This is a genomic window from Candidatus Falkowbacteria bacterium (assembly GCA_016699775.1).
Classification (GTDB): domain Bacteria; phylum Patescibacteriota; class Patescibacteriia; order Patescibacteriales; family Patescibacteriaceae; genus Patescibacterium; species Patescibacterium danicum.
The window spans coordinates 461,370-518,251 of record CP065010.1; the positions used below are offsets into that span (position 1 = coordinate 461,370).

64 protein-coding genes and 1 pseudogene (2 of these 65 cut by a window edge) are annotated in these 56,882 nt (G+C 34.2%); 36 read left to right on the top strand and 29 right to left on the bottom strand.

Going from position 1 to position 56,882, the window contains the following annotated elements; translation table 11 throughout:
• The 13 genes from rpsD to greA form a co-directional block, all read left to right on the top strand.
• On the top strand, positions 1 to 243 hold the end of the coding sequence (gene rpsD, locus IPN41_02295) for a 30S ribosomal protein S4 (protein ID QQS60781.1). Its footprint begins 276 nt before the window's first position; 243 of the gene's 519 nt are visible here — the last part of the coding sequence; the start codon falls outside the window, past its left edge; the stop codon is at positions 241 to 243.
• A gap of 45 nt (positions 244 to 288) precedes the next feature.
• Positions 289 to 1,122, top strand: coding sequence for a DNA-directed RNA polymerase subunit alpha (gene rpoA, locus IPN41_02300; protein ID QQS60782.1), 834 nt, complete (start codon positions 289 to 291; stop codon positions 1,120 to 1,122).
• A gap of 6 nt (positions 1,123 to 1,128) precedes the next feature.
• Positions 1,129 to 1,479, top strand: coding sequence for a 50S ribosomal protein L17 (gene rplQ, locus IPN41_02305; GenBank protein QQS60783.1), 351 nt, complete (start codon positions 1,129 to 1,131; stop codon positions 1,477 to 1,479).
• 4 nt (positions 1,480 to 1,483) lie between these two features.
• Positions 1,484 to 1,846: a 50S ribosomal protein L13 gene (gene rplM, locus IPN41_02310; protein ID QQS60784.1), complete on the top strand. Its 363-nt coding sequence runs from the start codon at positions 1,484 to 1,486 to the stop codon at positions 1,844 to 1,846.
• A 78-nt stretch (positions 1,847 to 1,924) separates the two neighbouring features.
• On the top strand, positions 1,925 to 2,299 hold the full coding sequence (gene rpsI, locus IPN41_02315; protein QQS60801.1) for a 30S ribosomal protein S9: 375 nt from the start codon (positions 1,925 to 1,927) through the stop codon (positions 2,297 to 2,299).
• Positions 2,300 to 2,583: 284 nt separating this feature from the next.
• Positions 2,584 to 4,008, top strand: coding sequence for an ATP-binding protein (locus IPN41_02320; GenBank protein ID QQS60785.1), 1,425 nt, complete (start codon positions 2,584 to 2,586; stop codon positions 4,006 to 4,008).
• Positions 4,009 to 4,097: 89 nt separating this feature from the next.
• Positions 4,098 to 5,111: an NAD(P)-binding domain-containing protein gene (locus IPN41_02325; protein ID QQS60786.1), complete on the top strand. Its 1,014-nt coding sequence runs from the start codon at positions 4,098 to 4,100 to the stop codon at positions 5,109 to 5,111.
• Between the two features lie 2 nt (positions 5,112 to 5,113).
• Positions 5,114 to 6,556: a flippase gene (locus IPN41_02330; GenBank protein QQS60787.1), complete on the top strand. Its 1,443-nt coding sequence runs from the start codon at positions 5,114 to 5,116 to the stop codon at positions 6,554 to 6,556.
• Between the two features lies 1 nt (position 6,557).
• Positions 6,558 to 7,631 (top strand): glycosyltransferase family 4 protein, encoded by a 1,074-nt coding sequence (locus IPN41_02335; protein ID QQS60788.1) that lies wholly within the window; start codon positions 6,558 to 6,560, stop codon positions 7,629 to 7,631.
• Positions 7,632 to 7,633: 2 nt separating this feature from the next.
• Positions 7,634 to 8,335, top strand: coding sequence for a glycosyltransferase family 2 protein (locus tag IPN41_02340; protein QQS60789.1), 702 nt, complete (start codon positions 7,634 to 7,636; stop codon positions 8,333 to 8,335).
• Entirely contained in the window at positions 8,322 to 8,783 is a 462-nt protein-coding gene (locus IPN41_02345) for a DUF192 domain-containing protein (GenBank protein QQS59948.1), read from the top strand. Before IPN41_02340 ends, IPN41_02345 begins: the two co-directional genes overlap by 14 nt.
• A gap of 6 nt (positions 8,784 to 8,789) precedes the next feature.
• Positions 8,790 to 10,313, top strand: coding sequence for an O-antigen ligase family protein (locus IPN41_02350; protein ID QQS59949.1), 1,524 nt, complete (start codon positions 8,790 to 8,792; stop codon positions 10,311 to 10,313).
• A 64-nt stretch (positions 10,314 to 10,377) separates the two neighbouring features.
• Positions 10,378 to 10,833 (top strand): transcription elongation factor GreA, encoded by a 456-nt coding sequence (gene greA / locus IPN41_02355; protein QQS59950.1) that lies wholly within the window; start codon positions 10,378 to 10,380, stop codon positions 10,831 to 10,833.
• Positions 10,834 to 10,881: 48 nt separating this feature from the next.
• Here the strand turns inward: greA and IPN41_02360 are convergent, their stop codons facing one another.
• Positions 10,882 to 11,202, bottom strand: a complete 321-nt coding sequence (locus tag IPN41_02360) for an EamA family transporter (GenBank protein QQS59951.1) — start codon at positions 11,200 to 11,202, stop codon at positions 10,882 to 10,884.
• A gap of 115 nt (positions 11,203 to 11,317) precedes the next feature.
• On the opposite strand from IPN41_02360, the gene serS reads away from it, so the two are divergent.
• Together serS and IPN41_02370 are read left to right on the top strand one after the other, a co-directional pair.
• Positions 11,318 to 12,592, top strand: coding sequence for a serine--tRNA ligase (serS, locus tag IPN41_02365; GenBank protein ID QQS59952.1), 1,275 nt, complete (start codon positions 11,318 to 11,320; stop codon positions 12,590 to 12,592).
• Between the two features lie 70 nt (positions 12,593 to 12,662).
• Complete coding sequence (locus IPN41_02370) at positions 12,663 to 13,535, top strand: cell division protein FtsQ/DivIB (protein ID QQS59953.1); 873 nt, start codon at positions 12,663 to 12,665, stop codon at positions 13,533 to 13,535.
• 277 nt (positions 13,536 to 13,812) lie between these two features.
• On the opposite strand, the gene IPN41_02375 is transcribed toward IPN41_02370, so the two are convergent.
• Positions 13,813 to 14,400, bottom strand: a complete 588-nt coding sequence (locus tag IPN41_02375) for a Gmad2 immunoglobulin-like domain-containing protein (GenBank protein ID QQS59954.1) — start codon at positions 14,398 to 14,400, stop codon at positions 13,813 to 13,815.
• An 89-nt stretch (positions 14,401 to 14,489) separates the two neighbouring features.
• Between IPN41_02375 and IPN41_02380 the strand changes: the two genes are divergently transcribed.
• Positions 14,490 to 15,377 carry a CAP domain-containing protein gene (locus IPN41_02380; GenBank protein QQS59955.1) on the top strand — a complete coding sequence of 296 codons (888 nt, stop codon included), beginning with the start codon at positions 14,490 to 14,492 and terminating at the stop codon, positions 15,375 to 15,377.
• Here IPN41_02380 and IPN41_02385 read toward each other — a convergent pair.
• Positions 15,372 to 16,006: pseudogene (locus tag IPN41_02385) on the bottom strand (VTT domain-containing protein). The gene IPN41_02380 and the pseudogene IPN41_02385 overlap by 6 nt on opposite strands.
• A 410-nt stretch (positions 16,007 to 16,416) precedes the next feature.
• Between IPN41_02385 and IPN41_02390 the strand changes: the two are divergent.
• From IPN41_02390 to IPN41_02400, 3 genes are all read left to right on the top strand, one after another.
• Positions 16,417 to 17,076: a hypothetical protein gene (locus IPN41_02390; GenBank protein QQS59956.1), complete on the top strand. Its 660-nt coding sequence runs from the start codon at positions 16,417 to 16,419 to the stop codon at positions 17,074 to 17,076.
• A 63-nt stretch (positions 17,077 to 17,139) separates the two neighbouring features.
• Positions 17,140 to 18,060, top strand: coding sequence for a hypothetical protein (locus IPN41_02395; protein QQS59957.1), 921 nt, complete (start codon positions 17,140 to 17,142; stop codon positions 18,058 to 18,060).
• A gap of 88 nt (positions 18,061 to 18,148) precedes the next feature.
• Positions 18,149 to 18,577: a hypothetical protein gene (locus IPN41_02400; GenBank protein ID QQS59958.1), complete on the top strand. Its 429-nt coding sequence runs from the start codon at positions 18,149 to 18,151 to the stop codon at positions 18,575 to 18,577.
• Between the two features lie 476 nt (positions 18,578 to 19,053).
• Here the strand turns inward: IPN41_02400 and IPN41_02405 are convergent, their stop codons facing one another.
• From IPN41_02405 to IPN41_02415, 3 genes are all read right to left on the bottom strand, one after another.
• Entirely contained in the window at positions 19,054 to 20,160 is a 1,107-nt protein-coding gene (locus IPN41_02405; GenBank protein ID QQS59959.1) for a CDP-alcohol phosphatidyltransferase family protein, read from the bottom strand.
• Positions 20,161 to 20,619: 459 nt separating this feature from the next.
• A complete protein-coding gene (locus IPN41_02410) occupies positions 20,620 to 20,919 on the bottom strand; it encodes a hypothetical protein (protein ID QQS59960.1) in 300 nt (99 codons plus the stop codon).
• A 251-nt stretch (positions 20,920 to 21,170) separates the two neighbouring features.
• Positions 21,171 to 21,710 carry a DUF305 domain-containing protein gene (locus tag IPN41_02415; GenBank protein QQS59961.1) on the bottom strand — a complete coding sequence of 180 codons (540 nt, stop codon included), beginning with the start codon at positions 21,708 to 21,710 and terminating at the stop codon, positions 21,171 to 21,173.
• Between the two features lie 201 nt (positions 21,711 to 21,911).
• Between IPN41_02415 and IPN41_02420 the strand changes: the two genes are divergently transcribed.
• Positions 21,912 to 22,115, top strand: coding sequence for a hypothetical protein (locus IPN41_02420; protein QQS59962.1), 204 nt, complete (start codon positions 21,912 to 21,914; stop codon positions 22,113 to 22,115).
• 46 nt (positions 22,116 to 22,161) lie between these two features.
• Here IPN41_02420 and IPN41_02425 read toward each other — a convergent pair whose 3' ends face one another.
• The 10 genes from IPN41_02425 to IPN41_02470 form a co-directional block, all read right to left on the bottom strand.
• A complete protein-coding gene (locus tag IPN41_02425; GenBank protein QQS59963.1) occupies positions 22,162 to 22,950 on the bottom strand; it encodes a C39 family peptidase in 789 nt (262 codons plus the stop codon).
• 14 nt (positions 22,951 to 22,964) lie between these two features.
• Positions 22,965 to 24,698 carry a cation:proton antiporter gene (locus IPN41_02430; protein QQS59964.1) on the bottom strand — a complete coding sequence of 578 codons (1,734 nt, stop codon included), beginning with the start codon at positions 24,696 to 24,698 and terminating at the stop codon, positions 22,965 to 22,967.
• Positions 24,699 to 24,777: 79 nt separating this feature from the next.
• Complete coding sequence (locus tag IPN41_02435; protein QQS59965.1) at positions 24,778 to 26,010, bottom strand: peptidoglycan DD-metalloendopeptidase family protein; 1,233 nt, start codon at positions 26,008 to 26,010, stop codon at positions 24,778 to 24,780.
• Positions 26,011 to 26,049: 39 nt separating this feature from the next.
• On the bottom strand, positions 26,050 to 27,522 hold the full coding sequence (locus IPN41_02440; protein ID QQS59966.1) for a glutamate--tRNA ligase: 1,473 nt from the start codon (positions 27,520 to 27,522) through the stop codon (positions 26,050 to 26,052).
• A 19-nt stretch (positions 27,523 to 27,541) separates the two neighbouring features.
• Positions 27,542 to 27,925, bottom strand: coding sequence for a hypothetical protein (locus tag IPN41_02445; GenBank protein ID QQS59967.1), 384 nt, complete (start codon positions 27,923 to 27,925; stop codon positions 27,542 to 27,544).
• A gap of 5 nt (positions 27,926 to 27,930) precedes the next feature.
• Positions 27,931 to 29,061: a putative lipid II flippase FtsW gene (gene ftsW, locus IPN41_02450; GenBank protein QQS59968.1), complete on the bottom strand. Its 1,131-nt coding sequence runs from the start codon at positions 29,059 to 29,061 to the stop codon at positions 27,931 to 27,933.
• A gap of 92 nt (positions 29,062 to 29,153) precedes the next feature.
• Positions 29,154 to 30,200, bottom strand: coding sequence for a phospho-N-acetylmuramoyl-pentapeptide-transferase (gene mraY, locus IPN41_02455; GenBank protein QQS59969.1), 1,047 nt, complete (start codon positions 30,198 to 30,200; stop codon positions 29,154 to 29,156).
• Between the two features lie 2 nt (positions 30,201 to 30,202).
• The gene (locus tag IPN41_02460) at positions 30,203 to 30,619 is read right to left on the bottom strand and encodes a hypothetical protein (protein ID QQS59970.1); all 417 of its coding nucleotides are present in this window, start codon (positions 30,617 to 30,619) and stop codon (positions 30,203 to 30,205) included.
• 42 nt (positions 30,620 to 30,661) lie between these two features.
• Positions 30,662 to 31,867 (bottom strand): cysteine desulfurase, encoded by a 1,206-nt coding sequence (locus tag IPN41_02465; protein ID QQS59971.1) that lies wholly within the window; start codon positions 31,865 to 31,867, stop codon positions 30,662 to 30,664.
• A gap of 73 nt (positions 31,868 to 31,940) precedes the next feature.
• The gene (locus IPN41_02470; protein QQS59972.1) at positions 31,941 to 32,531 is read right to left on the bottom strand and encodes a L,D-transpeptidase family protein; all 591 of its coding nucleotides are present in this window, start codon (positions 32,529 to 32,531) and stop codon (positions 31,941 to 31,943) included.
• A gap of 690 nt (positions 32,532 to 33,221) precedes the next feature.
• Here IPN41_02470 and dnaB point away from each other — a divergent pair.
• From dnaB to IPN41_02490, 4 genes are all read left to right on the top strand, one after another.
• On the top strand, positions 33,222 to 34,622 hold the full coding sequence (dnaB, locus tag IPN41_02475; GenBank protein ID QQS59973.1) for a replicative DNA helicase: 1,401 nt from the start codon (positions 33,222 to 33,224) through the stop codon (positions 34,620 to 34,622).
• A gap of 71 nt (positions 34,623 to 34,693) precedes the next feature.
• Positions 34,694 to 34,972, top strand: coding sequence for a YbaB/EbfC family nucleoid-associated protein (locus IPN41_02480; GenBank protein QQS59974.1), 279 nt, complete (start codon positions 34,694 to 34,696; stop codon positions 34,970 to 34,972).
• An 18-nt stretch (positions 34,973 to 34,990) separates the two neighbouring features.
• On the top strand, positions 34,991 to 35,587 hold the full coding sequence (gene recR, locus IPN41_02485; protein ID QQS59975.1) for a recombination protein RecR: 597 nt from the start codon (positions 34,991 to 34,993) through the stop codon (positions 35,585 to 35,587).
• Between the two features lie 25 nt (positions 35,588 to 35,612).
• Positions 35,613 to 36,449: a methyltransferase gene (locus tag IPN41_02490; GenBank protein QQS59976.1), complete on the top strand. Its 837-nt coding sequence runs from the start codon at positions 35,613 to 35,615 to the stop codon at positions 36,447 to 36,449.
• Between the two features lie 485 nt (positions 36,450 to 36,934).
• Here IPN41_02490 and rplU read toward each other — a convergent pair whose 3' ends face one another.
• From rplU to IPN41_02515, 5 genes are all read right to left on the bottom strand, one after another.
• The gene (gene rplU / locus IPN41_02495; protein QQS59977.1) at positions 36,935 to 37,243 is read right to left on the bottom strand and encodes a 50S ribosomal protein L21; all 309 of its coding nucleotides are present in this window, start codon (positions 37,241 to 37,243) and stop codon (positions 36,935 to 36,937) included.
• Between the two features lie 56 nt (positions 37,244 to 37,299).
• Positions 37,300 to 38,370 carry an undecaprenyl/decaprenyl-phosphate alpha-N-acetylglucosaminyl 1-phosphate transferase gene (locus IPN41_02500; GenBank protein QQS59978.1) on the bottom strand — a complete coding sequence of 357 codons (1,071 nt, stop codon included), beginning with the start codon at positions 38,368 to 38,370 and terminating at the stop codon, positions 37,300 to 37,302.
• Position 38,371: 1 nt separating this feature from the next.
• A complete protein-coding gene (locus IPN41_02505; protein QQS59979.1) occupies positions 38,372 to 41,140 on the bottom strand; it encodes an AAA family ATPase in 2,769 nt (922 codons plus the stop codon).
• A 1-nt stretch (position 41,141) separates the two neighbouring features.
• A complete protein-coding gene (locus tag IPN41_02510; protein QQS59980.1) occupies positions 41,142 to 41,522 on the bottom strand; it encodes a hypothetical protein in 381 nt (126 codons plus the stop codon).
• 107 nt (positions 41,523 to 41,629) lie between these two features.
• Positions 41,630 to 42,133, bottom strand: coding sequence for a hypothetical protein (locus IPN41_02515; protein ID QQS59981.1), 504 nt, complete (start codon positions 42,131 to 42,133; stop codon positions 41,630 to 41,632).
• Between the two features lie 181 nt (positions 42,134 to 42,314).
• Between IPN41_02515 and secE the strand changes: the two genes are divergently transcribed.
• The 11 genes from secE (at position 42,315) to IPN41_02570 (ending at position 50,572) form a co-directional block, all read left to right on the top strand.
• A complete protein-coding gene (secE, locus tag IPN41_02520) occupies positions 42,315 to 42,500 on the top strand; it encodes a preprotein translocase subunit SecE (GenBank protein ID QQS59982.1) in 186 nt (61 codons plus the stop codon).
• Positions 42,501 to 42,503: 3 nt separating this feature from the next.
• Complete coding sequence (nusG, locus tag IPN41_02525; GenBank protein ID QQS59983.1) at positions 42,504 to 43,049, top strand: transcription termination/antitermination protein NusG; 546 nt, start codon at positions 42,504 to 42,506, stop codon at positions 43,047 to 43,049.
• 131 nt (positions 43,050 to 43,180) lie between these two features.
• Complete coding sequence (rplK, locus tag IPN41_02530; GenBank protein QQS59984.1) at positions 43,181 to 43,606, top strand: 50S ribosomal protein L11; 426 nt, start codon at positions 43,181 to 43,183, stop codon at positions 43,604 to 43,606.
• 83 nt (positions 43,607 to 43,689) lie between these two features.
• Entirely contained in the window at positions 43,690 to 44,409 is a 720-nt protein-coding gene (gene rplA, locus IPN41_02535; GenBank protein ID QQS59985.1) for a 50S ribosomal protein L1, read from the top strand.
• 98 nt (positions 44,410 to 44,507) lie between these two features.
• The gene (locus IPN41_02540; GenBank protein QQS59986.1) at positions 44,508 to 44,972 is read left to right on the top strand and encodes a dCMP deaminase family protein; all 465 of its coding nucleotides are present in this window, start codon (positions 44,508 to 44,510) and stop codon (positions 44,970 to 44,972) included.
• 65 nt (positions 44,973 to 45,037) lie between these two features.
• Complete coding sequence (locus IPN41_02545) at positions 45,038 to 46,375, top strand: FAD-dependent thymidylate synthase (GenBank protein ID QQS59987.1); 1,338 nt, start codon at positions 45,038 to 45,040, stop codon at positions 46,373 to 46,375.
• Between the two features lie 2 nt (positions 46,376 to 46,377).
• Positions 46,378 to 46,929, top strand: a complete 552-nt coding sequence (locus tag IPN41_02550) for an AAA family ATPase (protein ID QQS59988.1) — start codon at positions 46,378 to 46,380, stop codon at positions 46,927 to 46,929.
• 3 nt (positions 46,930 to 46,932) lie between these two features.
• Complete coding sequence (locus tag IPN41_02555; GenBank protein ID QQS59989.1) at positions 46,933 to 47,604, top strand: thymidylate kinase; 672 nt, start codon at positions 46,933 to 46,935, stop codon at positions 47,602 to 47,604.
• A gap of 103 nt (positions 47,605 to 47,707) precedes the next feature.
• Positions 47,708 to 49,210: an Asp-tRNA(Asn)/Glu-tRNA(Gln) amidotransferase subunit GatB gene (gene gatB, locus IPN41_02560; protein QQS59990.1), complete on the top strand. Its 1,503-nt coding sequence runs from the start codon at positions 47,708 to 47,710 to the stop codon at positions 49,208 to 49,210.
• Between the two features lie 107 nt (positions 49,211 to 49,317).
• Positions 49,318 to 49,497, top strand: a complete 180-nt coding sequence (locus tag IPN41_02565) for a hypothetical protein (GenBank protein QQS59991.1) — start codon at positions 49,318 to 49,320, stop codon at positions 49,495 to 49,497.
• Positions 49,498 to 49,594: 97 nt separating this feature from the next.
• On the top strand, positions 49,595 to 50,572 hold the full coding sequence (locus tag IPN41_02570; protein ID QQS59992.1) for a hydroxyacid dehydrogenase: 978 nt from the start codon (positions 49,595 to 49,597) through the stop codon (positions 50,570 to 50,572).
• Here the strand turns inward: IPN41_02570 and miaA are convergent.
• From miaA to IPN41_02610, 8 genes are all read right to left on the bottom strand, one after another.
• A complete protein-coding gene (gene miaA / locus IPN41_02575; GenBank protein ID QQS59993.1) occupies positions 50,459 to 51,442 on the bottom strand; it encodes a tRNA (adenosine(37)-N6)-dimethylallyltransferase MiaA in 984 nt (327 codons plus the stop codon). The genes IPN41_02570 and miaA overlap by 114 nt on opposite strands.
• A gap of 69 nt (positions 51,443 to 51,511) precedes the next feature.
• On the bottom strand, positions 51,512 to 52,591 hold the full coding sequence (gene dnaJ, locus IPN41_02580) for a molecular chaperone DnaJ (protein QQS59994.1): 1,080 nt from the start codon (positions 52,589 to 52,591) through the stop codon (positions 51,512 to 51,514).
• 26 nt (positions 52,592 to 52,617) lie between these two features.
• Positions 52,618 to 52,902, bottom strand: a complete 285-nt coding sequence (locus IPN41_02585; GenBank protein ID QQS59995.1) for a DUF3467 domain-containing protein — start codon at positions 52,900 to 52,902, stop codon at positions 52,618 to 52,620.
• Between the two features lie 21 nt (positions 52,903 to 52,923).
• A complete protein-coding gene (gene dnaK, locus IPN41_02590; protein QQS59996.1) occupies positions 52,924 to 54,846 on the bottom strand; it encodes a molecular chaperone DnaK in 1,923 nt (640 codons plus the stop codon).
• Positions 54,847 to 54,977: 131 nt separating this feature from the next.
• Positions 54,978 to 55,400 (bottom strand): Hsp20/alpha crystallin family protein, encoded by a 423-nt coding sequence (locus IPN41_02595; protein QQS59997.1) that lies wholly within the window; start codon positions 55,398 to 55,400, stop codon positions 54,978 to 54,980.
• A gap of 38 nt (positions 55,401 to 55,438) precedes the next feature.
• Positions 55,439 to 55,840 (bottom strand): nucleotide exchange factor GrpE, encoded by a 402-nt coding sequence (locus IPN41_02600; protein ID QQS60802.1) that lies wholly within the window; start codon positions 55,838 to 55,840, stop codon positions 55,439 to 55,441.
• 122 nt (positions 55,841 to 55,962) lie between these two features.
• Positions 55,963 to 56,364 (bottom strand): hypothetical protein, encoded by a 402-nt coding sequence (locus tag IPN41_02605; GenBank protein QQS60803.1) that lies wholly within the window; start codon positions 56,362 to 56,364, stop codon positions 55,963 to 55,965.
• Complete coding sequence (locus IPN41_02610) at positions 56,334 to 56,642, bottom strand: hypothetical protein (protein QQS59998.1); 309 nt, start codon at positions 56,640 to 56,642, stop codon at positions 56,334 to 56,336. The genes IPN41_02605 and IPN41_02610 overlap by 31 nt, the downstream gene beginning before the upstream one ends.
• A 169-nt stretch (positions 56,643 to 56,811) precedes the next feature.
• Here IPN41_02610 and IPN41_02615 point away from each other — a divergent pair, with 169 nt between their 5' ends.
• Positions 56,812 to 56,882, top strand: partial view of a hypothetical protein gene (locus IPN41_02615; GenBank protein ID QQS59999.1) — the 5' portion only. The gene runs 493 nt beyond the window's last position; 71 of the gene's 564 nt are visible here — the first part of the coding sequence; its start codon is at positions 56,812 to 56,814; its stop codon lies beyond the right edge, outside the window.

Below are 56,882 nucleotides of genomic sequence, written 5' to 3' on the forward strand. Positions count from 1 at the left end.
GGACAAAAAGTTGACATTCCTTCATATCAAGTAAAGCCAAATGATGTTATTTCAATTCGTAAATCAAAAAAACAGAAAAAGCAGTTTAATGACTTACCAGAAAAATTAAAGAAAGCCATTGTTCCTGGTTGGTTAAATTTTGATGCTTCAGAAATGAGTGGTAAAGTTTTACATGAACCAAAGAAAGAAGATCTTGATCAATCTGTTAACAGTCAGTTAATAGTTGAATTCTATTCCCGTTAATTTTTATATATTTTGCCCGCTTTAGGGCAGACATTATTTATACGTATGAATAACATTGCATTGCCAAAAAAATTATCTTTTCTTCCAACCGAAGATAAGAATCGTTCCAAAGCTATTCTTGAACCATTAGCTCCGGGTTATGGTACAACCATCGGAAATGCCTTACGCCGAGTTCTTCTGGCTTCATTACCAGGAGTGGCTGTTATTGGTGCCAAGATTGAAGGCGCAACTCACGAATTTATGGCATTGCCAAATATTAAAGAAGATATTTTAGAAATAATTTTGAATCTTAAGAAAATTCGCTTGCATCTTGATGAAGGTCTTGATGAAGCTCGTTTAGAATTGAAAGCTTTTGGAGAAAAAGTTATTACGGCCGCTGATATTACAAAGCAAGCTGGTGTTGAAATTACTAATCCAGAATCAGTTATTGCCCATTTAACAGATATGGGTGGAAAATTAAATATGGAAATTTTTGTTCGTCGTGGTCTTGGATATGAAACAATTGAGAGCCGTGAGGAAAAAAAGAATGAACTTGGCTATATTGACGTTGATTCAATCTACTCACCAGTTTTCACTGTTGGTTTAGATATTGAAAATGTTCGTGTTGGTAAAATGGTTAACTGGGAAAAATTAATTTTGGATATTGAAACAGATGGCACAATTACTGCTGAAGAAGCTTTTAAAGCAAGTGCTAATATTTTGATTGAACAGTTAAATGCTGTAGTAGCACTTGGTGAACAACCTGCAGAAATGTCTGAGAATGAAGAAGTAGCAACATCTGAAGAAGCTACTGAAGAAGCAGAAGTAGAAACCCCGGCAACAGAAGAAGTTGTTGAAGAAGAAGCTCCTAAGAAAAAAGCTAAAAAAGAAAAGAAATAATATTTTATGCGTCACCGTAATACTGGAAAAATTCTTGATAGAAAAAAAGCACCTCGCGAAATGATGTTGCGGAATTTGGCTGCCAGTGTTTTATTATACGAAAAAGTTAAGACAACCGAGGCCAAAGCAAAAACTGTTCGTTCATTAGTTGAACGTTTGATTACAGTTTCTAAAGCCGGTGATTTAGCAGCTCGCCGTTCTTTGATCAGTACTCTACCTCAACCAATGGCAGTAAAAAAAGCTATGGATGTACTTGGTAGTCGCTATAAAGAACGAGCTGGAGGCTATACCCGTATTGTTAAATTAGGCACCAGAGCTGGTGACGGAGCCTCAATGGTTCAGATCGAACTTGTATAAATATATGCCACATAAACCAATTATTCGAAATAAACATGAAATTGATGCTACTGATATGACTATCGGTCGTTTAGCGACTCGCGTGGCTACGTTGTTACGAGGAAAGCATAAAACAAGTTATCAGCCTCATATTGATGAAGGTGATATGGTTACTATATTAAATATCAGTAAAGTTAAATTTTCAGGAAAAAAACTTTCCCAAAAAGAATATTATAGTTATTCTGGTTATCCTGGTGGATTGAAGACAAAAAAAATGTCCGATATTTTTAAAGAAAAGCCAGGCGATGTTTTAAAGAGAGCTGTTAAGCAGATGCTTCCTCCAACTCGTTTACGTGAAGGAATGATGAAGCGTTTAACTGTTAAATAAGATTATCCTATGACTGAAGTTAAAGCTAAGACAATTAAGAAAGTTGAAAAAATCCCTACATCTTCTCGTTATATTGAAATGATGGGAAAGCGTAAAACAGCTGCTGCTCGTGTTCGTTTGTTTCAATCTGGTTCTGGAAAAATTATTGTTAATGATGTTGATGTAACTGAGTATTTTCCAACCCCAATTGCTCAAACAATTGTTCAAGAACCTTTAAAGTTAACTGCTTTAGAAGGCCAGCTGGATTTTACTATTAGAGTTAAAGGTGGAGGCAAACAAGGTCAAGCAGAAGCTGTTCGTCATGGTATAGCTTGTACATTACTTGCTTTAAATATTGAATTACGACCAATTTTGAAAGCTGAAGGTTGGTTAACTCGTGATGCACGTAAGAAAGAAAGAAAGAAACCAGGTTTGAAAAAAGCCCGTCGAGCACCACAGTGGAGCAAGCGTTAATGAAAAATATTTCTGTAGATTATGTATGAAAAATCCGTTAATAATAGCGGATTTTTTATTTTATTTCTTTTAATTAAACATAGTCTTTTATCTAGGTACAACTGAATAGTCTAGACTAACTAGCGTAGTAGTCCAAAATTTTTTTATATATTAAGAAAAAATCAAATATTGCTACAAGAAAATATGCTATAATATGATTAATTTTAGCCAAAAAAACGTGTATTGACTGTTCTAGTATATTATAATATACTAGAGATAGGTATTTGTAATATAAAATAATAAACATGAACAACGATTTAATACAATATATACAACAGCAGATTAGAACTACTTCAGAAAGAATTAGGAGATATACTCATAGTCCAAGGGGAGAAAAATATCCTCAGCGTTTTATGTTTGTAAAAATTAAACAATATATTGATGGATTTTTAAATAAAACCCAGGATAATAGAATGGTGATTATCCCCGGTTTTAGAGGTGTGGGCAAAACGACATTAATGGCACAAATATGTGAAGCATATTCAAAAAGAATCGAAAATATTTTATTTTTATCAGTGGAAGAAACCTATAGTCTGCTGAATGCTGGAATAAATGATATAGTTTCTGCTTTTGAAAGTGTGGTTGGACAAAGTGTTGATACCATAGAGAAACCGACTTTGATTTTTTTGGATGAGATACAAACTGATCCTAAGTGGGCAGTTAGTTTAAAAATTTTGTTTGATAAAACATCTAATGTATTTTTTTGTTGCACGGGATCTTCTGCAGTTATTTTGCAAACTACAACAAATTTAGCTAGAAGAGCCTTGTTTGAGAGAATGCCACCTATGTCTTTCATAGAGTATGAAATGATTAAAAACCAAACATTTCCCTCAATCGACTTAAAAAATAAAATACGACAAGCTATATATTTTTCAAATTCTGCTGAGGAAGTATTTAATAGTTTAAATGATTTACAAGGAGAGATAAATACGTCTTGGTCAAAAATAAATAGATATGATATTAAAACTTATTTGTCATATGGTACTTTACCTTTTTCGCTCACGATGCCAAATGAGACCGCTGTTTATGATGCTATATCATTATTATTGGATAAAATTATAAAACAAGATTTACCGACTCTTGGGAGTTTTGATCCGGATACACTTGGGGCGGTAAAAAGAATATTATTTGCCATTGCCGAAAACGATACAACCAGCCTTGGTATTTTAGAAGAGAGATTTAAAATAAATCGTTTAACCATATCAAATATTTTTGAAGCACTTGAAAAAGCTGAATTATTGATAAAAGTACCGGCGTACGGATCTAATATGACGGTTGCCAGAAAGCCAAATAAATATTTATTTATGTCGCCAGCGATTAGAATGACTTTCTTTTATTATACGGGTCAAGAGAGCACTTATTTAACCAGGCAGGGAAAGCTATTAGAAGATTCTTTTGCATCTCATCTTTATCGTGAATTTATTTTAAGAAATCAGGGCCTGGTCAGATATGACAGTGCTCAGGGAGGAGCTGATTTTATTCTGCAGATTATGAATAATAAGCAGATTGTGATTGAAGTTGGGATGGGTAGTAAGGATGTAAAGCAAATAGCTACAACTGCAAAAAAAATTAATTCAGATTATAATCTGATTTTTTCAAATTCCGAGTTAAAAATAAACCCAGAATTAAAGACAGTATTTATTCCTTTGGATTATTATTTTTTGATGTAAATCATGGTAATATATTATCTTATACAAAACACCCTTTCCGGGTGTTTTTTTGTTGTATATTTAGCCTCAAAATGATAGTATGAGGCTATATGAAAGGAGTTTTAATTTGTGGATTAGGTAATTTTGGCTATGCGATTTTAAAGCATTTGGATCGTTATAAACGGTCGGAGTATAAGATATATGCCTTTGATCGCAATCCAAAAGTAATGTCCCAGTTACGAAATTTTCGTCGGCATCTGCGGATCAAACCTAATCAGAAAATTTCTAAGGATATTATTCTGCCAACTAATCTAGCAGAGGTGTTTCCTAATATTGATATCCTTATTTTAGCTATCACGGCTTCGTCTATTCCAGAAGTACTTAAGCAGTTAAATGATTTGCCACGTAGACGCAAGAAGCTACTGATCATTAATACTGCCAAGGCCTTGGCGCCTAAAACTGGTGAGCGTTTAGATAAAATTATCGCCGAACAATTAATTCATCCGCATACGTATGTTTATATAGCTGGTGGAACGATAGCTGAAGATTTATATAATTCTCATCCTCTCGGAGCTACCGTGGCTTCAATTAATCTTCATGCTTGTAAACAAGCTGAACATTTATTAGGCTCACGTAATTTTCGTTTATATTCTACTCGTGACGTTGCGGGAACTGAATATTGTGCTGCTTTTAAAAATGTAGTTTCAATATTTGCGGGTATCGTCTCCGGTTTAGGTTGGCCGTATGGTTCAGAAACTTATTTTATTTCCAGATTTAGCAAGGAAGTTGAGCGGTTTGTGCATACAGAGTTGGAGGGTGAGTTAAAAACATTTAGTATGGATAGCCAATGTTGGGGTAATGATTTATGGATGAGTTGTACTGGCAAAACCAGAAACCGTGAATTTGGCTACTTAATTGGCAGGGGATTGTCAGTAGAGCAAGCTTTTCTAAAGATGCAAAAAAGAAAGAAATCAGTTGAAGGCTTGACCACTATTCAAGTCTTGCCAAAATTAGTAAAGAATTTTTCAGCATATCCATTTTTGCAAGTTATGAAACAAATAATATTAGAAAATAAGGATCCAGAAATATCCATTTCCCGTTTGATTGAAAATAAAATTATTTAAGTATGTCCGAAAAAATTTCTAGCATTGCACGCAATACTTCATATTTTACTTTAGCATTAGTAATCCAAAAGATTATTTCTTTGGCTTACTTTACAATCTACGCCCGTGTCTTGGGACCGGCTGATTTGGGCCAATATTACTTTGCTATTTCTATAACTTCAATTTTCTCAATCTTTATTGATTTTGGTTTAGGTAATGTAATTACTAGAGAAGTTGCCAAGCACCCAACAAAAGCTTCTAGTCTTTTTAGTAATGCACTTAGTATTAAATTAATTTTTTCAGTTATTACGATTATTGGTTTAATCGTTTGGACACAAGCTTGGCAATATAATGGGATTACTCGTGATTTAATTTATATAGCTGCCTTGGTAATGATCTTTGATAACTTTACTAACACCTGTTATGCGATTTTACGTGGTTTTCATAATCTAAAGTTTGAAAGTATTGCATCGGTCGGTTTTCAATTTATTGTTTTGGTCTTTAGTTTATTTGTTATTGGTTTCGGATTAGACATCCGTTGGTTAATGATGTCATTAGTAACGGCTAGCCTTGTTAATCTTGGTTATTCAGCATATATAGTTCGTAAGAATAGACAAATCCGATTTTCTTTTACTTGGGATACAATTTTAATTAAGCAGGTACTATTAATTGCTTTGCCGTTTGCAGTCTACGCAATCTTTCAAAGATTCTATACTTTTTTTGATTCAATTTTACTCTTTAAATTTGCCGGGCCTGAGGCAGTTGGTTTATATCAAATTCCTTTTAAGATTATTGTTGCTATTCAATTCTTACCAATGGCTTTTACTGCCTCATTGTATCCAGCCTTAAGCGCCTATTGGCATAATAATCGCGAGCAATTAAGTATTACTTTTGAACGAGCGATTAATTACTCATTAATTATTGGTATTCCAATTATGATTGGAACCATTGCCATGGCCGATCAAATTGTTTTACTTTTTAAAGAAGGCTTTACTTCAGCGGCTTGGCCATTACAGATTTCAATGATGGCAGTTCCGTTTATGTTTCTTAGTTATCCGATTGGTTCATTACTCAATGCTTGTGACCGTCAAAAACGTAATACCATAAATATTGCGATTGTTGCTATTGGAAGTGCTTTGCTTAATTTGTATTTAATTCCTCGTTTTGGAGTTATTGGCGCATGTATTACGACAGTGATTACAAGTATTGCTTTGATTATTTTAGGTTGGGTGGTTGTACCGAGTATTATTACTATTAGAACAAAAAAAATTGCTTTAATGCTTGTTCGTATTATTGGCGCTGGATCAATTATGGGACTTTCTGCCTTTGCACTAAAGAATATATTTCATCCCATTGGAACAATTATTTCTGCCAGTGTTGTATATGCAGTGAGCTTATATTTTTTCAAAGGATTTACTAAAGAAGATATTACAAGTATTATGATTTCTTTTAGAAAAAAAGTTTAATATGAAAACACTTTTTATTACTTTGGAATTTCCTCCTAAAGTTGGGGGAGTGGAAAATTACTATGGAAAAATAGCCGAATATTGGCCTGAGGAGTTGGTAGTCCTTACCAACAACCAAAATGAGCTAATTAGCCAAAAAATGCCCTTTTTAGCCTGGTTTAAGGCCTTTAAGCCAGTTAGAGCTGCAATCTCTCAAAACAATGCTGTGTGGCTTCTGGTAGGCGAAATTTTGCCCTTGGGAACTGTAGCTTGGCTTCTTTCATATATATGTCCTTTCCGATACGCGATTATGTTGCATGGACTGGATTTCTCCTTAGCCACCAAAAGTTTTATAAAGCGTTTTGTCTCAAAACAAATTCTAGAAAAAGCTAGCACTGTTATTTGTGCAAATTCTCATACGGCTAAGGAAGTGAAAAAAACATTTCCTAAAGTTTCAAATATTAACGTTGTTAACCCTGGTGTTGAAAAAGATATACCCTTGGTTTCATCTCTAGAGATAGAAAATTTTAAAATCAAAAATAATTTAGAAGAGGCTTTTATACTTTTAAGTGTCGGAAGGTTAGTTAAAAGAAAAGGAGTGGACATGGTGTTGTCAGCTTTGTCAGACCTAACTTCACATATTCCAAATTTACAATATATAATTATTGGAGATGGACCAGAAAAAAGCTATCTACAGAATATTATTCACCAGCTTGGATTAGAAAATAATGTTCGTATACTTTCAGATGTTAATGATGAAGAAAAAAATAAGTATTTTGCTAGCTGTGATATTTTTATCATGACAGCACGAAATATTGATGGAGACTATGAGGGATTTGGAATTGTTTATCTAGAAGCTGGACTTTTCTCAAAGCCGGTTATTGCTGGTTCAAGTGGAGGAGTTGGAGAAGCAGTACAAAATACAATTAATGGATTAGTTGTTGATGAAGAAGATCCCAATTCAATTGCTAAAGCAATTGTGGATTTGTATAATAATCAGGCTTTACGAAAGCGTTTAGGTGAAGCTGGCCGAGAGAGAAGTCTAAAACAAAGTTGGGAACAGCAAGTGTCAAAAATATATTCTCTTTTATCATAATTATGAAACCAGTAATTTCAATTATTATTCCAATCTATAATCAAGCCTCAAAAATAGGGGATTGTTTGGAAAGTATTCTTAGACAAACGTATCGTGACTGGGAGGTGATTATTGTTAATGACGGATCAACAGATTCTATTGACCAAGTAATTGATCACTACAAAACTAAATTTCCTAATGATCAGTTTTTTTATTATTCAAAAAATAATGAAGGCTCAAATCCAACGCGAAATTATGGTGCAGAAAAAGCAAGAGGGGAGTATTTCTTGTTTTGTGACGCTGATATTGTTTTAGAACCTACAATGTTAGAAAGTATGATAACAACTCTTAATAATCATCCTGAAGCAAGTTTTGTCTATTGTTCTTTTTATTATGGAGCAAAGTTATTCAAATTATTTCCCTATGATCAAGACAAATTACGACAGATGCCTTATATACATACAACTTCACTTTTAAGGAAAGAACATTTTCCTGGATTTGATAATACAATTCGTCGTTTGCAAGATTGGGACATGTGGTTATCAATGCTTAGTCAGCACCATACTGGAATTTGGATTAATAAACCATTATTTAGAGTAAAAACCAATGGTCATATAAGTACCTGGCTACCTCGAATTGCTTATAAAATTTTACCGTTTTTACCAGTGGTAAAAAAATATAATCAATCAGTGGATCGTATAAAACATAAACATGGCTTGGTCTAAAATTGTTATTTTGGTTATAGTCGGTTCTGTTCTTGGTGGAATGTTGGCTTTTTTGTCTTTTTTTCAGGAAAGTAACCCAAAGAATCAGGATGTTTTTTTAAACAATAAAGAAATCAATCTTTTGATTGCCAAAACTCCAGCCGAGCATTACCAGGGTCTAAGTGATAAAGTGTCTTTATGTCGTCAATGTGGTATGTTGTTTGTGTTTGAGGTAGTAGAACCTAGGACTTTTGTCATGAGACGAATGAACTTTCCTTTAGATATAGTTTGGATTTATAAACAAACAGTAGTTGGTATTTCAAAAAATTTACCACCTGAGTCCTTTGAGCCTTATACTCCATATCAATCACCTGGTGAAGTTGATTGGGTACTTGAACTAAACGCCGGAGCAGCCGATTTTTATAATCTTGAAGTTGGAAAAAAAATTAGTATATCTACATCACAGTAATTTTTTATGAAACATTTCTTGGTTTCGAAACAAAAGATAACATTATTTTTTTGGGTATTGGTAAGTCTTTTAATTATTGAAGGCGCTTCTTTTTCGAGTTATTTTAATCCATTAGTTGGAATAGTGGTTGGGGGAATAATTGTCTTGGCGACATTAGTTATAAGTTTGAAAAGTATATCTAATGGACTCTTGGTAGTTGTTGCGGAATTACTATTAGGTTCACAGGGGTATTTATTTTCCTTTGATATAGCCGGTTCAACAATTTCCTTACGTATTGCTTTATGGATTATTGTGATGGGAGTATGGATAAGTAATCTGATTGGTCAATTTCTTCGTGATAAGAATTTTAACAACATATTTAAAAATATTCCCTACCAAAAGCCCTTAGTATTTTTACTAAGTGTTTTGGGGTTTGGTGTGATTGTTGGTTTACTATCTGGTAATAATCAGCTATTTTTCTTTCTAGAATTAAAACGATGGTTGTATATACTTATACTATTTCCATTCATAACTTCTTTTCGATCAACCGAAGAACTTTCCAAATTATTCACGGTTATAGTAAGTGCTATTGTTGCGCTTTGTATTAAAGTATTACTTTTAATTTATATATTTTCACATTCATTTTTGCCGTTAGTGTATGATGTTTATGGCTGGATGCGACAAAATCTTCTTGGCGAAATTACTCGTTGGCCAAGTGGATTTTCACGAATTTTTATGCAGTCACAAATTTTTCTTTTACCAGGAGTTACTGCTTTTTTTCTGGCCATGTACACAAAAATACAGAACCCTCAATTACTATATAGAAAAAAATTTTTTGGCATCATGGTTGTAACTCTCAGTTGCTTTTCAGTTATTATTGCTAGTCTTTCGCGAAGTTTTTGGTTAGGTGCGATTATTGGTGTTATTGTAACCGCAATTTGTTATATAGCTGTCTATCGACCTCATATAAAAAAAATTCTGGGTTTTTGTTTAGTGCTGGGTGGCACAGTGGTTGTAAGCACTGCCTTGTTGTTCGCCGTAGTGCGTTTTCCTTTCCCAAAGCCTTCAGCCAATATTGACGCCTCGTTACTAACTGATCGAGCGATAAAAATGGAAGCAGGGGCTGCCTCTCGTTGGTCATTACTACCAGTGATGTGGCAAGAAATAAAAAAATCACCATTTTTCGGATATGGTTTTGGTAAAAGTTTAACCTATAAAACCTATGATCCACGAATTGTTGCTACTGGGAGTAATGGATTGTATACAACCTATGCTTTTGAATGGGGATGGTTGGATATTTGGTTAAAGTTTGGTTTACTTGGACTTATTGCTTATGGTTGGTTATTGTGGTTATTGTGCCAAGACGCTTTTAAATTATTAAAAAAAGAAGGCCTAGTAGGTTCGGTTATTTTGTTTAGTCTTGTTTCATTAGTAACCGTTCATTTCTTTACCCCATATTTAAATCACCCACTTGGTTTTGGTTACTTAGCTTTGATAATTGTATTTTTAGAAAGTAGAAAAAATAGTCATTTATCTTTTGCACAAAACTAGTGTGCAACTTGCCAATTTCTTCTAGGTATTGTATAGTAGAATTCATTATTTATTTTACAACTCTATGACTGATCAAATTATATCTGAGGAAGGCTACCAAAAATTAGAAGAGGAATATCACTATCTAACAACGTTAAAGCGTCGTGAGATTGCTGACCGAATTGAAAAAGCCAAAGAGCTTGGTGACTTAAGTGAAAACGCTGAATATGCCGATGCCAAAGAGGCTCAAGCATTTAATGAGGGTCGAGTTTCTGAAATCGCTAATTTATTAAAAAATTTAACTGTCGTAAGAAATATTTCCAAGAATGAAGTTGGGATGGGTTCAAAAGTAGTAGTTGAAATTAATGGAGAAAAAAAGGAATATACTATTGTGAGTTTTAATCAGGCTGATCCTTTGACTGGACAGATTTCAAATGAATCTCCATTAGGAATTGCTTTTGTGGGAAAGAAAGTTGGTGATACTGTTGTCGTGCACAGTCCAAAAGGGGAGATGACGTATAAAATAATTTCAATAGCTTAGTTGTAATAAATAGAAAACTGTTTAGTTATATAGCTAATCAGTTTTTTGTTATTCCCAAAATAATAATATAATAGAAACTACACCTAGAATAAGTCCAGCTGTTTGTAGTTTACTAACTGGCTCTTTATACAGAAGCACCCCGAGTAGAATTGCAATAATCGCCGAAGCAACAGAAAAGATAATGGCACCTCGACCAAGTTGAGCTCCATTCTTTAAAGCAAATAACCAAAAAGAATTGGCAATTAGATAAAAAGTAAGACTAGTGACGGCAATCCAGACTGATTTATGAATTGACCAGTTTTTTGCAAATATATCAGCCACGGCTTCAAAAAATATTAAGAGAGCCAGGGGTAAAATCCATTTATTCATAGTAACTAAATTTTATCATAGTATGTGTAGAAATGTCTTTTACTATTTTGACTATTTGGACAAAAACCTTTAAAATTAGTAATTATCTATCAATTTTCCTTAAAGCCTTTATTGTATGTTGGATATAAAGTTTATTCGTGAGAACAAAGACTTGATTATAAAAAATAGTCAAGATCGCCTTAGTACTGTTGATATTAATACATTGCTTCGAGCTGATGAAAAATATCGGCACTTACTTGGCCAGATTGAAGAATTACGAGCCAAACGAAACCAAGGTTCAAAAAATAAACCTTCTCAAGCAGAAATTGCTGCCATGAAAGACGTTGGAGATTTAATCTCTTCTTTAGAGGATGAGGTGCGAGTAGTAGAGGGAGAAGTTCATCAATTACTATTATCAGTACCAAACCTAGCACACGCTGATGTTAAGCGAAGTGACAATGAAGAAGATAATCCGGTTTTGGAAACGGTGGGTACAATTCCTAAATTGAATTTTGCGCCAAAAGATCATGTTGAATTAGCTGAGAGTTTAGATTTGGTTGATTTTGAGCGGGGGACCAAAGTTGCAGGTGCTAAGTTTTATTATTTAAAAAATGAATTAGCTCTTTTAAGTCTGGCGTTGAACCAATATGTTTTACATATTGTTATGAAGCATGGTTATAAGTTCATGATTACGCCAGATGTTGCCAGAAACTCAATTATTGAAGGCCTTGGTTTTAATCCTCGTGGTGAATCAAGTCAAGTTTATCAACTTGAAAGTCAAGATTTGGGCTTAGTGGGGACTTCAGAGATTACCTTAGGTGGGTATCATAGTGAGGAAGTCTTAGCATTAGAAAAGTTGCCAATTAAGTATGTTGGTTTATCGCATTGTTTTCGAACTGAAGCTGGAGCCTATTCAAAGTTTTCTAAAGGAATTTTTCGTGTTCATCAATTTGAAAAAATAGAAATGTTCATTTATGCAGTGCCAGACCAAGCTGAAAGTTTGCATCAAGAAATGCTAGAAATTGAAAAAGAAATATTTTCCGGTTTAGGTATTCCTTTTAGAGTTGTTGATCATTGTACAGCTGATTTGGGCGCACCGTCATATCGAACCTTTGACTTGGAAGCTTGGTTGCTAGGTAAGCCAAATAAAGAGGGAGGTGCAGGGGATTGGGCAGAAATTACTTCCACTTCAAATTGTACTGATTATCAATCAAGATCACTTAACATAAAATATGTTAACAAGGAAGGGAAAAAAGAATTAGTCTATACCCTTAACGGCACAGCCAATCCAGGAGTACGAGCCTTGATTGCAATTATGGAAAATTACCAGCAGGCAGATGGGTCAATTAAAATTCCAGAAGTTCTGATTCCATATATGAATGGAGTTAAGATAATACAGAAAACTTCTTAATCGCTTTTCAATTTAATATTTCCATAAACTTTTTAATATTTTAGTATTGTAAGGTTTATAGTTTTTCAGTATGTCTCCTCATCATTACCAAAGACAATATACTCCACTGCGACGACCAAGCCATCGTTTTGGTAATCCATACTTCCGTAGTCGAGCATCTGATAAAGTTTCGGTCTCTCGGGTAAAAAACTCAGTGGCATGGGTCTCATTCAGAATTTGGATGTATCTAATATTATTCGGAATCTTACTAATCGCTTTAATTTGGTTAATTTGTTTTTCTCCCTTTCTAACGATTTCTCAGATTGAAATAAGCGGTGCCAGGGAAGAACGAATTCAATCTATTGAACAATCAGCTTGGGATCAAGCGAGCCAACACCGTTTCTGGCTTTTGTCGCAGTCCCATCTTTATTTATTTAACAGTAATTTTTTTAAAGAAAAATTATTGGAGCAATATAGTCTTAACGAGGTCCAGATCAAAAAAGTAGTACCAAAAAAATTAAAGATTGTTATAACAGAAAAAACGCCGGTTGCAGTCTGGATTGAAAATGATGCCTATTATTTAATTGATGGTGAAGGTTGGGTAATTAATACGGTTGGAGGCCCAATGCCTGATTTAGTAACCATCCATAATAATGGCCAGCCAAAGTTAAATAATAAGCGCCTGGAAGGCCAGGAGAGCCTTATAAAGGCTAGTATAGACCTAAAATCAAGCCTAGACAGTAAATTTGCTTATTTAGAATCTGACCAGATTATAACAACCTATGAACGTAATTCACTTACTCTTATATTAAAAGATGGAGACCTTATATATTTTACTATTGATGAACCGATTTCTTCCCAGCTTGATCGATTAGATGCTTTAATTAAAGGACAGTTAAAAAATCAGCTTTCGGGAGTCAGCTATATTGATCTACGGTTTGGAGATAAGGTATACTATAAGTAGGGGAGAGTAAATGAAGTTATAATCTTATTTATCTATAATTAAGTTACTATGGAAACAGGTTTTAAACTATTATTTTTATTTGGTGTATTTTTATACTCTGTAATTACAGTTGGTGTATTTTTATTAATTTTAAGAATTCTTTTGGTATTTTACCCAGAGCTACAATTTATGGGTTTCACCATTACTTAATATAGAGAAAAATTTAGTAAAAAAGCTAAAGCGATAAATTGTTTTTATCGTTTTTTATTTATGAGTTATAAGTTTATAGATAGCTTTGTTATTCACTAGCTTTAGAAGAAAAAATTATTGGGACTTCTATTTGGTCATCGTATTCAGGTAACCCAGAAGGGTTATCTTTTTTTAAAATAATTTTACCAGTAGCTGTGCTTGGTTTTGGAAAGGAAAGAGTTAGTGAGAAAGGCACAAAATTTTCTGTCATCCATTCACCCTCGGCAGTTGCCGGGGCTTGGGCGAGCAGTAGATTATTTGAATCATAAATCGCTACTGGAAATGATGCTTCAAAATACCAGTTTCCACGGGCTTGACCTTTTATTGTGACTGGTGAACTGATAGATTCATTTTTCTTGGGACTAGATACAGTAATATTCAAATTATCTTGTTCGGTTGGTTCAAGCGGGGGAGTGATTTCCTCGGTAAAGGTTTGAGTTTGGTTGGCTATACAACGGCGAGGATAACTTTCTTGTACTGGGAATCCCATGGCAACACATTCGTTAAAATTAGATACTTCCGGTGGCTCTGTTAGGGGCACCGATTTTCCAGATAGCCATTGATCGCGGGTACTAATAATAACGGCAATTAATCCGATTATTATGATGTATAAAATGATGAAGTGATTTTTCTTCATAGGTAATCTATAGTATACCAAAAAATTAATCCTTTTGATACTCAATGATTCATGTTAAAATAAATATATATATTTAATAAAATCATACAATGTCTCAAATATTTAAAAGAATGTATTGGTCGACAGTTATTGTAACATCACTACTTTTAATTATCGGTATAGGATGGTTTCTTTTCCAATCTCCAAATAGTGAGAAATTTTCAGATACTAAAATTATTGATTCCTGGTCAGTAGTTAATAAAGTTAAGGAATTTTCAGCCAATATTTTTGACCCAAATCCATTACGTTTTGAAGGGGATGCAGAACAAGGCTTTTTGACTACTCAGGGTGTTCTTTCCGAGACCAATCGGTATCGTCAGGCTGAAGGGTTAAAAGTATTATCATTTAACGCTAAATTAGAACAATCAGCTAAAGCTAAACTGGAAGATATGTTTGAACAAAAATATTTTGCTCATGTTTCTAAAACAGGGGAGGGGCCAGGTGAATTAGCATCGACTGCTCAATATGAATTTATTGTTGTTGGCGAAAACTTAGCATTGGGAAATTTTGCTGATGATTCGGAATTAGTAAAAGCTTGGATGGATAGCCCTGGTCACCGGGCAAATATTATGAATAAAAATTATCGAGATATTGGGATTGCAGTTGGTAGGGGAGTGTTTGAGGGAAAACTGACCTGGCTGGCCGTTCAAGAGTTTGGTATTCCAATTTCACTTTGTAATAGTGTTAATGAAAGTCAGGAAGTTCTAATTATTTCAAACAAAGAGCAACTTGCTCTGTGGGATGCGGAAATCAAGAAAAAATATCAAGCTCTATCAAAACTACCAAGGACAAGTCCTGAGTATCAAAGTAAAGCTCTTGAATATAATACATTAGTGGATACGTATAATGCGTTATCTCGTCGAACCAAAGCTATAGTTTCAGAATATAATGAAGATGTCACTTTGTATAATGATTGTCTTAAAGGTTTTAACTTATAATTTTCTAGAGAATATTTTTTTTATTTGATTAAATATTTCAGCCCGAGTTTTTTTATTTTTTAGAACATGAATAATTTGGGGTAAGGATGTAAAAAGAATTACTAAAATTATTATTGGTAAAATATAGTAATGTGCTTCTGGGACTATTCTACCCAGAAGATAGCCAAGAATTAATAAACCAGCTGACCAAATAATACCGCCTAATAAATTATAAAAGAAAAAACTGGGTAATTCATTTTGCCTACTCCGGCTAATATTGGCGCAAAGGTTCGTAATACTGGAAAAAATCGTGCTAGGACAATGGTTTTAGCTCCATATTTATCAAAAAAGACTTGTGCTCGTTTTAGATTTTTTTTTGAAAACATTATTGAATCTTTTTGTTTAAAAAGTTTCGGACCGATTTTATAGCCAAAAGCGTATCCAACTGTATCTCCGGTGACGGCTGCTAAAAATAAAAGAGGAATCAGAATCATAATATCCAAAACCCCTTGAGAGGCAACAAAGCCAGCCGTGAATAAGAGGCTGTCACCCGGCAAGAAAAAACCAATAAGCAATCCTGATTCAGCAAAAGTAATAAAAAAAAGTCCGGTATAGCCGACTGTTTTAGTGAGTGTGACAAGGTCAAGCATAGATATACTATATGTTAACAGAAAATAATATATCAAGCTATATTAAAAACACCCGGTCGTAGTGATCGGGTGTTTTTAAAAAGAAAACTAAATTACATGGTTTCTTCTGCTTCTTCAGTAGGCTCTTCAGTGCCTTCTTCTGTTTCTCCTTCAGTTCCCATGTCATCATTGTTGGTTTCTTCGTCTTCGTTCATGATTTCGTCAATCATATGTATAATCTAATGATTAATAAAGCCTTATCAAACTTGCCCAAAAGCTTAATAAGGTTACACGCATACGAGTGTATGAGTCTTTGAATAATAAACAATTACCAGGAAGCTGTCAAGTAATGATTGACATAAGAACGATGTTTATATAGAATGTCGTTAGTAATTTAACAAAATATAAACAGAAAAGGAGAACATTAAAAAATGAGTAATTTTAAAAAATTCTATTATTTAGTTCAGTGGAACTTTTTTTCAAAGGCAATTGAATTTGTTTATTGGGATAAAGATAGCCACTGCTATATAACAAAAGAAATTTATCGCTGTAAATCTTTGCCTGTAACGTCAAAAATATTTGACTTTAAGTCAGAAGAAAAGGCTACAAAAGTAATTAAGAGTATATATAATTTTTTATACCCTGATGACGGAAAACTACCACCATTTCAAAAAAATGACGTATTGAACGCAGCAAATCAATTTTTTTATTGGGAATTTTTAGGACGTTGGCAAATTGGTCCGAAATTGGTAGAATATTTGAAATCAAATCGTGCCGGTAATTTGATATTTGTTAGTGATGCAATGTGGGCTGTTTATTGTAGTATCACTAATTATAACTTTTCAAAGGAACAATTTAACTTCTATATTGAAGATAATGGTTCGTTTGAGATGAGATTACATAGTTGCTCATGTGAAAAATTCCCCTTTAACAAAAATGATTTTGATAATCCTTTGATAACATGGGTACAAATAGCGGAGCATAATACTGATAAAGGAATGGCAAATGAATTAGCGTTTTTGGCCGGTATCGCAGTGTTATCTAGTCTGGCTATGAAGAAGATAGTACTTTATCCAGAAAAAACCCCGTAACAAGGGTTTTTTATTATACTAGATTTAATACATTAGTTTGCTATACTGTAAGAAATTAATCATATGCATTCATTTGAATTTATCCCAGCAAAAGAGGAGAACTTAGCTTTAGAGAAACACCAAGATAAGCCAATAGAGCAAATTAGGGAAGAGCTAGATGGTAGTATGAGTAGTATTGCTGAGCAGGTAAATTCTACCTTTCAGGTAAAAGATTTTATAGATAATAAATGTGCTATTAATATTGAGCGTTATGGACTTTCTAAGGATGAGAAAAAGCAATATTATAATGATATTAAGGCTAGGCAAAGATATTTTTACAGTAGAGATCATCGGTCAATTCCTATTAAAGATATAAAGCAGCCAGATCTTGATAGATGGCTGACAGCACAGGAGCATCGCAAAAGTGAATTAGTTGAAAAGTTGACGACTCTCATATTACATAAAGGTTTAGGCCCCGATTATATAGTTGTACGAACCTGCAAAGGTGATGATTACAATGGCATAGACAATATAATTGTCCATAAGCCATCTGGCACTGTTGTTTGTGCTTTTGATGATTTCCATAGTGGTTTTAGTGATGACAGTGAGGATAAAAAATTAAATTATATAAAGGGAGCTTCAAAAAATGGTGGTGTGCCAATAAAATATGGTTTTACAGTAAAAGAGGGGAGGCTAGTGACTAAATCTTTTAATAATGTTCCTATATTTTATTTAGCTTTTAATGTTACTGAGCTTGATGAAGCGTTGCAAAACATAGATACTAAGGACCCGCATTCTTTGTCTGCTAGTGACGAGCCGTATTATGACAAAATTATTGAGGCTTTTTCAAGACAAATATCGATTATTGAAGAACAGGCAGTGCTTGGTAAATATCCAAGTAAAATTTTTATGCAAAATATACAAAAGTTTAAAGCTTTGCTACCAAGTATGAAAAGGATAGATACAAATTTTGAGCAGGAGGGGAGTATGCCACTGGCAGCTTGACATATATTATTTTTTTTATTATAATATATCACATTAAAAATCTGTTAAGAAATTTAAATTTTTTTTTCAAAAATAAAAAAAGACTATCATGAAAAATAATTTATATATGGTCTTAAAAGTTTTCGATTTGTTAAGACCAAAATTAGATGAACTTGGTTATGTATTGAGACGGGAGAGTTCTGAGTTACCTAGTACTACTAAAATTGCAATTTCCGATAGTAAGAAGAACCTGGAAGTAGGAAATAAAGTTGTCCTTATTTTTTCTAAAGATTTAGGAGGGGATAACTTTGGAATCGAGCATCATTATATCTATTGTGGTAATAATCACATTCTGGAAGATGATGATAGTTTTTATCGACAGAATAAGTCAAGTTTATTTGCCACAAGAGAGAGGGAAAAAATTATCTATGCCAAATTTACGGATGATCCCTCTCAGGTAGAGGAATTAATCAACAACATAGTTGAATATTTCAAACGGGTACGCATTCTGGACAATAGATGGCATCTGTCTGAATAGTAACGCTATATTTTTTAATATGCTCAGGGGAGTCTTTCTCTGAGTTTTTTTTGATAATTTTTAACATTCAAAAAAATTATACAGGTGATAATAGGAGAATATTATATAAATATTATTATATAACTATCTTAAAAGATTGATGGTTTAAGTTAGTAATTAAAAATAAAAGCAGAATCTTATAGATACCACGTCGGTTAAGTTATATTGTGCGACGTGTAGTTAACTAAAATGTTTAGACTTTTTGAGCCTTTTAACCACTTCCCCATAATAGATTGGTTTCTTGTGCTACAAAGACTTGTTATCTTAATATATTAATTTTATATTACTTTATATAAAAAAATAAAATTAATTCAAATTAGTAATTTTCGACTAAATTGATATTTCATTTGACCCACTCCCCTCCTGATGGTTCAAATAAAAAAGCCGGCTTCCAGGTAAGTCGGCTTTGAACGTTAGGTCATAAGTCTTTTATACTTTCATTTTTTTGATTGTATATATGTAATCATATACATAATGGCACGGAAACCAGAGGCCATAAGAATAACCTTTCCAATATTTTGTAAATCAAAATGGGAAAGATTATCTTTCATGGCAAATGCTGAGAGTAATAGAAAGCCTTGAATAACTGTTGTAATTCTACTTTCTTGAATAACGGAATCAGTCGATAATTCCAACATCTTCTTCCGAAGTTGGAAAAATATTAATGATATTATTTCGAGAACAATAATCGAAATAATAAACCACCATTCTGGCCAACAGATTATCACGGCTAGCAATAAGAGCGCTTTATCTCTTATGACATCTAAGCGGGCGCCGATTACTGTTTGTTCATTTCTCTTTTTGGCTACTTGCCCGTCAAAAAGGTCGGTCAACCAAGCAATTCCGTATAAAAGTATAGCCACCTCGCTTTCACCCACTTGGTAGAGCCATATTATTACTGGAATAAATAATAATCCCAGTATGGTAATATAGTTGGCTAAGGTGAAAAAATTGTAATTGTTTGGTAACTTGTTATGGAACTCTTGGTACTTTTTCATATACATGATCATTCTTCGATAAGACAGCCTTATCATGGACAATAATATTGCTATTTCAACAATAAAGTTGTACTCAATTGGAGTAACAAGTTTATTACTTATTAGGCATCCAAGAAGAATGAATTGAATGGCAGTAATATACTTACTTCCGGGAGCAATGTAGTGTTTTTTGCCATACTTTCTTACAATTGTGGAGAATTCTTGTCCGATAATTTCTAGGACAAGAACTAAAGAGGCTGTAACTGGTGAGAATAAAAAAATCAAAACGAGCAGAAATTTATCTGCTTTTCCGTCTAATTTTTCTCCAAAAGGAGTTCTACAATCAAAAGTTCTGGCAACCCACCCATCAAGAAAATCAGTGATAGCTGCTACTATTAGAACTAGTAATGCAAAGAAATGTTCATTTTCTATTATTAGATAAACAGAGACAGCGGTTAAGATAAAGCGAAGAAATGTAATAGCTGTTGCCCAGTTAAAAATATCATTTAACTTTGTTCCGCTAAAAGTATCACTTAGCCTTGTTTCTTGTTCATTTAGCATTATCATACTACTTCCCTTTTTTGGTTTTTGAGTTTGTGATTTAAACACCAAAAGCTTTTGTTTAAAGCTTTTAAAGATTAAATCCCAAACTATTTGCTAATGAACTTTTATAATTATTACCAAGCGAGGCCTGTTTGTCAATTAGTAGATAAAATTAAAAGGGGGGTGCTATGACTCCCCTTTTTAAAACTAGTGTAAGTTAGGAATTGTTTATTTTTACAATTTCTTTAATTTTTTTCGATCTCATTTTCAGATTATTTAATCGCTTGATTTCCACTTTATCTATTAGTTTATGCATTATCTTATTGATTACTTTACTATTGACGGGAAAAATGTTCCCTTCGTTATTCCTCGTAAAGATTGCCCAGTCAGAAATAATGCCAGGATGAAATCGTATTAAAGGTAAAATAGCCCATTCTATTACTTCATCAATTTCCTTAGCAAAAAATGGGTCTGTTTTATAAATCATTTCCCTGGCATTTTTATTGATTGATTGATGTAGGTATAGTGTAAAATGATTGCTGGAGAATGTTTGTCTTTCAATCTTTCCTTCATGTTTCTTAAACTTTTCTTGAGTTTTGAATCAACCACATTTTTTGTTCGACCAACAAGTACTTTTAGTTGATTAATACTTTGAAGGTGATACTGTCCATCTTTGTCTTTTTGGTATATCTTTGTAGATTCATAATCTGAAAAATTGTCTAAAAGATGATTTATTATTGTAGATTCATGCTCTTCCGGTATCCAATATCCAGATATTTGCATTTTATTCTACCAAAAAGTAACTTTTTCAAGGATGTTTGATCTCTCAATTTCCTCTGTAATTGGAACATTATTTCTTCCCGGAACAATTACAAGGGTTTTCTTAGGCATTTTTGTGAAATTTGAGGTTTTTTAAAGGTCAATTAAGACATACTTTACTAGGTAATAAGCTTGTCGTCAATGCTAAATTTTTGTTGAACAAAAAAACACCCGGTGAGAGAGCCGGATGTTTTTGAGTAAATTAAGGTAAACTTTTACTTATTTAGTTTTTGCATAACTTCAACCTCTGCCGTTTGGGCATCAATAATTGATTGAGCTAGATTAATTATGTCTTCATTCTGACTTTTTACTAAAGCCTGTTTGGCCATTTCTATACCATTTTCATGATGCATAATCATCTGAATCAAAAATTCACGGTCAAAGTCCACGCCAGTTTTTGACTCTAGGGAAGCATATCCTTCATTCATCATGGTAATAGAAGTATCAGACATAGTCCGGCTCATGCTGTTAATTTGTGGTGAGCAAAAATTAGTTTTTTTGATCATTGAATTAAGTGCTGGATCAATTTTATATTTAAAATCCTGGGTTTTCAAGATACCAAAGCAAAATCCGATCCAGAGAACTATGAAGGCACAAAAAAGTGTAATTAAAGATTTGAACAGCCAGCACATCCAACATTTACCTAAAGTTGTGTTATGACTACAAGATCCAGAATTATTTGCGCAACATGTTATTGTCTCTGTTTGAGGAGAAACTATTTTTTTTGAGGCAGTTGCCTTTTTTATTTTAGCCATAGAAATTTATTTTAAAATTTATTGTATAATAATTTATATTATACCATAGAATTAAAACAGTGCATAGTGATTTGTTGCTCTTGCAAAGATACAAAGAAATTTTTTTTAATTTTCTTAGTTTTAATTTTTATAAATTTGCTTAGTGGTATAAAATCAATTTTTTTGCTATACTAAAAGACTAATCAACTAAATAAAACCTATATGGCTAAAGGAAAAATTGCAAATTTCATCAAAATTGTTGGTGTCTTGACCTTTGTTGGCACAATGCTAAGTAAGTTAATGCCTCTTTTAAAAGAAGAAAATCCAAAGTTAAAAAAGAAGATTAATCACATTGGATCATTACTTAATGAGCTCAAAGATGAAGTGGTCACTTTCGCGTCGGTAGTTGATAAAAAGAAAAAATAAGACTTTATCCACACATACATAAACACTCCCTGACTTTAAGGAGTGTTTATTTTTTTACAACTAACATATTTTTTAAGCTATCATTAGCTGGCGCATGATAACCTGTTGGATAGACAAGAATAGCTTTCATAATTGTTTCTATTGAATAACGAAACCCTTCTCCCCTCTTGGTGCCTGGATCGTTGGTAATAAATTCGTTAGTTTTTGGATCATGCCCTCGAATAATAATCATATGACGTTCTGGACCAGGTGCAGTAAAATATGGGTTATTAAGTTTCTGCCCGTTCATTGGTAAAAGAATAATGTTGCCAGCTTCTAGTTGTTTAATTATATCCGTTTCAGTAATATTTATTTGTATTTCTACGTTTGTATATTTAAAATAATCATTAAAAATCCAATCTTTTATATTAGTCAAACTGATATCTCGATATTCTCCATACTTATTTTGTTCAAAGTCCGATATTGCAAGAATTTTTGTCAAAGCTTCTTCTTTTGATAAGGATTTCCCCATTGTCCAGTACATAGCCATTAGAGCTGAGGCTTCCTCGCATCCATCTTGCTGTCTTTTGTCAGCCCAATCACCCGTTGGTGCTTGGGAAGTGAAAGGAACTGAATGATTAATTATTTTTTTGGTTTCCGTTGTATTTTTAATTTTGTCTGGGATGGGCGGAATATCTTTTGTTTGAGACGTAACTTCTTTTGGCATTGGCTTAGAAATTGAATTTGATTGTTTATTAGTATAGTAAATCTGTGTATGAGTAGGTTCGGTTGCAATAAGATATGCAAGTACGAAGCTCAGTATTATGAGTATACTAATTAATACATTTCGACGCATAAAATGGGTAAGAATTAAGACAGATGCTCAGGATGGTTGTGGCCAAGAGATATTTTTTCTTGTAGGTAATTTAAGTGTTTATCTTTAAGCGAGGCAAATCGACGTCGGTTTGTGCCAATTTTAAGAATAATATCGGCAGCATATTGACCACCGAGGAAGTGAGGTAGTATTACGTAGTCTACTCCACGTTCATAGAGATTAAGGGCATCGTGTATTGTGTGGGCAACCATCATTATTATAGCCTTAGAATTTTTTTTGCGAATTGTCTCTACAATTAGTCGGTTACTAGAAAATGAAGGAATAGTTGAAATTAGTAATTCTAAACTTTTAGTATCAATGCTTTCAAGAAAACTAATATCGCTGGCATCACCGTATTCAGCTCTCACCCCTGCAATCTCAAGATCCGTAATTGTTTCTGGATTATAGTCTATAACAAGGAAGCGTTTATTTTTTTTACTAAAAGTATCTACAAAGTCATAGCCAATTCGATTACAGCCAAATAAAATAATTGGATAGCGTTTATTTCTATAAGACTGCTCTTTGGGATTTTTTTGTTCAAAGATCTGTAACCAAGGTTCTAAGAGAGTATAAATACTATCAGAGTGTAGGATTAGATAGCTGGATATAAAGATAGTTATTAAGGCCACTAACGTAATCATTGATAAAATGGCTGTATCAAGATGGCCAAGACTAACACCGAGAGTGATAAGAATTAAAGAAAATTCACTGACTTGAGCAACGGCCAGAGCAGTCTTAAAGCTTGTTTGTTTTCTGTAGCCAAAATAGCGCATGATTATCATTAAAATAAGTGGATTACCGATAATAATGAATAATGAGAATATCAAAGCTTTAGGGAAAAGAGTGATGATATCCCCTAGCGCCATTTGTGCACCCAACATAATGAAAAATAAAACAATAAAAAAATCACGGAGCGGAGCTAAGCGTGCACTTATTTCATGTCGGGCAGGCAGGGCTGCCAAGGACACACCAGCAATCAATGCTCCAGTCTCTAAAGAAAAACCGGCTAATTTAAATACTGAGGCAATAATAAACCCCCAGCTTATAGAAAATAAAAATAGTAATTCTTGAGAGTGAGAAAAAAAGTTATTAAGAGGTTTAAGAACTTTGTTAGCGATAAGCCATATCAGACCTACCATTATGACGCCTTTACAAAAAGTAAAAAGGATATCTAGTGACGAAGCATCAGGATTTGAGATAATTGGAATAGAAAATAAAAGAATTAAAGCGATAAAATCTTGAATTAATAAAAAGCCAGTAGCAATTTTGGCATGAAGTGTTTCCAGCTCATTTTTATCTGACAATAGTTTTAGGATTATAATAGTACTGGAAAAGGCTAAGCCGATTCCAATATACATTGAGACTGTATTCTCATAACCAATAAAACGAGCAATAGTATAACCAAGAACGCTAGTAATAATAACCTGGCCGATACCGGTAAATAAGGAAACCTTTCCAAATTGTTTTATTAAATGAGGACTTAAATTTAGACCAACTGTAAAAAGCAGAATTGAAATTCCAATTTCACTAAATAATTTAAAAATTTCAAAAGAATGTATGAAGTTAAGAAAAAAGGGACCGACAATTAAGCCAGTAAGAATATGACTAACAATTAAGGGCTGTCGTAACATTCTCATGACAATAGCCACAAGAGCGCCAATAGCAATAATTAATGACAACTCAAAAAATAATGAGCTTTCAAAAACTTGCATATCAAAAAATAAATTCATACTTATAGTATAGCAATTTTTTTGGGTTCAAAAAAGAATCTTATTACTTGAATAAGATTCTTTAAAATAGTTTTTAGTATTACGGTAAGTAATTAGTTGGGTCAACTGGTATCCCATTTAATCGAACTTCAAAGTGGAGGTGAGGTCCAGTTGTTAATGGACCGGCTCCTGGAGTACCTGGAGTAGCCCCAGAAAGACCGATAATCTGCCCCTGAGTAACATACTCGTCTTCTTTTACATACAGACGGGAAACGTGTCCATAGACTGTAGACAGACCATCAGCATGAATTAACATGATATAACTATAGCCTAATCCCCCATTCTTGGCTCGACCAACATAACCAGAAGCGGCTGCTCGTATTGGAGTTCCTTGAGGTGATCGGATATCTATAGCTGGATGCTCAAAAATATTTCGGAATGGATATGAGGGGTCATGGAAATAGGCAGAAATAGAATGACTCGGAACAGGCCAAATGAAACCGTTATAGCTTAGGGTGATTTTATCTTTTCCTGCCTGGTTTACTTTCTCACGTAAAGTTCTCTCAAGATTTAGAATGTCAGAAGAAGCTGAATTTTGTTCTTGCTTTGCTGAAGTAAGTAGGCGTTGATACTCAGATTCTGAGCTTCTTGTTTGATCAAGTAAATAATTTTTTGTATCTTGTTCACCAACTAAAGCTATTTGCCTTTCTTCTAGAATTTTTCGTAATTGACGTAATTTTTCACTATTAGCATTTAATTTTTCTTGACTATCCCCTAGCCTTTCTTTAGTAAAGCGTAAGTCTGATAAATTATCGGAAATTTTATTATTTATATTTTCAAGATATCTAACCTGATTTACGTAATCAGTTAAGTAGTTATTCAGTAAAAGAATTTCTAATTGTGATTTTCCGTCTTCTTGACTTAGTAATTTTATGGCTGTCCCAAGGCTATCTTTATTGGTAGAAATTTTCTTGTCCATTTCTAAAATTTCAAAATTTACTTTTTGAATTTCCAGATTTGTAGTTTCAATATCAATTTTGGCTTGAGCAAGACTTAACTCAGTTTCGGCAGTTCGATTTTTAACTAGTTCTAATTGATTTTCTAAGGTTGAACGTTCAGCTTGGGTTTTTTCAATTTTTTTCTTGTATTCTTCTTGTTGTTTTTTAATAGCTTCAAGTTCTGATCGTCGTTGTTTTATTGTATTATCAAGCTCTTTAATTTCATTTGATAATGGTGCATTAGTAGCACTAAAAACTAAAGGTGATACAACAAAACCCAGTCCGATTAGAACTGTGATAATTGATAGTTTTAGAAAAACTGTGAACGTATCCATGATATATATTACAACGGTATTACTATATTATAGCACATTTTAGACGATTAGACGAATAGCATCATTAATTTTGGCTAATGTTTCATCTTTTCCAATAACTGCCGCAATTTCAAACGGACTTGGACTGGCCTTCTCGCCACTTAAGGAAACTCGAAGTGGCCAGAGATACTCCCCAAGGTTTTTATTGTCTTTTCGTAGGTATTCAACCACTGAATTTTCAAGATTTTCTTTGAGCCAGTTATCTTCCGTGATGTTTTCCAAAAATGTATGAAGCTCAATAAGGTAGGTTTTAGCATCTTCAAGGCTTGATTTTTTCCATATCAGTAAGTTTGGATCATAGATTAATGAAGATTGAAAGAAAAAGGCGGTAGATTCTGTAATGTCAGTTAATTTTTTTAATCGTGGTTGCTCAAGTGATAGAACTGATTTTAGAAATTCTGGTGATTGTTTATGAAGAGGCACATTTTCAATAAGTGGCTGGAAAAAAGGAAGAGTTAAAGTAAGTAAGTCATCGATATTTTTTTCACGAATATAATAGCCGTTAACATAATCTAATTTTTCATCATCAAAAATTGCTGGACTAGTACCAATGCCATTACTATCAAAAATATGTTCTAACTCAGACAAAGTAAAAAATTCTTGATTGTCTTTTGGATGCCAACCAAGTAAGGCACAAAAATTTGTTAAGGCTTCAGGTAAATATCCTTGTTGTAAATAAGCTTCAACAAAAACATCTCCTTGTCGTTTACTCAATTTTCCGCCACCTACTTTGTTTAGTATTAATGGAAAATGAATAAAAAGCGGAGGTTCCCAGCCAAAAGCTTGATACAAAAGAATATTTTTTGGGAGTGATGGTAGCCACTCATCCCCTCTTGTTACATGAGTAATTTTCATTTCATGATCATCAACCACTGAAGCTAGTTGATACGTTGGCCAGCCGTCAGATTTAAGTAGAACGTGGTCCTCAAGTTCACTAGCTTGAAAGGTAATGTCACCTCGTAATTCGTCATGAACAGTAACACTTCCTTCTAAGGGCATTGCTTGCCGAATAACATATTTTTCTCCCTTGGCAATTTTTTCTTTGGCTTCGATTAGAGGTAGATTTCTATAGCGACGATCATAGCGTGGTGGTAAATGAGCTGCAGTTTGTTCTTGACGCATGGCTTCTAACTCTTTGGAGGTTGCAAAACAATAATATGCTTTCCCGCTTTCTACAAGTTGATGAGCATATTTTTTATAGAGATCAAGCCGTTGACTTTGAATATATGGTGCATATTGACCCCCAAGATGTGGTCCTTCATTAAAGGTTATCCCCATTATTGAAAGAACCTTTAGTAAACTATCAACAGCACCTTCAACTTCACGTTTATTATCTGTATCTTCAATACGTAAAATAAGCTCACCTCCCCAGTGTTTAGCTAGTAAATAAGAAAATAAAGCCGTTCTAAAATTTCCCAGATGCAAAAATCCAGTTGGTGAAGGAGCGAGTCGTAATCGCGGTTTAGTAGTCATAGTATGATAGTCAGAAATTTTATAATGATTCAAAGTAGTTAATTATTTGGTCAGAACCAGTATAGCATGTTTGGTTATACCATAATAATGGGACTGCTAGATCATTTTCGTTAATTTTGCACAGCTCCCCTATTGACCTTAGCATTTCAGCGTTTTTCGGGTCAGCATTAATTTCCAGTTCAAAAAAATGAATACCATTTTCACGTATTTTATTATCAGCAACATAGTTATTAACTGTTTTGCAATGTAGACAAGTAGAGGAATAAAAATAAAAATTACCAGCTGGGATTGTAGCTTTTCTGGCAGTTGAATTGATTGATGAAAGATTAGTATCAGGCTTTGTGGTACAACCTGAAAGTGCTAGAAAGAAAAAAACAATTAATACTATTTTTGTATATTTCATAGAGATTATTTTAAATATACTTGCTTGCTAATTCCAGCAATAATTCCCAAACCCGCCATGGCCGAGACAATAGCTGAGCCTCCATAACTGATTAAAGGTAGTGGAACGCCTGTCATTGGTAAAAATCCAATAATTCCGCCGATATTTAAAATAACTTGGACAATTAACCAAATTCCAACACCAACTGATAGGTTACGTCCAAAACTATCGGGGGTAGCATTAGCAATTGAATACGTTCTATAAAATAAAAAACCAAATAGTCCAATTAATAATATGCCAACAATTAATCCAGTCTCCTCAGCAATAATTGCAAAAATAAAGTCGTTTTGCACTTCGGGTAAAAATAAAAATTTTTGACGACTTTCCCCTAACCCTCGTCCAAAAATTCCACCAGAACCAACGGCAATTAATGATTGATTAATCTGATAGCATGATCCTTGTGGGCTATAATCTGTATTAAAAACGCAACGAAAACGATCAAGTCTATACCCTTGACCGGCTAAAATAATTAATACTAATCCAATAACCCCAATGGAAATTAAGGTTAATATATGTTTAACTTTACCGCCACCAATGTAGTACACCGTGAAGGCAGTAATACTTAAAATAAATAAGGTGCCTACGTCTGGCTGCATCAACATCAATAAGACGATAATTCCATACATCCAAAGAAAAGAAGTAAATCGTTTTGGTGTGTCTGAGGTTTTTTCAAATAAAGCTGCAAGATAAACCACAAACGTTAATTTAACAAACTCAGCTGGTTGTACTGAAAAGCCAAAAATATTAATCCAACTACGAGAGCCATTTACTTCTTTACCTAAGCCAGGGATAAATACCAAAATTAATAAACCTAATGAGCAGAGTAATAGAAAAAAAGCTATTTTTCGTAAGTGTTTATAATCTATTCGTGAAGCTAGCCAAAAAGCCACGGCACCGATGGCCACACTGGCTAACTGATGTTTTACAAAATAGTAAGCGTCATTATAGGTACTATAGGCAATAATTGAGGAAGCGCTTGATAGCATGATTAAACCAAAGCCAAGAATTACTAAAATAGTTATCATAAATCCCCTATCAACTTTTAGGCGATCAGGTAGAAAATGTTTTTTTATAAAAAATACTAAACGAGAAAACATACATTAGTTATAAAGTTTAAAAAGTTATAAAGTTATAAAGTAAGTTTTAAATTTCTCTTTATAACATTTTTACATTATAACTTTAAGAACAATTACTGAAGTCGATCTAATAAAAATACCACTAAGCCAATTGCCGTAGATATCCAAGCAATGACCCAAAAACGCATTACTATTTTGGCTTCAGACCAGCCTTTTGCTTCAAAATGGTGGTGAATTGGAGCTGATAGAAATATTTTTTTCTTACGAAGTTTCTTTGAAAGAATTTGGATAATTGTTGAGACTGCTTCTAAAACAAAGACTGAACCAATAATCATTAAAATTAAAGCACTGTCAGTTAGCATACCAATAATTCCCAACGTAATACCAAGGCTCATTGAACCAGTATCGCCCATAAAAAATCGAGCCGGTGTGATGTTGAACCATAAAAATGCCAATAAACAACCAACTATAATGCCACATAAGGTTGCTAAATTAAACTTTCCGTTTACAAAGGCAATTACTGCATAGGCGGTAAAACTGGTTAATAAAACTCCGCCAGCTAAACCATCAAGACCATCAGTTTGATTAACAGAAAAAGCTGTCCCAACAATTACAACAATAAATACCAAAATATAACTCCAGCCTAATTCAAAATGACCAAGAAAGGGAATATTAAAAGTGTCTCTATCAAGTTTAAAATAAAACCATAACGCACCAATGGTAGCAATCAAGGTATAGATTAATAATCTACGGCTCATTGATAGCCCTCCTCCACCCGAAGCTCCTTTGCCTCGTACATCAAGCCAATCATCAAATAAACCGACTAGAGCCGTGGCCGCTAAAACTGCCAGCGGTAACCAAGTCTCAGTTCTTGATAAGAAATTAAGTTGTTTAAGAATTCCAATGTCTGTCCATTTTCCAAGATAGTAAATTGAAATAGCAAAGGCTAAGGTTGTAACCCAAATTAAGACACCACCCATAGTTGGCGTGCCACTTTTAGCAGCGTGTAATTTTGAAAAGATTGGTGTAGATCCAGAATTTCTGATGGTTTTTCCTAACTTATATTTATATAAAAAATTAGTCCATAAAGGCGTCCAGGCCATTGCTACTAAAAAGGCAGAAGTAGACAGAACAAGAACTTTAATGATTTGAAATTCCATATTTAGCTAAAGTTAATAATATAAAGTAAATACATTGCGATTAATAAAATAATATTTCCAATAATGGCAGTTATTAATAAAAGTTGACCAGGTGCTTGTTCTCGTTTTCTAACAAGTAAGACTGAGATTAAAAAGTTGCCAATAATTAAAATTAAGCCTATGAGGGGTAACTGATAAAGCTCTGATGAGCTCCCGATTTTATCAATTCCGAAAATAACATTGTAGTGTAAGATTGCCAATGAATCACCAAGTGAACGCTTTGAAATTATTGCCAGTGACCAACAAAGTCCATTAATTAAGAGGGCAATTCCTAAATATATATAAGAAGTTTTACGAAAAAAAAAGTCGGACATTGCAACACGGTATTGTCCGGCATTTATATAAATATAGTTCAATCCCTTAGAAAATAATAATTTCATAGACTAAATATACCATAAATTAAGCTAAGGTTCAAACTATAATTATTTGTTTTTTGACTGTTTTCTGACTACTGATTCTAGTATATGAATAGTTTTATCAATCTCTGATTTAGTTGTATATTTACTAAAACTAAGACGAATGGCACTTTGGGCAATTGATTGATTTTTGCCCATGGCTGCTAATACTGGTGATATTGAAATATCGCCTGAAGCACAAGCGGATCCGGTTGAGACGGCTATTCCGCTCTCATCTAATTTTGCTTGAAGCAAATCACCTTCTAGGCCTGGAAAGGAAATATTTAGATGTGAGGGTGAAGTAATTGTGATAGGAGAATTTATGATTACACTTGGTATCTGTTGTAGGATCTTTTTAGTGGCGTAATCTTTTAATTGGGTAAGTTTACGAAAAGATGAAGTTGATAGTTTTTCTGTGATAGTTAAAGCTTTGGCAAAACCAACTACTGCCGGTACATTCACTGTACCACTGCGAAGGTTGCGTTCTTGATGCCCACCGTGCAGTAGTGGTGTTAGCTCTGTGCTGGCACGAGCATACAATAATCCAACCCCTTTTGGTCCATAAATTTTATGGGCTGAGAGGCTTATTAAATCAACATGTAAATAATCAGGTTGGCAATTAAAAAATTGTAGGGCTTGGGTTGCATCTGTGTGAAAAAGAATGGGACGGGGTTTTTGACCGCGTTTTCTTGTTTGAGTGTTAAGCCACAGCTTTTTTTGCTGTTCATTATATTTTTTTAACAATCTTCCAATCTTTTTAATTGGCTGAATAACACCTGTTTCACTATTTACATAGCCAATCGAAATTAAACAAGTTTTTTGGGTTATTGCCTTAATGACATCAAAAGGATTTACTAGCCCCTTGCTATCAACTTGTAGATAGGTAACACTGGCTCCCCTGCTTTCCAAATAGGCACAAGGCTCCAAGATAGAGCTGTGTTCAATTTTACTAGTTATTATATGAACATTAGGTAGGTTCTTTTCATGCCAAGCCACGCCTTTTAATGCCAAGTTGTTTGATTCAGTGGCTCCGGAAGTAAAGATTATTTCATTGCCACTAGTGTTTAAAATATTAGCTATTGAATAACGAGCATCATCAACAGCTTTTAAGCTCGCCTGCCCAAGTGAGTGAACTGAAGCTGGATTAGCAAATTGTTTTGAAAAAAAAGGCAGCATTGCCTTTAGCACATTTGGGTCTATGGGAGTTGTGGCGGCGTTATCGAGATAAATCATAAACTAGTTATAAAGCTGAAATGTAATAAAGTTATAAAGTGTCTCATGTGAAGACGACGATTTGGGAAAATAACTATTTAACAATTACTTTGGTTCCCACCTCTGTCCATTCATAAAGAATCTCTGCAGCTTTAACTCCAAGCCGAATGCATCCGTGTGAAACTGGTTGGCCTAAGTGATTAGCACCTTCTTTATATCCACCTGGCCATTCTGGTAATTCGTGAATACCCATTCTGGTTCCTTTAAGTCCAAGCCAGTATGGCATCCATAGACCATATGTTTTTGACCATGCACGTTTGGATTTATTTCCAACGCTATATTCCCCTTTTGGTGTAGCCATGCCCGGCTTGCCAGTTGAAACAGTGTGAGTGCGAATAGTAACACCGTTTAATTGTTGATACAACTCTTGTTTCTTTAAATCAATGGTAATTGTTTTTATAAGCTTTTTTGATTCAGTTGATAATGGATCAAAACCATTTCTAATCTCCAGACCATCAACAAAGCCATCGCCATCACTGTCCGGATGGTTAGGGTTTGTTTTGAATTGAATTTCCTGGCTATCAACTAAGCCGTCTTTGTCAGTATCCAGGGGTGTAGCACCAAATGTAGCGTTAGCTGATACAAAAAATACGGTTAGTAATAATAGGAATATTATTCTTTTCATATGATAACTATAGCAAACTGACTAGAGTTAGCAATAATTTCTAATAAAAAAACAACCCTTAGCTTATTGCTTGCTTCGGGTTGGTGGATCATTTTTAAATTTCTCGAATAATAATGTTTTTTGTCTGGAATTGTTTGTTCTATGTGAAGATATTATCCTCCTAGTTAATTATTTAATAATCGCCTGATTATTCAGGTCGTACTTTTTAATGCCGTTAACGGGACAGTCGCTGTATTTTGCCCTTTGTATCCTGCGGTGTACTAGGACCGTCCATTGCCGTCACGGCTTTCTGTGTGCTCCATGCTGGAGCGTCTTGTTTTCCCCTCGCTTTTTGAGGTTTTCTGCTACCTTAGGGGGGGGGTTGTTGCCGGCTGCTCTTCTGATCTATTTTTTTTCTTTTTTTCTTTCTATCGCAATCAAATTGACCTCCTTTCGTTTGTAGTTTGATATTGAAGTGCCTAATTATTTAGGTCACTTTCTTTTTATGGAACTCGGTTAACGTTAAGTACAATAGCATACAATCAATATAATGTCAAGAGCTTGCTTGTTCTATCACATTTTTATGGCTAATATTAAATAAAAAACTTCCATTATATTTTAATATTTATAGCAATTGAAAATACAATTGTTAACAATTCGTTCACAGTTTTTCCCATTGCTTAAAAGCCATTTGAACTGTAGGATGTATGTATGAATAATCCCTCTCAAATCATTTCAAAGCTACCACCACAGAATCTTGAGGCTGAAAACTTTGTTTTAGGCTCACTTTTGATTGATCAGAACACAATTGTGAAAATTGCTGACATTTTGAACCCTGAAGATTTCTATAAAGACAGTCATGGAACGATTTTTCATTGCATGAAAGAGCTCTATGCTCATCGTGAACCAATTGATATTTTAAGCCTTACTTCAAAACTTGAAGAAAAAGGCAAACTTGAAGCTGTTGGTGGACGTTCATACATTGCCAACCTGGCAAATTCAGTTGGCACAGCTTCCAACGTTGTTTACTATGCAGAATTAATTCAACGTAAAGCAACTCTTCGTCGTTTAATCACAGCTGCTTCTGATATTAGTGAACTTGGATATGAAGAAGATGAGGAGATAGATAAAATTCTTGATAATGCTGAACAAAAACTTTTTAATGTTTCTCAAAAGTTTTTAAAGCAAGCGTTTCAACCGATTGATACGTTATTGAACGAAGCTTTTGATCGTATTGATGAATTACATAAACAATCAGGCAAACTGCGTGGTCTAACAACTGGTTTTACAGACCTTGATAATCTTTTGGCCGGTTTACAAAAGTCAGACTTAATTATTTTGGCAGCTCGTCCCAGTGTTGGAAAAACTTCGTTAGCAATGGATATTGCACGGCAGACTGCAGTTATTAATAAAATTCCGGTTGGTGTGTTCTCTTTAGAAATGAGTAAAGAGCAATTAGTTGATCGTATGTTATGTGCAGAAGCTGGAGTTAGTTTATGGAAAATGAGAACAGGAAAACTATCTGATCGGGATGACAATGATGATTTCTCAAAGATTGGACAGGCCATGGGAGTATTAGCAGAAACGCCAATCTTTATTGATGACTCAGCCAGTGCCAATATTATGGAAATCAGAACCAAGGCTCGCCGTTTGCAAATGGAGCATAAACTTGGTTTGATTGTGATTGACTATTTGCAGCTGATGGAAGGTCGTGGAAAATACGGTGATAATCGTGTGCAAGAAGTTGCAGAAATTACTCGTGCCTTGAAAGGATTAGCTCGTGAATTAAATATTCCGGTTTTGGCTTTGTCACAGTTAGCTCGAGCAGTTGAACAAACAAAGCCAGCTATCCCCCGTTTATCGCACTTGCGTGAATCTGGATCTATTGAACAGGACGCTGACGTGGTAATGTTTATATATCGAAAAGCAGCTGACCGTGGATATCAAATTGAAGAATTAACTGAAGCAGAAAAGTCTGTTGCTCAGATTTATGTAGCTAAACACCGTAATGGTCCAACCGGACGAGTTGATCTATTTTTTGATGAAAACACAGTTAGTTTCAAAAACTTAGCTAAGGGTGAATATGATATTCCGGATGATCTGAATGAATAACTAATTAACATAGATCCCCGTCTTCACGGGGACATGCTTTATAACTTTACAACTTTATAACAAAATATTTTATGTTTGAAAAACTTAAACAAATCAAAGATCTACGTTCGCAAGCTAAAACAATGCAAAGTGTTTTGGCAACTGAATCTGTTACTGCTGAAAAAGGCGGTGTGACAGTTACCTTAAATGGTAATCTTGAAGTTACGGCTTTTGCAATTGGTGATGGTATGACCAAAGCTCAAATTGAAAAAGCTTCACTTGAGGCTGTTAATGATGCGATAAAAAAAGCCCAAAAAGTTATTGCCCAGAAAATGCAAGCAATGGGTGGTCTATCCCAGTTTGGTCTTTAGTTTTGTAACTTAAACTTAATGCGTTTCCCTGTCTCCTTAGAAAGACTTATTTCTTTATTTTCACGATTGCCTTCAGTTGGCCCAAAAACTGCTGAGAGGTATGTTTTTTATTTACTGAAACAAAATCCAGCTTGGCTTCAGGAAATGGCGCAAGCTTTAAATGATTTACCACAAAAAATTACAACCTGTTCAATTTGTAATGTCATAACTGAAATTGATCCCTGTTCAATTTGTAGTGACTCAAAGCGGGATGCTGGTTTGTTATGTGTTGTGGCTGATAGTCGTGATATGTTGATTCTGGAAGATACGGGATTGTATAAGGGGTATTATTTTGTCTTGGGAGGCACCATTAATACGATTGAGGGAATAAAGCCTTCTGATATTAAAGTCCGAGAACTAGTAGCTCGAATTAATGATTTAAAGCCTAAAGAAGTTATTTTGGCTTTTGATCCAAATCTTGAAGGCGAGACAACGGTATTATATTTAACAAAATTAATTAAACCTTCAGGGATTAAATTATCACGTCTGGCAAAAGGTTTGCCAAGTGGTGCCAATATTGAATATGCTGATGAGCTAACACTTGGTCATGCCTTGAAGTTTAGGAGTGAGGTGTAGATTTCTTTAATCATCTAGCTAGCTTATGAAAACGGAGAATAATTTTAATATAGAGCAACAATCAAACGAAGAAGAGCGATTTATTAATGAAAAAATTACATGGTTAAAATATGTTTATAACCAAGAAGCTAGGTTAAACAATCTTTCTGGTCATGGTTTTGGACTGCGTAGACCCGATTATGAAAGACGATCAGACGATGCATTTGAAGAAAGTCAAAATATTAATTTCCCTGCGTCGACTATTTTTGAGTTGAACGGTACAAACTATACATTCGAAGTTGATAAGGGCGTTTTTAATCCTGAATTTTTTAGCATTTCCAAAAGAGTCGCAGCGGATTTTCCATACCAAGAATTAAAGGATAAATCAATATTAGAATTTGGTCCTGGGATTGGTGCACAAATGGTTTTACTTGGATTGAATGGTGCAAAAAAAGTTGTTGGGATTGAATCTAATACAAAATCAGTTGAGAATTCACAAAAAAATATTAAGAAATATAATCTTGAAGACACAGTTGAGATACGAAAAGGAAATATGTTCTCCTCTCTAAAAGAAAATGAAAAATTTGCTTCAATCTATTTTCATTCTCCATACTTCTTTAAAAATGAAGTTAATGGTGACCTTAATTCCGCTCTTTATGATCAAGACTATGAGGCACTCATTAGATTTATTTACCTTGGAAAAAAATATTTAGAACCAGAAGGAAATTTACTTCTTTTGTATAGTGATACTATCAATATGGATTTAATGTCAACAATAATTAAAGATGCGGATATGACTGAGGAAATAATCAAACGCTATAAATCAAAAAGTCGCATGGAACCTTTAGGTTTTATTTTTTCAAAAATTTACCCCAATAATTAATCCAAAATACTCTAGATATAGTGTCTTTATAAAAAAGTCTGGGTTATCAGGCTCAACTATATCACTCTATTGACATTTTCTACCCGTTTGGTAAAGTAGAAGTCTACCGTCCTGTAATTCCTTCCTTAGGAAGGTAGAAAACGTTCTTTCATATTTGTTCTTCCTTTTATTTACTTGCCAGTTTGGTATGCACCCTATGCCAACTGGCATGTATATTATATTACAATTTTATCTAGCTTCAGCTTATATACACCTTTATTTGACCATATGGTTACAATATTAAAGTATTTAAGCTTTTTTATTTTTAAAAAAACAAGTTTCTCTTTGATGTCTATAAAATAATTTCCGCAATTCTGAAATCTGAGTCTAAATTCATTGATGTCTAAATAGAAAATGCATTGACCTGATAAGATTATTTATTAACTATTTCTTATTTAATTATAAAAAAACACCCCCATTTCGGAGGTGTTTTTTGGTAGTAAGTACTAGGCAATACTTATAATCTTTACTTTAGTGGCAATTTGACGATGTCCAACATTTCGGCGGTAACGAGTTTTGTTCTTAAATTTAATAACACTAACTTTCTTGCCTTTTTCAGTGCTAACAATTTCACCAGTAACTTTTTCGCCTAATGATGGCAGACCAAGGTTAATTGCTCCGCTGTCATCAAAAGTCATCAAAGTTTTAAAGGACACATTAGCACCTGCATCCCCTTCTAGTTTTTCAATTGAGACAACGTCATTTTCCTTAACTTTATATTGTTTTCCACCAGTTTTAATAATAGCTAATTTCATACCATCTTTTCTTTAAAAATAAGATTCCTGGGTTACCAGGAAAAGTATTATCAATATTACCTAACAACTTCCCTTCTGTCAAGCCAACGAAAAGCCCCAAGGAAAATAAGCATTAAAACGAAAAGTCCAAGTAAACTATAGATTTTTCCTCGACTTTGTAAAAATAAACCACTAAGGCCAAAAACAAGTGATATCAAACAAAATGTCAAAACGGTTAAACGTGGACCGAGACCAGCATCAAATAATCGAAAGTGCAGATGAAAACGATCAGCCTTAAACGGGCTTTGACGTTTAATAATTCGTCGAATAATTGTCCAGATAACATCTAGGACCGGAATACCCATAATTAACAAAGCAATCGCAATTTTTCCTCCAGATATAATTGATAGCACCCCAAGCATAAAACCAAGAAATAGTGATCCGCCTTCGCCTAGGAAAATTTTTGCCGGATGCCAGTTAAGAAATAGAAATCCCAGAGATGCAGCTGCAAGCATTAAAGCAGCAAAGGCAATATCAGGTTGAAGCCAACGTGTTGTGGTGGTAAAAAGAAAAATAACTAAACTGCCAACAACAGTTATTGATCCAACTAGTCCATCAACTCCGTCTAGTAACTTAGTAGTGTAGGTCATTCCTAGAATCCAAAGTATGGTAAAGGAATCAGAAATTAAATTAAAATAAAATGTTTTATCCCCCCATATAAGAATAGGAAATTGTAAGGTATCTAAATATAGATATCCGCCACTTGGATTGGTAATTTTTTCAATCCCAACACCGCTTATCACAACGGCTAAGGCAGCTAAGAGTGGAAAGATAAACTGCTTCAAGGGAGAAAGTTTTTTTATATCGTCAATCAAGCCGCCGATCATTAATAATAAGCCACCAATAAGAACGCCTAACCAATGATGAACTTCTAAATTTCCAGCGAGAATAATATTTCTTCCAATATACAGTGTAATCAAAAGGGATATAAAAATGGCTATACCGCCTAAAAGAGGGGTTGCTCCTGAATGTTTTTTTCTGTCTAAATCAGGTGTATCAACAACTCTAAAATAAAGGGCAATTTTTTTCATTGCCCACGTTAATATAAGCGAAGATACACATGTCAAAATAAAAAAAGTTGTATACATATTAGATTGCCTCTGCTTTAATAATTGAGACACTTAAATCATTATTAACTAATATCGTATCACGTCGCTCTACTCCACCTTCTAATAATTTGGTGGCAATACTATCATCAATTTTTTCTTGCAATAATCTACGTAAAGGACGAGCTCCAAACTCTGGATTAAAGCCAAGATTTGCTAGTTGTTTAATAACATCATCGGAGATTGAGAACAGATAGCCTTTGTCTTCAATTCGCTTTTGAATCTTAGCAACTAATAATTTTGTAATAGAGATCATGGCCTCATTATCAAGTGGTTTGAAGATAATAACACCATCAAAACGGTTAATTAATTCAGGACGCATGGCTTTTACAAGCTCAGTATTTATTAGTTTTTCTTGCAAAACCTTAAAGTCGCCACCTTCACGAACAGTTTGCTGAATTAAAGGAGAACCAATGTTAGAAGTGGCAATAATAATTGAATTGGTAAAATCAATGGTTTTTCCTTGACCATCAGTTAGGCGTCCATCATCCATTACTTGCAAGAATAAATTTAATATATCGGGATGAGCTTTTTCGATTTCATCCAAAAGAATTAATGAAAATGGCATTTTTCTAACTGCCTCCGTTAAATATCCAGACACACCTTCTGGTGAGCCAATCATTTTATTGACGCTGTCACTATTTTGGTACTCACTCATATCAATACGAATCATATAATCTTCACGGCCAAAATAGGTTTCAGCAACAGCTTTTGCTAACTCAGTTTTACCAACACCGGTTGGCCCAAGAAATAAAAAGTTAGCAATTGGACGTTTAGTTTCGCGAAGTTCAACGCGAGCTCGACGTAGAGCCGCTGATATCATTTTTACTGCTTCATCTTGACCAATAACACGTTGATGAATTTTTTCTTCAAGGTTTAGTAAACTCTGACTTTCATCTTGGGTAAGTTTTGTAACAGGAATATGAGTTAACTCTGTAATAACCGTGGCAATTGCTTCACGATCAACAATTTTGTTTTCTTTTCGGGAGGCCAAAACTGCAACAGATTCCAGTACACTAATAGCTTTACCTGGTAAATATGTATCATGCATGTACCGAGCGGTTAAATTTACCACTTCGGCTAATGAGTTATAGGAAAAATATACCCCATATTTATTTTCAATTAAAGGAACTTTGCTCTCAACCATTCTAATAGCTGTATTGATGTCCGGTTCTTTGACTTCAATTTTTGCCATTAAACTTCCAAGCAATGATTTTTCAATATACTTTGCATAGTTTTCATCAGTAACTGAAGCCAAACAATAGATTAAGCCACGACTTATACCGTCGGCCAAGACACTGGCCATATCAAGACTCCCCTCTTGCCCTGAAGTGATCCCCATGATTTTTTCTATATCTTTGATATATAAAATAATATTTTTGGCTCGTGCAACTTCAACTATTACTTGTAATAATCTTTGTTCTGCTGCTTCTGGTGTTAGTCCTCCCAGTAAATGAGCAATATCAATTTCAATTAACCGTTTGTCTTGAAATTGTTGAGGTACATTTTCTAATACCATTCGATGGGCTAAACCGCCAATAACAGTATTTTTTCCAACTCCAAAAGGGCCAATTAGTAACATTCCATTTTGACCCTTTTCAACAACATCAAAAATTTTATGAATTTCTTGATCTCGTTCAACACATAAATCAACTCGACCCCATTTGGCAGCTAATGTCCAATCATAGGAAAATCGATCAAGAAGCGGGGTTTCAAGGGCGGTATAGGCTCTATCCATATTCGAAGAAGGTTTAAACAAGGCCATACTTCGATATTGGCGATAGTTTTCAATTAAGGTATCAGAAAATTGAATCCAGAGAACGGTATTAAGTAATTTAATTCTATCGGTTTCAAGATCATATAAGAGCTCGGCTAATTTTTTATTATGATCATAACAAGGAACTAATAAATCTACTGGTGATATTTTATTACGACCATTTAAGGCAGCACTAGCATAAGCTTCAATAAGAATTTCTTTGGTATCACGATCAAAAATTGGTTCAAAAGGACTCTTTTCAATTGATTGTAAGAGTCTTTCAATGCTTTGCATTAATCTATTTTCTGGAATAGTTAATCGAGAAATAACTGCACTCACCTTTGAGCTACAAAATAAGGCTACAGCAAAGATATGTAAGGCACCAATATGGTTATGTCCAAATTTTCGGGCCAGTAAAAAAGCTTGGTCTAAAACATTTTTGGTTTGCTCGTCCACTCCTTGATATACATTAATTTTGTGAATGTGTTGTTTGTGGATTTCTGCCCAGGGAACATCTTTAACAAACGGTAATGATGTTGTATAGGTTAGGGGTTTGATTATATGCTCGTCATCTTTTCTTTTTATCACTGTATACATAATATACAGAGCTGGGATAGTTGAAATCCAAAAAAGTAACAATAGTGGATGTTGAAAATTCCAAAATTTGAGATTATATAATAGTTGAGGATCACCGGTAATAAAAGTTTCTATAATATTGCCAATTGAAAATAACCACCAAAGTAACGATAGAAGTCCAATACTACAAATTATGAAAGCAAGAATATTTTCAATTTTTTTTCCAACCCTGCTGGCGTGTTGACCACGAATAATTGTTTCGGACAATTTTAAATTAAAGTATAAAAAATTATCACCTTGAAAAGCACCTACACCAAAGCCAGAACAGTTCGGACAGATTAATGTTCGCAACTTACCAGTTCCAGAGCAATTAGCACAGGTCATAAAAGCTATTGGTTGTTTTAGATCTTGGGTTGGCATGTTAAATAGCTTTAAGTAGATTAAACTGATACATTAGTTGAAAAAGAATATAGGCTGGTGCTGTTAGCCATAAAAACACTACAAGGAATACAAAAATAAGCCAAAATAACATAATACCTGAGCGAAATACTATTTGCATCGAGCGTGTTAGGAAACTAATTAATATACCCGCCCAATCGTGCTGGCCATACATTGGAGTAAAAATATTTTTTACCCAGACAAGTAATCCTGTACTTTTTAATCTTTGGCCTAAAAAGTTTTTTGACCACACTATGATATTAAAAAATCCTCTAGTGTACCACCAAAAAGGAAAAAAAATCATATCAAAAATAAATTTGCTGATAATTTTTCCTGAATCAATAATAATGCTATTTAATGTCATATTGAAGTTCTTATATTATACTTAAAACTAGCTAATTTTTCAAATAAAAAAGCCCGCACTGTATAAAGCGGGCATTTAAAAAGACATGGAAAACTATTAGGGAACTATTACTGATAACTTTCGTATTCGACAAGGAATTTTATTTTGTCTATATTTACCCCTTTCCCGATGTATGGAAGCCCATTATCATAAGAAAGAGAAATAGTTTTGAATTTGCCGTCGTAAGCAGATTCAAGCTTTTTTTTGAGACTTTCATCGGTTAACATTGTATCCTTCATCAACTCTTGATAGAAATGGCTTGTAATAATACATAAACCTGAATTAATCAGAGAGCGACCAGATTCATCCTTGAGATAACAAGCAAAAGCGTATAAGTTATCCGGGCGCTGGTTTACATTTTGAATTTCATGAAATGAATTTTGTTGTTGCTCTTTGATTAAGTTTACTAATTCCGTTATGGTCAGAATTTTTATTTCAAGTTTGTTAGGTATCTCTCTAGGCGAATAAAATTTTGACCATTCATCCCTTTGAACACCAATCCAGCTTAAGATGTTTTTTAGCTTAGTAAGAATTTCCTCCAAGCTCTCTGTTGCTTTTATTTTAGTTGTCATTTTCTTTTTATTTATTGTAATTTGTAAAAGGTCAATTAAACTAATTCATAGCAAAATTATAGTTAAGGGTCAAAATATTGCTAAAAATCGCATAAAAATTAGATCTTGACACTATATGATGCTATTTGGTATTATATAATCATATTAATCTCGGCCCAAAAGGGCTGTTTTTTAAACCAGTATGGATAAACTTATTAATTACTTTAAGGCCTCAATTGCTGAAATACGTAAAGTTACCTGGCCAACAAAGAAAGAGACATATAATTACACTATTTTGGTGGTAGCTGTTAGCTTGGCAACGGCCGTCTTTCTTGGTGGTCTTGACTTAGGTTTTAATGAAATTTTGGAATTAGTTCTTAATCGATAATATATGGCAAAACAAACCCTAAACCAAGGACGACGCTGGTATGTACTACATACCTATTCAGGCTATGAAGAAAATGTCGCTCAAAATCTCCGTCAAAGAGTAGACTCTATGGATATGGATGACAAGATTTTTAATATCTTAATTCCAAAAGAAAAAAAGATTAAAATCCATAATGGTAAACGAAAAGTGATTGAAGAAAAAATATTCCCTGGTTATATTTTAGTAGAAATGATTGTAACTGATGATTCTTGGTATGCAGTGCGGAATACCCCAAATGTTACTGGATTTATTGGTACCGGAAATATTCCAACTCCAGTTAGTGAAGAAGAAATCAAAGATCTTCAAAAACGAATGGGTGTTGAAGAACCGAAGTTTCAAATTGATGTATCTGTCGGCTCCCCTGTTCGAATTGTTGATGGACCTTTCAAGAACCTTGAAGGAAAAATTATTGAGGTTGATGATGGAAAGGGAAAAATTAAAGTTTTGATTTCAATGTTTGGTCGTGAAACACCAGTTGAATTAGACTTTTTACAGATTAAGAAACTATAACTTCTGTCATTCCTGTGAAGGTTGCAATGTTTTGTCATTCCTGCGAAGGCAGGAATCTCGTGAATAAAATGTTGTGTCTTTCGCAGGAATAACTGTGATTCCGGGCTTCTACGGAATATTAATTTAATTATATGGCCAAAAAAATACTAACCGTTATAAAACTACAAATCCGTGGAGGTCAAGCTAACCCTGCTCCTCCAGTTGGTCCTGCTTTGGGTCAACATGGACTTAATATTGCCGAATTTTGTGCAAAGTTTAATGATGCAACCAAGGATAAGATGGGTGATGTTGTGCCAGTAGAAATTACTGTCTATGCTGATAGAACTTATACTTTTATCACTAAGACTCCTCCAGCATCCGAGTTGATTAAGAAATTTGCCAAAATTGAAAAAGGCTCTGGAAAACCATTGACTGATAAAGTTGGTTCAATTACTCAAGAACAACTTGAGGAAATTGCAAAAATTAAACTCCCTGACTTAAATGCTCGAGATATTGCAGCTGCTAGTAAAATTATTGCTGGTACTGCTCGTCAAATGGGTGTTGAAATAAAAAAATAATTAATTAACTAATTTGTGGGAGATTTCTTTTGTCACCGGTCAAACGGTTATTTAACAATGAAATCGTCCGCACCACGAAATATATGACAAAAAAAGATGTTAAAAAGACCACTAAAGTAGTTGAAAAAAAAGCTCCTGTTAAAAAAGCAAAAAGCTTTGAATATGATCGGCTTAAGACTTATACAATTGGAGAAGCTATAGAGCTAGTCCAAAAATTTTCCAAAACAAAATTTGACTCCTCACTTGAGGCTCACTTTCGTTTAGGAATTGATACAAAAAAGGGTGATCAACAAATTCGTTCAGCAATTGCTCTGCCTTTTGGTACTGGAAAAACAGTTAAAGTAGCTGCCTTTGTATCTTCAGCAAATGAAAAGGCTGTTAAAGAAGCTGGAGCTGATATTGTTGGTGGTGAAGATTTAATTGCCGAAATTAAGAAAACCGAAAAAACTGATTTTCAAGTTGCAGTGGCTGAACCAGCTATGATGAAAAATCTAGCACAGATTGCAAAAATTCTTGGAACTAGAGGTTTAATGCCTTCTCCAAAGAATGAAACAGTTACTCCAAACCCAGCTTTAGCAGTTGCGGAACTAAAGAAAGGAAAGATTAGTTTTAAAAATGACGATACAGGCAATGTTCATGTGGCGATTGGTAAAGTTTCTTTTTCTAAAGAAAATTTGATTGCCAATTTTGATTCTATTTTAACCGCGATTAAGAAATCAAAGCCAGCGAGTTCTAAAGGTGTGTACATCCAAAGCGCGACTATTTGTTCAACAATGGGGCCAGGAGTTAAGGTTCAAATATAACTTACTTTTAAGTCAAAAAAGAGCCCTCAATTGGGGGTTCTTTTGTTTTTCATAGCATTGTTGACGTGAATCATTTTGATGGATACACTGACTACTATATGATTACACATCGCACAGAAGGAGTTTTATCTTGGGATGAATGTTTTATGAAAATTGCCCAAGTGATTGCTCAACGTTCAAAAGATCCTGGTACACAAGCAGGATCAGTTGTTGTTAATGAAAAAAATATTGTTCTTGGACTTGGCTATAATGGCTGGCCTCGTGGTACAAAGCTTAATGATTTTCCCTGGGAACGTGAAGGAGAATTTACTGAAACAAAATATCCTTATGTTGTTCATGCTGAAGAAAATGCTCTCTATAATGCCAATGGACCAACAGAAAATTGTATTTTATACTGCACCTTATTCCCATGTAACGAATGTGCTAAAACAATTATCCAAAAAGGCATTAAAGAAGTTGTTTATGAAAGTGATAAGTACCATGATACACCAGCCTGGATAGCCTCACGTCGTTTATTTGATGCTGCTGGAGTAACTTATAGGCTATTTAGTTTAATTGACTAGAAATAGTTTATATGATAATTTGTAGGGAAATATTCTTTACAAATTAAATAATAAAAGGAGAAATTATGCCAAACAATCAGGAGCAAATCAAAGAAACTGCTATAGAAAAAAAACGACAAATCTTTATTGATGATGATCTTAAACCTGAGGACAACGCAATGCTTCAGGCACTCTATTCTCGAAGTTCAGAAAGTGCCAAGGATCATTTACTGAAAGTGAAAGAAAAAGGTTCTGGGAAATTTATGTCTAGCTTTTACGTTGGTTATGGTCATGGAAGTATTGGTGATTGTGGAACAACAACAATCTTTATTGAAAATGTTAGTATTTTGACAGCTAAAGCGATTCAGGATTGGCGATTGTATAGTGGTCAAGAAACTAGTACTCGCTATATTGATATGACCCAGCAACCAATATTGGATCCTCTTGCAACCGCTGAATCAAAGGCAATTATGTCGGCTTGGATGGATTTTTATATCTCAAGTCAGGAAGAGTTAAAAGAACACTTGCGATTAACTTTCCCACTTCAAGACAATGAAGTAGAAAAGATTTATGAAAAAGCAATTAAAGCTAGGATTTTTGATATACTTCGTTCATTTCTTCCAGCTGGTATATGTACTCAATTAAGTTGGCACACCAATTTACGCCAAGCGGCTGAGAAACTTGCCTTACTTAATCATCATCCCCTAGCTGAGATACAAAAAATTAGTGAAGAAATTCATTCTTTACTTCAGGAAAAATACTCTTCGAGCTTTGGTCATAAAAAATATGGAGAGCAAGAGGCGTATCGAGAAATTGAAAGTAAAGAATTTAGTTATTATCATAATTCACAATCTCCAGATTTCAGTTTTAAAACAAATATTGATAATAATGAACTTAGGCAATATCTTGAAGTGCTGATTAAAAATCGTCCAATTAAAACAAACCTCCCCTCTTTTCTTGATGAACTTGGTGGTTGTTGGTGTGATTACAAGCTTGACTTTGGTTCTGCACGTGATGCACAAAGACATCGTAACGGAGTTTTCCGTATGCCATTACTGACAACCGAGCTTGGTTTTCATACCTGGTATCTTGATCAATTACCTGCCTCGCTACGAACCAAAGCAGAAAGCTTAATTAAGAAACAAATTAAGGCCATAGCCTGCCTTGATTGCTCGGAGGAAATTCGACAATACTATATATCTTTGGGATTTTTAGTAAGTTGTCGAACGTATTATAGCTTACCGCAAATGGTCTATGTTACTGAACTTCGGTCCGGGATCTTGGTTCATCCCACCTATCGTGAAGTTGCACACAACATGCATCATGCGTTAAAAAATCAGTTTCCTGATTTAGTTTTGCACTCAGATCTTAACAAAAATGATTGGGATATCCGACGCGGAAGTCAGGATATTGTTAAAAAATAAATATGATTATCATTGGTTTAATCGGTCCAATGGCTTCAGGAAAGTCAACGGCTACTGAATATATTGGTAAAGAATATCAGGCAAAGACCTATCGATTTTCTGATATTATGCGTGATGTATTGCAGAGACTATATCTTCCCTGTTCGCGTGACAATCTGATTCAGATTTCTATTGTTTTACGAGAAGAATTTGGTCACGATCTTTTTGCCAAAGCCATGGCTGAGGATATTAAACATGATGATCATAACGAATATATTGTTGTTGAAGGAATTCGACGTGAAGATGATATTGCCTTTCTAGCATTATTACCAAACTTTCATCTTGTCGGGATTACGGGAGAGATTAAAACAAGATATAAACGTTTAACCGCAAGAACTGAAAACTCCGATGATCAACAAAAAACGTATGAAGAATTTCTGGCTGATCATGAGAGAGAAACAGAAAAATCTATTGTTCCATTAATGGAAAAAAGTGAATATTTAATTCATAATAATGGAACAATAGAAGATCTTTATACAGAGATACAAAACATAATCCAAAAGATAAAACAATAAAATATGCAAAACAAAAGTAAGGGCTTATTTTTTGTTATCGATGGAACAGATGGTTCTGGTAAAAAAACTCAAACTGAACTGTTGGTTAAACGTTTAGAACAGGAAGGCTACCCAGTGCTGTCGGTAAGTTTTCCCCGTTATGGAACACCCTCAGCAAAAAGTGTTGAGTTATACTTGGCCGGTGAAATGGGAAATGACCCAAATAAGATAGACCCATACGCAGTTTCTAGATACTATGCCGATGATCGTTTGGCTCATTCCCCGGAAATACAAAATGCATTGAACAACGGTATAATAGTTATTTCTGACCGCTATGTGACAGCCAATATGGGTCATCAGGGAAGCAAATTTACTAATGACCCGGATAGAGATGCATATTTACAATGGCTCTATAAGCTTGAGTATGAAGAAAATAAGATCCCTGTTCCTGATGTAAATTTTATTCTCCATGTTCCTACAGTAATAAGTCAAAATCTTGTTAGCAAACGAGGGCAAAAAAAAGATATTCATGAGAATAATCATGAACATTTGCTCCGTGCTGAACAGACTTATCTCAAACTTCCAGAACTGTTTGAAAAAATGGTTTTGATTGAATGCTGTCAGGATGGAAAATTAATGACAACTGAGCAAATTCACAAAATACTTTGGGAACGTATAGCTCCCCTTTTAAACTGAACGTAAGATAACTCCCCTCAAAAGCCCAGCGTAAGTTGGGTTTTTTCTTTTTATATTGTATGTTAGAATTAGCTTGAAATATTAAATTTTATTCTCCTTCTCCATGAACTACGACGTTATAATTGGCCTCGAAATCCATACCGCTTTGAAGACAAAATCAAAGATGTTTTGTGCCTGCGATAATACCCTATCCATCAAACCAAATACAACTGTTTGTCCTATTTGTCTTGGCCATCCAGGAACACTGCCTGTAGCCAATAAACAGGCCATAGAATGGACGATTCTGCTTGGATTGGCCCTTGGTGCCTCAATAAATAAGGAGTCAAAATTTGACCGAAAAAACTACTTTTATCCAGATCTGCCAAAAGGTTACCAGATTTCTCAGTATGATCAGCCACTCTGCGAAGGTGGGTCTTTAGATGTTAATAATCATACAATAGATATTACCCGTATTCATCTTGAAGAAGATACAGGTAAGTTGTCACACCCAGGTAATACTGATTATTCATTAGTTGATTATAATCGTGCTGGAACACCGTTGGTTGAGATGGTAACAGAACCAGTTATCCCCGATGCAGCGACAGCTAAAGCCTTTTGTCAAAAGTTTCAACAGATCCTGCGCTACTTAGATATTTCTGGAGCTGATATGGAAAAAGGTGAAATGCGTTGCGAAGCGAACATCAGTCTACAGAAAAAAGGTGCCTGGAAGTATAGCAAAGGTCATATACTGCCACTTGACAAAAATACATTAAATTCTAAAGTTGAAGTCAAGAATATTAATTCTTTTAAGTCATTAGAAAAAGCGATTGAGTTTGAAATTAATCGTCAATCTACTTTGTTGGATAATAATGAAACAATACTTCAGGAAACTCGTGGTTGGGATGATACAAAAAATCAAACAGTTGGACAACGAGTTAAAGAAACCTCGGCTGACTATCGTTATTTTCCCGAACCAGACTTACCTCCTCTGCATTTTACTGATGCCGAAATCAAAACAATCAAAGCTAGTTTAACAGAATTACCAGATCAAAAAGCCAAACGTTTTCAAGCTGAATATAATTTATCAGAATATGATGCACTGACTTTAGTTATTGATAAACAACTTGCTGCTTTTTTTGAAGCTGTGGTATCAGAACTTCATGCATGGATCATATCATCAAAAGACAGTTGGGAAAGACAAAATACAATTTTGGCAAAAAATACTGCTAACTGGCTAACTAATGATTTTATTAAATTTATAAAACAAAAAAAACTTGAGTTTAATGAAATATCAATTACTGCTGAAAATTTTGCTGAGTTTATTCTTTTAATTCATAAAGGTAAAATTAACTCTAGTGCAGCACAGGCTATTCTGGACATTATGATTATTAAAGGAGATGAACCTGAGGCAATTATGCGAAATCTTGGCTTGGAACAGATTGATGATGAAGAGCAGATTGTTGGGATTATTAAGCAGATTATGAAGGAGAATCCCTCTTTAGTGGAAGAGTATAAAAAAGGCAAATTAACCCTTTTGCAGTTTTTTGTTGGTCAAGTTATGGCAAAGACAAAAGGCAGTGCTAATCCGGAGACGGTGAAGAGATTACTTCAAAAAACCTTGGTTTAATTGGTTAAGCATCTATATATTCTGTCTGAACTTGATATTTCTTTGGTTATGTGATATAATTTTATAAGTTTTGTTAATATTTAAAAATCAAATGAAAGGAGTAAGAAATGTGGTTAACATTAATACTAAAATGGTTACTTGTTGGTTTTGCTTTTTTGACAATATTTACTGGTTTTAAGGACGGGCATTTTATTGCTTTTTTACTTTTTGGGTTTTTGTTAATTTCAAAAAAGCTAGAAGTTATAATAAAAATTCTAGCTCCCAAAGAGGAAAAAGAAGAAGAATAAACAAAAGTATAAATATACACTGATTTAAAGTGGTGGAGAAATTTTTTCTCCACTTTTTTATTGCCCAATAATAGAAATATTGATATAGTTAGTTTATATGAATATATCTATTTTTGACATAAAGCCTTGGGAGAAAAATCTTTTTTCTAAAGCTTTAAAAAAGCATAAGGTTACTTACTTCACAGAGCCAATTCAAAAAGTAAATATAAAAAAACTTCAGAAAACTGAAATTATTTCTTGTTTTATTACCTCTAAACTTGATAAAAAAATTATTGATCAATTGCCTAGTTTGAAATTAGTCGCGACTAGATCTACCGGTTTTGATCATCTTGATACAAAAACTTTGGAAAAAAGAGCAATTAAAGTAATGAATGTACCAAGCTATGGAGAAAATACGGTCGCTGAACATACCTTTGCTTTGATTTTAACTTTATCCCGAAATATTCATCAATCGTATCTACGTACTCTGAAGAATAATTTTTCTATAGATGGACTTAAAGGTTTTGATCTTTGTCAAAAAACACTTGGTGTGATTGGCACAGGAAGAATTGGTAGTCATGTTGTTCGTATTGCCAAGGGTTTTGAAATGAAGGTTGTGGCCTATGATGGATATCGAAATAAAGCTTTGGCAAAGCAACTTAATTTTAAGTATGTTTCCTTAAAAGAATTATTACAACAATCTGACATTATTACTCTTCATCTCCCCTTTTCCAAAGAAACTGAACATATAATAAATTTAAGTAATATTAAATATATAAAAAAAGGAGCATTATTGATAAATACTGCCCGTGGTGGATTGATTCAAACCTCTGCTTTAATTAAAGCGCTTGATGATAAGATTATTTCTGAAGTAGGGCTTGATGTCCTGGAAGAAGAAAACTTAATTCTTGAAGAACATCACCTACTTTCTCATGGACTTAAACATCGTAAAGCACTTGGAATGATTATAAAAAATCACAAGTTACTTAAGCGTAATAACGTTATTTTTACCCCGCACATCGCTTTCTTCAGTCAGGAAGCTGTTGATCGTATTACTAAGTCGACGATTGAGAATATTCTTGCCTTTCACCCATAATATCTCTCTGCCTTGTTTTTCCCAACGTCGAAACCAGGTCATTTGACGTTTAGCAAATTGGCCTGAAGCAATTGCAAGTTTTTCTTTCATAACTTGCAGAGATATTTTTTTTTGTAAATACTGGGAAATGTATTTATATTCTAAACCAAAAGCTTCAAGCTTTTCCCAGCTCAATCCCTTATTGTGTAACCCCTCAACTTCCTCAATCATCCCCTGTTTAAAGCGGCTATCTAGTCGTTTTTTTATTTTTTGGCGAATTGTATCTAATGAATAATTAATACCTATTACTAAACTGTTATATCGAGGTTTAGATATTCCGTGTAAGTCATTATGTGCCGTATTACTGGATTGTAAAATTTCCAGATATCTTTGCAATCGTTGTTTGTTATTTTTTTCACTTTGATTTAATCTATCCAGAAATTTTGAGTCAAGTCTTTTTATTTGATTATATATTTCTTCAAGTGACAATTTTGACGTTTTGTGGATTTGTATATTATTTAGTTTAGCATCTGAGAGTTGATAGCCATCAACCACTGCCTGGAGATATAATCCACTGCCACCGACTAAAATAGGGGTTATTTTTCGCTTTATAATCCCGTCTATGGCTCTATAGGCAAGAGATTGGTATTGCTTAAGGTTAAACTGATTACTTGGCTCTGCTACGTCAATTAAGTGGTATTGTATAGCTTTACTACCTTTGCCATATTCGTCTAGATCTTTTCCAGTTCCGATATCCATGCCTTTATAGACTTGTCTTGAGTCGGCACTTACTATCTCGCCATTAAACAGACGAGCAACTTCAACTGCCAATTTTGTTTTTCCAGAAGAGGTTGGACCGAGTATTACTATTAGTTTAGGTAAGTTTTTCATGACAGTATTATAGAGGATATATGGAAAATAAAAAAGTCTTACATTTCTGAAAGACTTTTTTACATAAAATTATTTGTCAAATTCCTCTAATAACTGTCTTTGCTTTCGACTTAAATGAGCAGGCGTATCAACAATCACCTCAACCTGATGATCACCACGATCTTTACCACGCAAACTTGGTACTCCTTTATTGCGTAGCATAAAAATTTTACCTGACTGGGTTCCGGAAGGAATTTTTAAACTAACTTCACCATCAACTGTTATCACATCAATATTTGTTCCAAGGGCTGCTTGAGGAAATGTTATATGTGCTTGAGAAAAAATAGTTGTGCCCATTCGTTTAAAGCGTTTGTCAGGGGTGACTGCAATATGAATATATAGATCCCCTGCTTGAGCTCCTTTATGTCCAGCTTCACCTTGACCAGTTAAACGAATTGATTCACCTGTATCAATGCCTGCGGGTATTTTAATTTTAAGTTCTGTTGTTTCTATGGTTGCACCGTTTCCTGAACATTTATGACACGTTTTAGTAATCTTTTTTCCTTCACCCTGACAAGTTGGACAAACAGTCTGCACTTGCATTTGTCCAAAAATAGTTCTTTGAACTTGATTAACAGAGCCAGATCCATGACAGGTTGAACAGTTTTCAATTTTTGATCCAGGTTCGGCTCCATTGCCTTGACACACAGAACAGACAACTGATTTATTTAAACGAATTAATTTCTCAGACCCAAAAATAGCTTCTTTGAAATCAATTTCTAAGCGGACTTCAATATCTCCACCTCTAGATTTTCTATGTCCTTGTGACCGTTGTCCACCAAAACCAAAGATATCACCAAAGCCACCAAAAAGGTCACCAAGGTCATCCATATTAATATTAAAACCTCCTCCGCCATTAAAACCACCCCAGTTGGCTTGTTGTCCACCAGCTTGTCCTGACTCAAAACCTGAACCAAACTGGTCATACCGAGCTCGTCGTTCTTTGTTTCCGAGAACTTGATAAGCTTCATTTAATTCTTTAAACTTCGCCTCATCACCGCCTGACTTGTCAGGATGATGTTTATGAGCTTCTTTACGAAAAGCTTTTTTTATTTCTTCTTCAGTGGCAGTTTTATTAACACCAAGAATTTTATAGTAATCTTTGGACATGAATATGTAATCTGAGAAAAGTTATTTTATTGACCCTTAAAGCCAATTTCTTTTTCATTTTGTTCGGCCTGTTTTATTGGTCCAAACTTCTCTTCATATTTCTTTAAATTATCTGTCATGGCCGCAATCATTCTTTTAAAGTGACCAGGGGTTGTCATGATTTTTGAAACAATCTTTCCAGAAGCACCAGCAATGTTTCCAAAAATTAAATGGAACTCTTCTTCATTATGATTAATCCAAGCGATATTAGCATACTCACCGCCTTGAATCGTATCATTGATTTGGATTTCTTGCTTATTTTCGTTAGACATAAGAATAATTAGTTAATAAAACTATTTCTTTTCTTCAAATTCACCTTCAACAGGAGCTTCTTTATTTTCCTCTGTTCCGGCCTCAGCTTGAGGTTGCTCACTAGTTGCACCTTGGGCTTGTTCAGAGCCTGGTGGAGGTGTTTGTGCTGCTTGATACATGGCTGCACCAATACGTTGAGCCACAGTGTTTAATTCTTCCATAGCCTTTTTCATATCATCATAACGGTCACTATCCTTGATATCAGTTAAGGCTTTTAACTTAGTTTCTAATTCAGTTTTATCTTCAGCTTTCATTTTATCTCCGGATTCTTTTAAGAGTTTATCAGTTTGGAAAACAACAGCATCAACTTGGTTTTTCATTTCCGCTTGTTCTTTCTTTTTATTATCTTCATCAGCATGTAATTCTGCTTCTTTCTTCATCTTTTCAATCTCTTCTTTAGAAAGACCAGAGGAGGCGGTGATAGTAATATGCTGCGCTTTACCTGAAGCTTTGTCAGTGGCTTTAACATTTAAAATACCGTTGGCATCAATGTCAAAAGAAACTTCAATTTGTGGAATACCGCGTGGAGCTGGTGGAATACCATCTAAAATAAATCTACCTAAACTTTTATTATCCCCGGCCATTGGACGGTCACCTTGGACAACGTGAATTTCAACACTTGTTTGACTGTCAGCAGCCGTTGAGAAAATTTGAGACTTTGAGGTTGGAATAGTTGTATTTCTCTCAATTAAGGGAGTTGCTACTCCACCCATTGTTTCAATGCCTAATGATAACGGTGTGACATCAAGCAATAAGACATCACGAATATCACCTTGCATAACTCCAGCTTGAACAGCAGCACCTAAAGCTACTACTTCATCAGGGTTAACGCTTAAGTTTGGTTCTTTGCCAAAAAATTCTTTGACCTTTGCTAAGACAAGAGGCATACGAGTCATACCACCAACCATTACAATTTCTTGAATATCATTAATGGTCATCCCCGCATCAGCTAAGGCTTTTTTACATGGTTCAATAGTTTTATCTACTAAATCTGCTACCAATGATTCAAGTTGAGCCCGAGTCATTTTCATAACCAGGTGCTTTGGTCCACTTGAATCTGTGGAAATAAATGGTTGATTAATTTCTGTTTCAGCAGCTGTTGAAAGTTCAATCTTGGCTTTTTCAGCTGCTTCTTTAATACGTTGTAAGGCAAGAGTGTCTTTTGATAAATCAATACCTTGATCTTTTCTAAACTCATCAATGATCCAAGTAATAATTCGTTGGTCAAAATCTTCACCGCCTAAGTGAGTATCACCATTAGTTGCTTTTACTTCAACTGTATCTTCAGAAATCTCTAGAACGGAAACATCAAAGGTTCCACCACCTAAGTCATAGACAGCAATTTTTTGTCCTTTCTTTTTATCAAATCCATAGGCAAGCGCGGCTGCAGTTGGTTCATTAATAATACGCTTAACATCTAAACCGGCAATTTTCCCGGCGTCTTTTGTTGCTTGTCGTTGTGAGTCATCAAAATAGGCTGGAACTGTGATAATTGCTTCGGTAATTTTTTCTCCAAGCTTTGCTTCAGCATCAGCTTTTAGTTTTGATAAAATCATGGCTGAAATTTCTTGAGGGGAGAATTCTTTGTCTTGAAGTTTAACTTTTACACCTTCGCCAGCTTGCACAATTTTATACGGCATGTTTTTTTGATCACGCTGTACTTCAGCATCATCAAAACGACGACCAATTAAACGCTTAACTGCAAAAACGGTATTTTCTGGGTTAGTAACAGCTTGACGTTTGGCAGTTAAACCAACGAGTCGTTCACCATTTTTTGAAATAGCGACAATAGAAGGTGTTGTTCGGTTTCCTTCAATGTTCTCAATAATTTTTGGTTGCCCACCTTCCATGATTGCCATGGCACTGTTAGTGGTTCCTAAGTCAATTCCTAATATTTTTGGCATAAATTTAAAGTTATTATAGGTTAGTTATTTAGATACTAGTATTCGAGACCCTGATAAGGACAGAGAGCGGGGATACCAGGTGTCACGAGATTCCCGACCAAGTCGGGGATGTCACTTCGTTTCATTTCGTGTCACTTAGTTTCAATTTTAATTTTATTTGGTAAAGCTTCTGGTGCTTTTGGGATAATAATTTTTAACACTCCTGACTCAGCAACTGCTTTAGCAAGATTTCCTTGAACATGAGTTGGTAATGGAATACTGCGATAGAAACTGCCTCGATGAATTTCTTTACGGTAATAATTTTTTTCATCAATTTCACTTTGTTTTTCTCCTTCACCCTTGAGAGATAACACATTGTTTTCTATGGAGATATCTACTTTATTTGGGTCAATGCCGGCTAGCTCAGTTTCTACAATGACATTATCCTTATCTTCATACATATCAATGGCGGGCATAAAGTTTTGATTACGGTTGACTGTTGGCAGTAAACTTCCAAAACTCTTTTCAACCTCATCAAATGAATCAAAGAATGGTGTCCATTTTATTAGTGACATATATTTTTAGTTAAATGTTAAAAAAGTTATAAGGTTTATTAAGAACCTTTATTAATTGTAAATACTGCTACTCGAGCAGGTGCTATAACTTTATTATTTAGCGTATAGCCAGCTTTTAATTCCTCAGCTACAGTATGATCTAGTTTTTTTTCAGTAGTTTCTCTATTCTCAACTGCTTCCATTGTAGCTGGATCAAATTTTTCTCTTTCTGTTTGAATTTCCTTTACGCCTGCTTCTTCAAGGACTTTTCTAAACTGCTGAATGACGTGTTGCAAGCCAGTTAACCATGATTCATTGCCCTCGCCACCAGAATGTTTAAGAGAAAGTTTTAAATTATCATAGACTGGCAAGAGATCAAGAATCAAAGCTTCATTAGCATACAAAATGGCATCACGTCGCTCTTTGGTTGTTTGACGTAGTAAATTCTGATAATCAGCCAGCGCTTATTTATATTTATGCTCTAGCTCATCTGCTTGAGCCTTTAGCGACTCTATGTCAGTAGTTGACTCATCACGAGTTACTTCATCAGTATTTTGTTGTTCTATTTCATCGGACATATTTTTTATTTAATATCAATTTGTTTTAAAATATAATTTAATCTAGATAAATTTTGGGCATAGTCCATCCTCATTGGTCCAATTAAACCAATAAGCCCGACACTTTTTTTTCCGTGAAATCGGCTAATAATAGTTCCAGAAAAAGACCCAAAGGGACTTTGTTGACCAATTAGAATTTGTGGAGTGAAATCTACAGATTCAAATATATCGCCAATAATTTCATCTACTCGATCAATAATTAGAGAAATGTCATAAACCAAAGAAGAGTGATTAAATTCAGGCTGTTGTAAAAGATTAGAAACGCCGGTGTAATAGACGTGATTTTTATGAAAAGCCCAGATAACTGCTAAATTTGACTGGTGAGCAAGTTGTTTGGCTATTTGTTTGGCATCATTTTCTTCTTTAATATTTGATTCAAAAAGAGCCTCTTCTTTTTTGACAAAGCATGGGTCTTCATTGTTTCAATATACAGGTTATAGGCTTGCTCAGTTGGAATACGACCGGCTGATGTATATGGTTGAATTATCCAGCCATCATTTTCAAGTTCAGCCATTTCGTTTCTAACTGTGGCCGGACTGCAGTCAATTTGATACTTTTCAACAACAATATTTGAAGCAACTGGCTGACCAGTAGCAATATGTTCTTGAATTATTATATCTAATATTAGCCTTTTTCTTTCATCCATAGTATTATATAATAATTTTAGCAAAATTAGCAGTCAGGTGTCAAGAGTGCTAATTTGGTAGATTATAAGAGTCTAGGTTATAATACTACACACAAACACCAAAGCAAAAATTTTCATTAAAAACTAAATAAATTGATCATGACATTTGAAAAACCGTTGATGCTTGGTTATGCTAAAAAATTTCCCTTTTTCTTTTAATCAAGAATTATGGAAATTTAAAATATATAACATAGCTGACAA

What these genes read in the sequence shown, in the direction of transcription:
- rpoA (QQS60782.1), top strand. Translation starts at nt 289, where the DNA reads ATGAATAACATTGCATTGCCAAAAAAATTATCTTTTCTTCCAACCGAA.
- rplQ (QQS60783.1), top strand. Translation starts at nt 1,129, where the DNA reads ATGCGTCACCGTAATACTGGAAAAATTCTTGATAGAAAAAAAGCACCT.
- rplM (QQS60784.1), top strand. Translation starts at nt 1,484, where the DNA reads ATGCCACATAAACCAATTATTCGAAATAAACATGAAATTGATGCTACT.
- rpsI (QQS60801.1), top strand. Translation starts at nt 1,925, where the DNA reads ATGATGGGAAAGCGTAAAACAGCTGCTGCTCGTGTTCGTTTGTTTCAA.
- IPN41_02320 (QQS60785.1), top strand. Translation starts at nt 2,584, where the DNA reads ATGAACAACGATTTAATACAATATATACAACAGCAGATTAGAACTACT.
- IPN41_02325 (QQS60786.1), top strand. Translation starts at nt 4,098, where the DNA reads ATGAAAGGAGTTTTAATTTGTGGATTAGGTAATTTTGGCTATGCGATT.
- IPN41_02330 (QQS60787.1), top strand. Translation starts at nt 5,114, where the DNA reads ATGTCCGAAAAAATTTCTAGCATTGCACGCAATACTTCATATTTTACT.
- IPN41_02335 (QQS60788.1), top strand. Translation starts at nt 6,558, where the DNA reads ATGAAAACACTTTTTATTACTTTGGAATTTCCTCCTAAAGTTGGGGGA.
- IPN41_02340 (QQS60789.1), top strand. Translation starts at nt 7,634, where the DNA reads ATGAAACCAGTAATTTCAATTATTATTCCAATCTATAATCAAGCCTCA.
- IPN41_02345 (QQS59948.1), top strand. Translation starts at nt 8,322, where the DNA reads ATGGCTTGGTCTAAAATTGTTATTTTGGTTATAGTCGGTTCTGTTCTT.
- IPN41_02350 (QQS59949.1), top strand. Translation starts at nt 8,790, where the DNA reads ATGAAACATTTCTTGGTTTCGAAACAAAAGATAACATTATTTTTTTGG.
- greA (QQS59950.1), top strand. Translation starts at nt 10,378, where the DNA reads ATGACTGATCAAATTATATCTGAGGAAGGCTACCAAAAATTAGAAGAG.
- IPN41_02360 (QQS59951.1), bottom strand. Translation starts at nt 11,202, where the DNA reads ATGAATAAATGGATTTTACCCCTGGCTCTCTTAATATTTTTTGAAGCC.
- serS (QQS59952.1), top strand. Translation starts at nt 11,318, where the DNA reads ATGTTGGATATAAAGTTTATTCGTGAGAACAAAGACTTGATTATAAAA.
- IPN41_02370 (QQS59953.1), top strand. Translation starts at nt 12,663, where the DNA reads ATGTCTCCTCATCATTACCAAAGACAATATACTCCACTGCGACGACCA.
- IPN41_02375 (QQS59954.1), bottom strand. Translation starts at nt 14,400, where the DNA reads ATGAAGAAAAATCACTTCATCATTTTATACATCATAATAATCGGATTA.
- IPN41_02380 (QQS59955.1), top strand. Translation starts at nt 14,490, where the DNA reads ATGTCTCAAATATTTAAAAGAATGTATTGGTCGACAGTTATTGTAACA.
- IPN41_02390 (QQS59956.1), top strand. Translation starts at nt 16,417, where the DNA reads ATGAGTAATTTTAAAAAATTCTATTATTTAGTTCAGTGGAACTTTTTT.
- IPN41_02395 (QQS59957.1), top strand. Translation starts at nt 17,140, where the DNA reads ATGCATTCATTTGAATTTATCCCAGCAAAAGAGGAGAACTTAGCTTTA.
- IPN41_02400 (QQS59958.1), top strand. Translation starts at nt 18,149, where the DNA reads ATGAAAAATAATTTATATATGGTCTTAAAAGTTTTCGATTTGTTAAGA.
- IPN41_02405 (QQS59959.1), bottom strand. Translation starts at nt 20,160, where the DNA reads ATGATAATGCTAAATGAACAAGAAACAAGGCTAAGTGATACTTTTAGC.
- IPN41_02410 (QQS59960.1), bottom strand. Translation starts at nt 20,919, where the DNA reads ATGCAAATATCTGGATATTGGATACCGGAAGAGCATGAATCTACAATA.
- IPN41_02415 (QQS59961.1), bottom strand. Translation starts at nt 21,710, where the DNA reads ATGGCTAAAATAAAAAAGGCAACTGCCTCAAAAAAAATAGTTTCTCCT.
- IPN41_02420 (QQS59962.1), top strand. Translation starts at nt 21,912, where the DNA reads ATGGCTAAAGGAAAAATTGCAAATTTCATCAAAATTGTTGGTGTCTTG.
- IPN41_02425 (QQS59963.1), bottom strand. Translation starts at nt 22,950, where the DNA reads ATGCGTCGAAATGTATTAATTAGTATACTCATAATACTGAGCTTCGTA.
- IPN41_02430 (QQS59964.1), bottom strand. Translation starts at nt 24,698, where the DNA reads ATGAATTTATTTTTTGATATGCAAGTTTTTGAAAGCTCATTATTTTTT.
- IPN41_02435 (QQS59965.1), bottom strand. Translation starts at nt 26,010, where the DNA reads ATGGATACGTTCACAGTTTTTCTAAAACTATCAATTATCACAGTTCTA.
- IPN41_02440 (QQS59966.1), bottom strand. Translation starts at nt 27,522, where the DNA reads ATGACTACTAAACCGCGATTACGACTCGCTCCTTCACCAACTGGATTT.
- IPN41_02445 (QQS59967.1), bottom strand. Translation starts at nt 27,925, where the DNA reads ATGAAATATACAAAAATAGTATTAATTGTTTTTTTCTTTCTAGCACTT.
- ftsW (QQS59968.1), bottom strand. Translation starts at nt 29,061, where the DNA reads ATGTTTTCTCGTTTAGTATTTTTTATAAAAAAACATTTTCTACCTGAT.
- mraY (QQS59969.1), bottom strand. Translation starts at nt 30,200, where the DNA reads ATGGAATTTCAAATCATTAAAGTTCTTGTTCTGTCTACTTCTGCCTTT.
- IPN41_02460 (QQS59970.1), bottom strand. Translation starts at nt 30,619, where the DNA reads ATGAAATTATTATTTTCTAAGGGATTGAACTATATTTATATAAATGCC.
- IPN41_02465 (QQS59971.1), bottom strand. Translation starts at nt 31,867, where the DNA reads ATGATTTATCTCGATAACGCCGCCACAACTCCCATAGACCCAAATGTG.
- IPN41_02470 (QQS59972.1), bottom strand. Translation starts at nt 32,531, where the DNA reads ATGAAAAGAATAATATTCCTATTATTACTAACCGTATTTTTTGTATCA.
- dnaB (QQS59973.1), top strand. Translation starts at nt 33,222, where the DNA reads ATGAATAATCCCTCTCAAATCATTTCAAAGCTACCACCACAGAATCTT.
- IPN41_02480 (QQS59974.1), top strand. Translation starts at nt 34,694, where the DNA reads ATGTTTGAAAAACTTAAACAAATCAAAGATCTACGTTCGCAAGCTAAA.
- recR (QQS59975.1), top strand. Translation starts at nt 34,991, where the DNA reads ATGCGTTTCCCTGTCTCCTTAGAAAGACTTATTTCTTTATTTTCACGA.
- IPN41_02490 (QQS59976.1), top strand. Translation starts at nt 35,613, where the DNA reads ATGAAAACGGAGAATAATTTTAATATAGAGCAACAATCAAACGAAGAA.
- rplU (QQS59977.1), bottom strand. Translation starts at nt 37,243, where the DNA reads ATGAAATTAGCTATTATTAAAACTGGTGGAAAACAATATAAAGTTAAG.
- IPN41_02500 (QQS59978.1), bottom strand. Translation starts at nt 38,370, where the DNA reads ATGTATACAACTTTTTTTATTTTGACATGTGTATCTTCGCTTATATTA.
- IPN41_02505 (QQS59979.1), bottom strand. Translation starts at nt 41,140, where the DNA reads ATGCCAACCCAAGATCTAAAACAACCAATAGCTTTTATGACCTGTGCT.
- IPN41_02510 (QQS59980.1), bottom strand. Translation starts at nt 41,522, where the DNA reads ATGACATTAAATAGCATTATTATTGATTCAGGAAAAATTATCAGCAAA.
- IPN41_02515 (QQS59981.1), bottom strand. Translation starts at nt 42,133, where the DNA reads ATGACAACTAAAATAAAAGCAACAGAGAGCTTGGAGGAAATTCTTACT.
- secE (QQS59982.1), top strand. Translation starts at nt 42,315, where the DNA reads ATGGATAAACTTATTAATTACTTTAAGGCCTCAATTGCTGAAATACGT.
- nusG (QQS59983.1), top strand. Translation starts at nt 42,504, where the DNA reads ATGGCAAAACAAACCCTAAACCAAGGACGACGCTGGTATGTACTACAT.
- rplK (QQS59984.1), top strand. Translation starts at nt 43,181, where the DNA reads ATGGCCAAAAAAATACTAACCGTTATAAAACTACAAATCCGTGGAGGT.
- rplA (QQS59985.1), top strand. Translation starts at nt 43,690, where the DNA reads ATGACAAAAAAAGATGTTAAAAAGACCACTAAAGTAGTTGAAAAAAAA.
- IPN41_02540 (QQS59986.1), top strand. Translation starts at nt 44,508, where the DNA reads ATGATTACACATCGCACAGAAGGAGTTTTATCTTGGGATGAATGTTTT.
- IPN41_02545 (QQS59987.1), top strand. Translation starts at nt 45,038, where the DNA reads ATGCCAAACAATCAGGAGCAAATCAAAGAAACTGCTATAGAAAAAAAA.
- IPN41_02550 (QQS59988.1), top strand. Translation starts at nt 46,378, where the DNA reads ATGATTATCATTGGTTTAATCGGTCCAATGGCTTCAGGAAAGTCAACG.
- IPN41_02555 (QQS59989.1), top strand. Translation starts at nt 46,933, where the DNA reads ATGCAAAACAAAAGTAAGGGCTTATTTTTTGTTATCGATGGAACAGAT.
- gatB (QQS59990.1), top strand. Translation starts at nt 47,708, where the DNA reads ATGAACTACGACGTTATAATTGGCCTCGAAATCCATACCGCTTTGAAG.
- IPN41_02565 (QQS59991.1), top strand. Translation starts at nt 49,318, where the DNA reads ATGTGGTTAACATTAATACTAAAATGGTTACTTGTTGGTTTTGCTTTT.
- IPN41_02570 (QQS59992.1), top strand. Translation starts at nt 49,595, where the DNA reads ATGAATATATCTATTTTTGACATAAAGCCTTGGGAGAAAAATCTTTTT.
- miaA (QQS59993.1), bottom strand. Translation starts at nt 51,442, where the DNA reads ATGAAAAACTTACCTAAACTAATAGTAATACTCGGTCCAACCTCTTCT.
- dnaJ (QQS59994.1), bottom strand. Translation starts at nt 52,591, where the DNA reads ATGTCCAAAGATTACTATAAAATTCTTGGTGTTAATAAAACTGCCACT.
- IPN41_02585 (QQS59995.1), bottom strand. Translation starts at nt 52,902, where the DNA reads ATGTCTAACGAAAATAAGCAAGAAATCCAAATCAATGATACGATTCAA.
- dnaK (QQS59996.1), bottom strand. Translation starts at nt 54,846, where the DNA reads ATGCCAAAAATATTAGGAATTGACTTAGGAACCACTAACAGTGCCATG.
- IPN41_02595 (QQS59997.1), bottom strand. Translation starts at nt 55,400, where the DNA reads ATGTCACTAATAAAATGGACACCATTCTTTGATTCATTTGATGAGGTT.
- IPN41_02610 (QQS59998.1), bottom strand. Translation starts at nt 56,642, where the DNA reads ATGGATGAAAGAAAAAGGCTAATATTAGATATAATAATTCAAGAACAT.